This window comes from Pseudoalteromonas sp. MMG005, assembly GCF_018101015.1.
In the GTDB taxonomy this organism is placed as follows: domain Bacteria; phylum Pseudomonadota; class Gammaproteobacteria; order Enterobacterales; family Alteromonadaceae; genus Pseudoalteromonas; species Pseudoalteromonas aurantia.
Map to the genome: position 1 here is coordinate 1 of NZ_JAGJEK010000035.1, position 56,251 is coordinate 56,251.

49 protein-coding genes and 1 pseudogene are annotated in these 56,251 nt (G+C 39.0%); 31 read left to right on the forward strand and 19 right to left on the reverse strand.

Going from position 1 to position 56,251, the window contains the following annotated elements:
• Positions 1-54: 54 nt before the first annotated feature.
• Positions 55-558 carry a hypothetical protein gene (locus tag J8M01_RS22325; RefSeq protein WP_211059388.1) on the reverse strand — a complete coding sequence of 168 codons (504 nt, stop codon included), beginning with the start codon at positions 556-558 and terminating at the stop codon, positions 55-57.
• 679 nt (positions 559-1,237) lie between these two features.
• The gene (locus J8M01_RS22330) at positions 1,238-1,678 is read right to left on the reverse strand and encodes a hypothetical protein (RefSeq protein ID WP_211059389.1); all 441 of its coding nucleotides are present in this window, start codon (positions 1,676-1,678) and stop codon (positions 1,238-1,240) included.
• A gap of 450 nt (positions 1,679-2,128) precedes the next feature.
• Here J8M01_RS22330 and J8M01_RS22335 point away from each other — a divergent pair.
• Together J8M01_RS22335 and J8M01_RS22340 are read left to right on the forward strand one after the other, a co-directional pair.
• Positions 2,129-2,338 (forward strand): annotated as a pseudogene (locus J8M01_RS22335) (tyrosine-type recombinase/integrase); the annotation flags it as partial.
• Positions 2,339-2,529: 191 nt separating this feature from the next.
• Positions 2,530-2,742 (forward strand): hypothetical protein, encoded by a 213-nt coding sequence (locus tag J8M01_RS22340; protein ID WP_192507785.1) that lies wholly within the window; start codon positions 2,530-2,532, stop codon positions 2,740-2,742.
• A gap of 114 nt (positions 2,743-2,856) precedes the next feature.
• Here the strand turns inward: J8M01_RS22340 and J8M01_RS22345 are convergent, their stop codons facing one another.
• The 5 genes from J8M01_RS22345 to J8M01_RS22365 all read right to left on the reverse strand — a co-directional run bounded on the left by J8M01_RS22345 (position 2,857) and on the right by J8M01_RS22365 (position 8,854).
• The gene (locus tag J8M01_RS22345) at positions 2,857-4,206 is read right to left on the reverse strand and encodes a hypothetical protein (RefSeq protein WP_211059390.1); all 1,350 of its coding nucleotides are present in this window, start codon (positions 4,204-4,206) and stop codon (positions 2,857-2,859) included.
• Positions 4,207-4,397: 191 nt separating this feature from the next.
• The gene (locus J8M01_RS22350; RefSeq protein WP_211059391.1) at positions 4,398-5,021 is read right to left on the reverse strand and encodes a cohesin domain-containing protein; all 624 of its coding nucleotides are present in this window, start codon (positions 5,019-5,021) and stop codon (positions 4,398-4,400) included.
• Positions 5,022-5,119: 98 nt separating this feature from the next.
• Entirely contained in the window at positions 5,120-7,189 is a 2,070-nt protein-coding gene (locus J8M01_RS22355; RefSeq protein WP_211059392.1) for a hypothetical protein, read from the reverse strand.
• 728 nt (positions 7,190-7,917) lie between these two features.
• Positions 7,918-8,394, reverse strand: a complete 477-nt coding sequence (locus J8M01_RS22360) for a transcription elongation factor GreAB (protein WP_192507789.1) — start codon at positions 8,392-8,394, stop codon at positions 7,918-7,920.
• A 16-nt stretch (positions 8,395-8,410) separates the two neighbouring features.
• Positions 8,411-8,854, reverse strand: a complete 444-nt coding sequence (locus J8M01_RS22365; RefSeq protein ID WP_211059393.1) for a hypothetical protein — start codon at positions 8,852-8,854, stop codon at positions 8,411-8,413.
• A gap of 310 nt (positions 8,855-9,164) precedes the next feature.
• Here J8M01_RS22365 and ccoN point away from each other — a divergent pair, with 310 nt between their 5' ends.
• The 14 genes from ccoN to J8M01_RS22435 all read left to right on the forward strand — a co-directional run bounded on the left by ccoN (position 9,165) and on the right by J8M01_RS22435 (position 23,571).
• On the forward strand, positions 9,165-10,598 hold the full coding sequence (gene ccoN / locus J8M01_RS22370; protein ID WP_192507791.1) for a cytochrome-c oxidase, cbb3-type subunit I: 1,434 nt from the start codon (positions 9,165-9,167) through the stop codon (positions 10,596-10,598).
• A 12-nt stretch (positions 10,599-10,610) separates the two neighbouring features.
• Positions 10,611-11,285 carry a cytochrome-c oxidase, cbb3-type subunit II gene (ccoO, locus tag J8M01_RS22375; protein ID WP_210994747.1) on the forward strand — a complete coding sequence of 225 codons (675 nt, stop codon included), beginning with the start codon at positions 10,611-10,613 and terminating at the stop codon, positions 11,283-11,285.
• 5 nt (positions 11,286-11,290) lie between these two features.
• Positions 11,291-11,476: a CcoQ/FixQ family Cbb3-type cytochrome c oxidase assembly chaperone gene (locus J8M01_RS22380; protein ID WP_010362722.1), complete on the forward strand. Its 186-nt coding sequence runs from the start codon at positions 11,291-11,293 to the stop codon at positions 11,474-11,476.
• Positions 11,473-12,441: a cytochrome-c oxidase, cbb3-type subunit III gene (ccoP, locus tag J8M01_RS22385; protein ID WP_192507793.1), complete on the forward strand. Its 969-nt coding sequence runs from the start codon at positions 11,473-11,475 to the stop codon at positions 12,439-12,441. Before J8M01_RS22380 ends, ccoP begins: the two co-directional genes overlap by 4 nt.
• Before the next feature lie 112 nt (positions 12,442-12,553).
• On the forward strand, positions 12,554-13,045 hold the full coding sequence (locus J8M01_RS22390) for a FixH family protein (protein ID WP_211059394.1): 492 nt from the start codon (positions 12,554-12,556) through the stop codon (positions 13,043-13,045).
• 5 nt (positions 13,046-13,050) lie between these two features.
• A complete protein-coding gene (locus tag J8M01_RS22395; RefSeq protein WP_211059395.1) occupies positions 13,051-15,426 on the forward strand; it encodes a heavy metal translocating P-type ATPase in 2,376 nt (791 codons plus the stop codon).
• Positions 15,423-15,596 (forward strand): cbb3-type cytochrome oxidase assembly protein CcoS, encoded by a 174-nt coding sequence (gene ccoS / locus J8M01_RS22400; RefSeq protein ID WP_192507796.1) that lies wholly within the window; start codon positions 15,423-15,425, stop codon positions 15,594-15,596. The genes J8M01_RS22395 and ccoS overlap by 4 nt, the downstream gene beginning before the upstream one ends.
• A complete protein-coding gene (locus J8M01_RS22405) occupies positions 15,583-16,254 on the forward strand; it encodes a sulfite exporter TauE/SafE family protein (RefSeq protein ID WP_192508559.1) in 672 nt (223 codons plus the stop codon). The genes ccoS and J8M01_RS22405 overlap by 14 nt, the downstream gene beginning before the upstream one ends.
• A 34-nt stretch (positions 16,255-16,288) precedes the next feature.
• On the forward strand, positions 16,289-17,023 hold the full coding sequence (locus J8M01_RS22410) for an FNR family transcription factor (RefSeq protein WP_192507797.1): 735 nt from the start codon (positions 16,289-16,291) through the stop codon (positions 17,021-17,023).
• A 100-nt stretch (positions 17,024-17,123) separates the two neighbouring features.
• Complete coding sequence (gene uspE, locus J8M01_RS22415) at positions 17,124-18,050, forward strand: universal stress protein UspE (RefSeq protein WP_192507798.1); 927 nt, start codon at positions 17,124-17,126, stop codon at positions 18,048-18,050.
• 141 nt (positions 18,051-18,191) lie between these two features.
• The gene (locus J8M01_RS22420) at positions 18,192-18,863 is read left to right on the forward strand and encodes a response regulator transcription factor (RefSeq protein WP_211059396.1); all 672 of its coding nucleotides are present in this window, start codon (positions 18,192-18,194) and stop codon (positions 18,861-18,863) included.
• Positions 18,864-18,865: 2 nt separating this feature from the next.
• Positions 18,866-20,251, forward strand: a complete 1,386-nt coding sequence (locus tag J8M01_RS22425; protein ID WP_211059397.1) for a HAMP domain-containing sensor histidine kinase — start codon at positions 18,866-18,868, stop codon at positions 20,249-20,251.
• 102 nt (positions 20,252-20,353) lie between these two features.
• Entirely contained in the window at positions 20,354-22,204 is a 1,851-nt protein-coding gene (locus J8M01_RS22430) for a DUF1800 family protein (protein ID WP_211059398.1), read from the forward strand.
• An 11-nt stretch (positions 22,205-22,215) separates the two neighbouring features.
• A complete protein-coding gene (locus tag J8M01_RS22435; protein WP_210994738.1) occupies positions 22,216-23,571 on the forward strand; it encodes a DUF1501 domain-containing protein in 1,356 nt (451 codons plus the stop codon).
• A gap of 100 nt (positions 23,572-23,671) precedes the next feature.
• Here the strand turns inward: J8M01_RS22435 and J8M01_RS22440 are convergent, their stop codons facing one another.
• Together J8M01_RS22440 and J8M01_RS22445 are read right to left on the reverse strand one after the other, a co-directional pair.
• Positions 23,672-24,166 (reverse strand): tyrosine-protein phosphatase, encoded by a 495-nt coding sequence (locus J8M01_RS22440; protein ID WP_210994737.1) that lies wholly within the window; start codon positions 24,164-24,166, stop codon positions 23,672-23,674.
• 477 nt (positions 24,167-24,643) lie between these two features.
• On the reverse strand, positions 24,644-24,880 hold the full coding sequence (locus J8M01_RS22445) for a hypothetical protein (RefSeq protein ID WP_211059399.1): 237 nt from the start codon (positions 24,878-24,880) through the stop codon (positions 24,644-24,646).
• A 193-nt stretch (positions 24,881-25,073) separates the two neighbouring features.
• On the opposite strand from J8M01_RS22445, the gene J8M01_RS22450 reads away from it, so the two are divergent.
• Positions 25,074-25,616 carry a chorismate mutase gene (locus J8M01_RS22450; protein ID WP_210994735.1) on the forward strand — a complete coding sequence of 181 codons (543 nt, stop codon included), beginning with the start codon at positions 25,074-25,076 and terminating at the stop codon, positions 25,614-25,616.
• Between the two features lie 42 nt (positions 25,617-25,658).
• On the opposite strand, the gene ttcA is transcribed toward J8M01_RS22450, so the two are convergent.
• Positions 25,659-26,540: a tRNA 2-thiocytidine(32) synthetase TtcA gene (gene ttcA, locus J8M01_RS22455; protein ID WP_192508560.1), complete on the reverse strand. Its 882-nt coding sequence runs from the start codon at positions 26,538-26,540 to the stop codon at positions 25,659-25,661.
• A gap of 118 nt (positions 26,541-26,658) precedes the next feature.
• Between ttcA and J8M01_RS22460 the strand changes: the two genes are divergently transcribed.
• Positions 26,659-27,003 (forward strand): hypothetical protein, encoded by a 345-nt coding sequence (locus J8M01_RS22460; RefSeq protein ID WP_247671240.1) that lies wholly within the window; start codon positions 26,659-26,661, stop codon positions 27,001-27,003.
• An 85-nt stretch (positions 27,004-27,088) separates the two neighbouring features.
• Here J8M01_RS22460 and ppiC read toward each other — a convergent pair whose 3' ends face one another.
• On the reverse strand, positions 27,089-27,367 hold the full coding sequence (gene ppiC / locus J8M01_RS22465) for a peptidylprolyl isomerase PpiC (protein ID WP_210994734.1): 279 nt from the start codon (positions 27,365-27,367) through the stop codon (positions 27,089-27,091).
• Positions 27,368-27,585: 218 nt separating this feature from the next.
• Here ppiC and J8M01_RS22470 point away from each other — a divergent pair, with 218 nt between their 5' ends.
• From J8M01_RS22470 to J8M01_RS22515, 10 genes are all read left to right on the forward strand, one after another.
• Positions 27,586-27,864 carry a hypothetical protein gene (locus J8M01_RS22470; RefSeq protein ID WP_211059400.1) on the forward strand — a complete coding sequence of 93 codons (279 nt, stop codon included), beginning with the start codon at positions 27,586-27,588 and terminating at the stop codon, positions 27,862-27,864.
• A gap of 18 nt (positions 27,865-27,882) precedes the next feature.
• Entirely contained in the window at positions 27,883-29,049 is a 1,167-nt protein-coding gene (locus J8M01_RS22475; RefSeq protein WP_210994732.1) for a hypothetical protein, read from the forward strand.
• Positions 29,050-29,809: 760 nt separating this feature from the next.
• Positions 29,810-29,968 carry a hypothetical protein gene (locus J8M01_RS22480; protein ID WP_210994731.1) on the forward strand — a complete coding sequence of 53 codons (159 nt, stop codon included), beginning with the start codon at positions 29,810-29,812 and terminating at the stop codon, positions 29,966-29,968.
• Positions 29,969-29,997: 29 nt separating this feature from the next.
• A complete protein-coding gene (locus J8M01_RS22485) occupies positions 29,998-30,180 on the forward strand; it encodes a hypothetical protein (protein ID WP_210994730.1) in 183 nt (60 codons plus the stop codon).
• A gap of 598 nt (positions 30,181-30,778) precedes the next feature.
• Positions 30,779-33,634, forward strand: a complete 2,856-nt coding sequence (locus tag J8M01_RS22490) for a TonB-dependent receptor (RefSeq protein ID WP_211059401.1) — start codon at positions 30,779-30,781, stop codon at positions 33,632-33,634.
• 429 nt (positions 33,635-34,063) lie between these two features.
• The gene (locus tag J8M01_RS22495) at positions 34,064-36,196 is read left to right on the forward strand and encodes a winged helix-turn-helix domain-containing protein (RefSeq protein WP_211059402.1); all 2,133 of its coding nucleotides are present in this window, start codon (positions 34,064-34,066) and stop codon (positions 36,194-36,196) included.
• 561 nt (positions 36,197-36,757) lie between these two features.
• Entirely contained in the window at positions 36,758-39,358 is a 2,601-nt protein-coding gene (locus J8M01_RS22500; RefSeq protein WP_211059403.1) for a GEVED domain-containing protein, read from the forward strand.
• A 75-nt stretch (positions 39,359-39,433) separates the two neighbouring features.
• Entirely contained in the window at positions 39,434-40,033 is a 600-nt protein-coding gene (locus tag J8M01_RS22505; RefSeq protein WP_211059404.1) for a hypothetical protein, read from the forward strand.
• 503 nt (positions 40,034-40,536) lie between these two features.
• Positions 40,537-41,556 (forward strand): tetratricopeptide repeat protein, encoded by a 1,020-nt coding sequence (locus J8M01_RS22510; protein WP_210994724.1) that lies wholly within the window; start codon positions 40,537-40,539, stop codon positions 41,554-41,556.
• Positions 41,557-41,721: 165 nt separating this feature from the next.
• Positions 41,722-43,266: an NAD(P)-binding domain-containing protein gene (locus tag J8M01_RS22515; protein WP_211059405.1), complete on the forward strand. Its 1,545-nt coding sequence runs from the start codon at positions 41,722-41,724 to the stop codon at positions 43,264-43,266.
• 79 nt (positions 43,267-43,345) lie between these two features.
• Here J8M01_RS22515 and J8M01_RS22520 read toward each other — a convergent pair whose 3' ends face one another.
• On the reverse strand, positions 43,346-44,836 hold the full coding sequence (locus tag J8M01_RS22520) for a hypothetical protein (protein ID WP_210994722.1): 1,491 nt from the start codon (positions 44,834-44,836) through the stop codon (positions 43,346-43,348).
• Positions 44,837-45,316: 480 nt separating this feature from the next.
• Here J8M01_RS22520 and J8M01_RS22525 point away from each other — a divergent pair, with 480 nt between their 5' ends.
• Positions 45,317-46,006: a hypothetical protein gene (locus J8M01_RS22525; RefSeq protein ID WP_211059406.1), complete on the forward strand. Its 690-nt coding sequence runs from the start codon at positions 45,317-45,319 to the stop codon at positions 46,004-46,006.
• A gap of 170 nt (positions 46,007-46,176) precedes the next feature.
• Here J8M01_RS22525 and J8M01_RS22530 read toward each other — a convergent pair whose 3' ends face one another.
• The 4 genes from J8M01_RS22530 to J8M01_RS22545 form a co-directional block, all read right to left on the reverse strand.
• Entirely contained in the window at positions 46,177-46,632 is a 456-nt protein-coding gene (locus J8M01_RS22530) for a hypothetical protein (protein WP_211059407.1), read from the reverse strand.
• 302 nt (positions 46,633-46,934) lie between these two features.
• Positions 46,935-47,777, reverse strand: coding sequence for a hypothetical protein (locus J8M01_RS22535; RefSeq protein ID WP_211059408.1), 843 nt, complete (start codon positions 47,775-47,777; stop codon positions 46,935-46,937).
• 384 nt (positions 47,778-48,161) lie between these two features.
• Positions 48,162-49,100, reverse strand: a complete 939-nt coding sequence (locus J8M01_RS22540; protein ID WP_211059409.1) for an ADP-ribosyltransferase — start codon at positions 49,098-49,100, stop codon at positions 48,162-48,164.
• A 64-nt stretch (positions 49,101-49,164) separates the two neighbouring features.
• Complete coding sequence (locus tag J8M01_RS22545) at positions 49,165-51,192, reverse strand: hypothetical protein (RefSeq protein ID WP_211059410.1); 2,028 nt, start codon at positions 51,190-51,192, stop codon at positions 49,165-49,167.
• Positions 51,193-52,400: 1,208 nt separating this feature from the next.
• Here J8M01_RS22545 and J8M01_RS22550 point away from each other — a divergent pair.
• Positions 52,401-52,598 (forward strand): hypothetical protein, encoded by a 198-nt coding sequence (locus J8M01_RS22550; protein ID WP_192507823.1) that lies wholly within the window; start codon positions 52,401-52,403, stop codon positions 52,596-52,598.
• Between the two features lie 378 nt (positions 52,599-52,976).
• Here J8M01_RS22550 and J8M01_RS22555 read toward each other — a convergent pair whose 3' ends face one another.
• The 3 genes from J8M01_RS22555 to J8M01_RS24055 form a co-directional block, all read right to left on the reverse strand.
• On the reverse strand, positions 52,977-53,573 hold the full coding sequence (locus J8M01_RS22555) for a hypothetical protein (RefSeq protein WP_211059411.1): 597 nt from the start codon (positions 53,571-53,573) through the stop codon (positions 52,977-52,979).
• Positions 53,574-53,745: 172 nt separating this feature from the next.
• Positions 53,746-53,877, reverse strand: a complete 132-nt coding sequence (locus J8M01_RS22560) for a helix-turn-helix domain-containing protein (protein ID WP_247671241.1) — start codon at positions 53,875-53,877, stop codon at positions 53,746-53,748.
• Positions 53,878-54,586: 709 nt separating this feature from the next.
• Positions 54,587-54,664 carry a hypothetical protein gene (locus J8M01_RS24055; RefSeq protein WP_247671242.1) on the reverse strand — a complete coding sequence of 26 codons (78 nt, stop codon included), beginning with the start codon at positions 54,662-54,664 and terminating at the stop codon, positions 54,587-54,589.
• Between the two features lie 670 nt (positions 54,665-55,334).
• Between J8M01_RS24055 and J8M01_RS22570 the strand changes: the two genes are divergently transcribed.
• On the forward strand, positions 55,335-56,033 hold the full coding sequence (locus J8M01_RS22570; RefSeq protein ID WP_211059412.1) for a hypothetical protein: 699 nt from the start codon (positions 55,335-55,337) through the stop codon (positions 56,031-56,033).
• Positions 56,034-56,251 lie beyond the last annotated feature (218 nt).

A 56,251-nucleotide genomic window follows, 5' to 3' on the forward strand; every position in this document is an offset into this window, starting at 1 on the left:
AATGCGAGAGAAATGTGTGCCTGTCCTTTTTTTACTGTTAAATTCGGGAAATTTTTAATTCTTAGGGTGGAGGAAAAATAACTCCCCTTGATTTACCTCACCTAAATTGGTGTTTCCTACATTGCAGCTCGTATCTAAATTAGATGACGGCTCTACAATTGCATTGTTGCCCTGTCGTTTGTAGACTTTTGCTGTAGTCGGAGAAAAATTAACTTCATAAACTTCACCTTCTTCAGGTGTAAAAACAGTTAATGGTTGATACATATTTATCGAAGTCGTTCCGCCATTAAACCCACCAAAACTTCCCATGTATATTTGAGGCATAGAAAAGCCTATTTCAGAGCCAGCTTCAACTTTTATAGTAATTTCTTTGTGGTTTGGGTATCCGACTGTTCTAGAATTAATCATTCCTATTAACTTAGAACTTTCAACCTGGCATAGATTTTCTTTGTGATATACAACTCTTAAGTTGTAATTATCTTCCATATCCGTAGTGGTTAATTTAACTGTTGCGGTCTTCCCTGAGATGGGTTCAACATAATTTGATTTTAATGTCATGCACCCCTGTATCAAAATTAAAAAAGACACTAACACAGTTAAGATATACGACTTTCTCACATTTTCCCCTTTGAATTTAACTACTTAGTATTTATGCTATGGGAATTTGCTTCTAGTGGCATAACTTGTTTTATGCTTATTTTATCGGCTTGTCTTTCGCGCTTAAGCCACCCCTGCATTACTCAGTACGTTTTACCCTGCCATTAGAGCTAATTTTCGCCGATTTATCAATGATATTTTACCACACACGTACTTTTCTAGCCCGAACACTTAAGCAGGTAAACGCGTTGATTTAATTCAGCATGCTCTGCTGCTAGCTCGTTCGTGCTAATTTCATAGTCTCTTCACTTGAATTAACCACTTCGTTAAACCGTAAGACCCCGATTTTACATACTTCAAAGAAATTTGTGCCTGTCCCATATTATTATTATGAGGTTAACCGATGAATGTCTAGTGCCCCTGCGAACCCATAAGGAAATGGAAAAAAGTAGGCAGCGATGAGATCGCAATAAGAGAGCCTCACTATGTGTTTGCCGTAAGCAACTTGCTTAACTGCCACATCGACAGACGAAATAAACGGATTTGTTTATTGATTTAGAGTTGGCCGTCACTTATAAAAACGGCCAAAAAGAACATTAGTGCCTATTGACAGAGTTAAGGCTCATATGTGTTATACGCATTAAAGCCAATCTCTTAGTTTGTTCAGTTCTTGCTTCATCGGCAGCCACTCTTGAATTTCATTGCTACCATCATCTAAAAAAAGGGTATCTATGTAATTATCGAAATATTTAAAGTATCTAGAAAAAAAACACTTCGTTAGTTTTTTATCAACTAACCTACCATCTTTGAGGTTTTGTATATTTGAAAAAAAATGAAGCACACTTGATAGGTGGAAAAAATCATCTTCATTTGCCAGTTGTACAATATTTTTATCTGTATTTGATTGCAATAGTGTTGCAGATTTACTTCTTGATTCAAAAAGTTTCTCTGAATGGAAAATTTTATTTAACTCGAACACATTTTGTTTTAGAGATCTTCTTGAGGTGAAAAGATAAGCAACACCTGCCGAAACAATTGCTATGCATATTTTTAGTACTATATCATTCATGATTAAACTCATGACTTCATGTCCTTTTGCGTATAACTATTTAGTATTTATGCAGCACGTTGTTTGTGCTGCATAATCGCTTGTTGGACTGAGCCGCTACCTGCTCTGTGTGTCAGAGTTGGTGTTATTTATGCTATGGGAATTTGCTTTTAGTGGCATAGCTTGTCTTATGCCTATTTTATCGGCTTATCTTTCGTGCTTAAGCCATCCCTGCATTACTCAGTACGTTTTATCTTGCCATTAGAGCTAATTTTCGGCGATTTATCAATGATATTTTCACCACACACGCACTTTTCTAGCCTGAACACTTAAGCAGGTTAACGCGTTGATTTAATTCAGCAAGCTCTGCTGCTAACTCGTTCGTACTAATTTCATAGTCTCTTCACTTGAATTAACCATTTCACTAAATCGTAAGACCCCGATTTTACATACTTCAAAGAAATTTGTGCCTGTCCCATATTATTAAGGCAAGCAGTCCTAGCAACGCCTATAACAAAACACGTAAAAGCGCATACATTTCGTCACTCTTTCGCCACTGAACTTTTACAACACGGTACTGATATTAGAACGGTGCAAGAACTGTTAGGCCATTCAGATTTAAAAACAACCGAACTATATACGCATGTGATCGGGAGTCGATTTAGCCATACTTTAAGCCCGTTAGATAGGTGAGACTAAACCCATGTAACAGTGTTTAATTCGTCATTGGCCGAATTATTGCTGGCAATGCAACTTAAAAAATACGCTAAAAAAATGGGTAATTCATCTTGCATAAATATAGTACTGATGCAAAAGTAACTAACGACTTTATTCATTGAAGGTCATTGTTTTTATACAATGAGACAATACAAGGAAAAGTAATCATGCATAAAAGTGACCATAAAATCGTACAAAACAAACTGGGGCTATATATCGCTTTGGGCGCTGGAGGCGGCGCTGCTATAGGCGCAATTGTCGGTGTTATTTTTGATATTTTGCCATTTAGTATCTCTACTGGGTGCGCACTTGGCGTTGGTATTGGCGTTGCCATTGGTGCTGCGCGCTTAGCACCAAAAAAAGTAAAACACCCAAGCTGAATTAACTAAAGTGTAAAATAGCGTCTCTTTTGAGTACATTACTACATTGTATTAGTTAAGGTGTTTTTTACCTACTTGCTGCGCGCCTGTTTTTTGTTAACCCGCGAATATTACTTATGCGGCAAACCGCTCAGCCCATGTAAGTGTCCCTAATACCACTGGTGCTTCCAGATCATATGAATAGGTATGGATATCATCTATTTGTCGCGCATGAAATCGCTGTTCAACATCAGATATATTTGCGCCAGCCCATTGTTCAATGGAGTCTGACTTTTTAAATAAATGCGGTTTTTCTTCAACATCATCCATGAGCTTAGACCAAAGCTCTGATTGTATCTGAGCGGGTTTGTTATGAACTTGCTCAACCATATCATTCATCCAACTGAGTCCATAATCTTCGTAAGCATTCAAGAGCTTTTTATGAAAACCTTTTCGCGCACTGTCATCTGGCATCGCATCATTTAAAGAGACATATTGCCCTTTTGAGCTTTGGTAATAATTAACATGCGCTTCATAATTAACTTGTTGACCTATATAACTGAAAATATTGGTTGGCCCAGTTTCGTCAGCTTCACTTAACATATCAAAAAAGGCACGTTTGTCGTTGTGTGCAACCAGACTCGCCATATCGACAATACCGCGACTTTTTTCAAAGTCACTGTCTTTTAAATGCGTATTTATAGTCAGTAAATCATCTTCACTGAAAGTTGCACGCGCAAGCATATCCGTATAGGTATCGGTGAGGTTTTTGCTGTTATTGCCTTTTGTTAAGCGCATATCTAATCCATTTTCAGCCCGTGGAACATGCATTAAAATAGGCTCTCTACCATCTTCATCAACGGGGATCAATGAAGTGGGCGCGGCCCCGTTTTGTGCCTGTGCAGATAAAGCCATAAATGTATCTACCGTATCTTTTAACATCTCAGTCGACATGCCTTCGAGTGCGTTAAATAACTCCTCAGGTTTTTTATTGTTGAACAATCTCAAAGGAGGAAATGATTGCTCTAGCACTTGGGTGAATTTACTGAAGGTTTCGTCATCCATTTTTTCTAAAATAGATAATAACGTTTTTGAAGGCTTATATTGTTTCATGATATCGCGCTGATCTGGACTTAATCTGTCCAGCTGATCTAAAAACGCGTCTATATCTTGTTTATTATCTAACTCGCCGTATTGATATTGTCTTTCACTATCAGGGGCTGATAGATCAATCGTCACTTTGGGCTGATAGCCTGAAAAATAAAGCTTGGCTCCTATTACAGGCGCTTCATTTTTTATGATCGCAACGTCGCGTTGAGTTGTAGTCACACTATTTTTGTGTTGTTTTTCTACTTCACTATCAAGTAAAGCTCTGTCTTCTTTCGACACCGTAATCGGGGTCATTTCTAACTTGATAGCTTGACCCCGACTAACTTGATTCTGATTAACTTGATTCTGACTGACGAAGGGATACTGAATACGCATCGCTGTTTCCTTGCGATTAAAGTGCCTAATAACGGGTTATATCTCAAATATCGGCCAACAATTCGTAAACTTTACACTTTTCTGTACATATCATAGTCTCTACGTCAAAGTATCTACGACGAATACTTCACTTATAATAGGAACAGGTAAGAACAGCGATATGCGTTATCAATGCTTCTACCTCCTCCTCTTTATTCTGTGGCTAGCACGCTTCGTTTTCTAATGACCCTAGCAAAAATAGTCAAAAACAATACAACAAAAGTAATTGCTATGAATACCGATACAAGTGATGAGCTTTTCTGTACGCGAGGAGCTGATGACTGAAAATGTATCTGCTTAGGCGTGGCTACCTCTGGTTTGCTCACTTTTCCATCTTGCGAACCAAATTTTGCACTGACGATTGCTACTTCAGTGGGTAAATGCATTGAACTGGCTTCAAATTGCACTCTGCCCAATATACCTGAACCATTAACATCTTTAGCAGGGTTAACCTGACTCATAACAAATTGAATTCGGCCCTCTTTTTTATTAACGTGATTCTTTAAAATAAATTGGTAACGCGTATTGAAAAAGTCACTCGCTTCGATTTGTACGCCATCCTTATTTTCATCTTTATCAATTACTGTCAAAACATCCGGATCATAAACAATTTCAATATCGGCACCATAAACATTTGGCATATCGACAACTTCAATATCAACATAAAACCTACCACCTAATGTAATATCATCTTCTGCGACTGAAAGCGAAATATGTCCACTTTGAGCCCAGCAAGGTACCGCTAGTAATAAAAACAGCAAGTTAATAATACGCATCGTTATATTTTCTCCAATGTTAGTATCAGCCGCTCAAACACAGAGCGGCCATATAATCATAATTTAGTATGATTAAAATATACTTTTACCAGCACTTATCACCACGTTTGCACACCTGATTTACCATAATGATTGCCTAACAATGTGAGATCCTGAACGTTTATTTTAGTATCACGGTTAAAGTCTGCTTTAGGTGTATACGGGGCGCCGCCTTCTAAAGTGCTGCGATATGCACCAAGCAATAGGGTTAAATCGGCGATGTCAATTTGTCCATTTGCATTACTGTCACCAGCGACCAATGATATATTACCTAAATCTAAACTTGGCTCACCTGCATTCACCGTTATAGACTTTTCTGCTGGTAAATAACCATCAGATTCCACTCTTATTACCACTTCGCCTGACGCTAAATTCACTGAAAATGTGCCATCAGCACTAATTTCTACAGATATACCATTTACAAACACTCTGGTTTGACTGTAATCCCCAGAAAACCCAAGGGCTGATACATTGCCGGTTACTAATTGCGCTTCCTCTATGGTGAAACTCCAAGGTGTACTTGTACTCAGCAACATCTGACCTGCGTTATTTGCTAATTCTGCAGTTAAATTTAACGTAACAGTCCCTGCTTGTTCAGCTTTCATTGAAACAGTAGCAAAAACACCTTGTCCCGTAATCGCCGGAGCTGGATGAATCAAGCTAAGCGCACCGCTCCACTCATTATCTGTAACAACTTCAGGTAACCCGATTCTTTTATCCAACGGAAAAACATTGCCATAGCTGCCTGACGTAATTTTTATTTTTCCAGCTGATGAATTCGTCAAACGGACATCAGCACCATATATATTTGATCCTGCAACTAAAATATCAAAGCTATATTCTTCACCTACTAACATAGATTGTGGCAGTGATGAGAGTGAAACTAAATTTGAATAACCGAGTTGAAACTGTTGGGCATAGGCATCATTTAGTGGAAAACCGCTATTGTGATAACTCACAAGCAAACGATTACCAGGTAAAACATCAATCATCGGACCATAGTACTGAGTCGCATCTGAGTACTTTCTTATACTCTGAATTGCATCAACAGCTAAGTTGTTTGCGTCAAATTGACGGTACGACATTGTATTTTCAGCCCCATAGCTTTCCCATGCAATTACATACCCTCCATCGTCTAAGCTTTTTATTACTGGGTCAAAATGGTTGGCTCCAACAAAGGGAGCCGTTAGCTGGTATTCATTGCCTATTGCCACCCCTTGAGTATTAAAGCGTTGTATAAATATATCTGAGCTTTCACCACCAGCTGCTTTTTGTCCGAAATATCCCCAAGCAACGACAAAACCTCCATCATTCAAGCCACTTACTGATATCGTTTGAAAATCAGGCGTTATATTTTGAGGTGAGAACTGTTGAATGTTGGTAATTGCTGAGCCAGCTTCAGAAAATATTTGATTGTAAATTTGACTACCTTGCCACCAAGTTAAAACATATCGCTCTTGTGTCAATGTATCTAAACCATAAATATTGAAATATGAATGTATCTCATTGTTGTGCTCCACCAAATTATTGACAGTGCCATTCGCATGATATCTTTGTGTGTAGGTTTTACCACCTTCTCCCCAACTAATCATAAACTTCCCTTGGTCAAGGTCATATGCTTTAGGGTTAATATAATAATCGGACGATACACTTTTTACCAAAAACTCACTTCCAATAGCATTACCACTGATATCAAATAACTTAGCCATGATACTTTTATCTGCATTCCAAGTTATAACAAAATTGCCATTATCAAGTCCTTTTACGGCAACGGTATGTACTCCTTCGCTATAATTCAACGACTGTGTACTAACTTGGATTTCACTACCCGCAAACGAACCATCTGCATGGTACCGCTGGGCAAAAATGTGTGTTTGTGTAAACGGGGTGTTTGTTTGCGTTGTACCATACCAAGCAACAACATAGCCACCATCAGATAGTGCGCTAACGCTACTATTAACCTGACCAACCAATCTAGATTGACTATTTACTTTAGATGCCTGTACTTGGATGCTTGCGACAATCAAAAACATCGCAAAAAGAATATGAAAAATTGAGTAGTTTATTTGTTTTAAGTTTAGGCCAAATAAAACATGATTATTGAGCCTGTTGAGCACACGGTTTAACATAATGCATTCCTTCAAGAGTTATCGTAAGACAGGTAAAGACGCTGAACTCCCAAAACACAACATTGTGAAATACAATACGATCGTATCGCACCAGTAAATTGCTGAATATAATGAGAATGGGCTTTACTTATTATTCCTTTCCCAAGAATATATATCGCCCGCTTTGAGTTTTTCATTAGTACAAAAGTGAATTATTTATTTGAACTTTTAAGTCTTCATGTAATAGTTTCACATTTGATAAATAAGCTAATCAATAAAGCTGCCATATATCGTGGTTTTTATTTACTCAAAGTGAAAAAATTGCGCCTCGCTCCAACATATCTCCCTCACAATACGGTATATCGCAATGAAGAAAAGCTCGTGAGACTTATTCCTATCAAAGTTGTATGCTTCCTTGAGAGGCCATCACATTAACTTACATGATTATTGTTTAACTTAATTAAAAACAAACCAGTGTAGTATTCAGCAAAGGTCAATGTGAAAATTTAATCTAGGCTCTTGTCAGAATTATGATAAAGATGTGTAATGCTCAATACGTTCTCAAAAGAGCTAAGAACCACAAACCAAGCTCTCTCCCTCATAAGATGAGCAAACAGGAAGATAAGCGTTTCGACATTGAGAAGGTTATTATTATTTGAAACCGTCCTTTCCCACATGACGCATCTTTAAAATGGTTTAATCATTTAGTATCCATTGGTACTCATCAGTCATACTCTTTGTATTTTTAACTATAATATAGTATCTACTTCAAAATACTTGGTGCACTCGCCTACCGTTAATACAACCTCATCGCCGAGTTGCTTCGTGAACAACGCCTGCCCTATTGGTGAAGCATGTGTAATAACTAATATATCTTGTTGCTGAACGGTCACTTTTAACCCGCCTTCGGATGGGCCTAAATAAAACCAGTGCATAACGTTATTCATATCAATAAGCTGAACAAGGCTACCTTCTTTAGCGCGTATTTCAGTGTCTTGGTTAAAGCTATGGGTAAAAAGGGCAATAGATTTATGAATATCATTCACCCGCTCACTTTGACCATGGGCTAAATAGCCAGACTCAATGCTTAACGAGTCATACTGGGTCTCGGCAGCACTTTGCTCATGCGTCGCATCTTGATGTGCACTGTCGGCCGCCTGTTTTGCTTGTGCCAATTTTGCCTCTAACGCAAATTTAATATGCTCTATTACATGGCCCTTATTCATTTTCTCTCTCTTACTACTACAAAATCACATATAAAGGAAAAGCCAATGACTGTTCCTGTTTTTTACTATTGACTATTTTAATGGTTAACTTCCACTGCATCAATCGCGTAGTGCATAGCCCAACCATGGTTGTTGCATGAAACACACCATGCTCTTGCTGTTCAAAGAAAACTGGAATATAGCCCATGTTCATGTCTTCCCCGGCTAAAAAAGCGGAGTCAATCGTGTTGCCTTGCGGTAACTCTAGAGTCACGCCAATCTCTTCTTCACCTTTTATCACGTTTGATGAATACCAAAGTCGTACCTCATTACTATGCAAGCAAGGCGATTGTCTTATACAGTTTTCTATTTTACTTAAGCTTTCACTTTTTTCTGAACTTTCATGTATAATAGCTGTAGGGTCAGAGCATGCGCTCACAAAACTCAACACGGCAAGTACGCAAAACCACAATTTGAGCATTATTTATCCTAATTTAGACGATAAAAACTGATGCATAGTAATGCAGATTTTATTATTGCGCTACAATGATGAATAACTGAACAAAGAATGGGCCAAAATTTGATTGATGTCATAATTTTATGCGTTTGAGGTATCTTTTCTTTTGCAAAAAAATTATTATTTCCTTGCAAAAATAAGGGTTTCTCAGGTTGGTTTGAAATGTAATTGTCAAACAATTTCATTTTTAATCAAGCTTGTTGAAATATAAAGCAGGGCCTGTTTATACAGGTAATTCATTTCTAATCGCATTAATTGCAGCGGAATCCAGAAAATGAGCCAGACAGTAGCATCACAAACTGAGTACAATTATAAAGTTGTACGCCAATTCGCTATCATGACAGTGATTTGGGGCATCGTTGGCATGGGTGTTGGTGTTCTAATTGCTGCCCAACTCGCTTGGCCAGCATTGAACTTTGATACACCATGGTTAACATACTCACGACTTCGTCCGTTACACACGAACGCAGTCATATTCGCATTTGGTACTAGTGCACTTTTCGCAACGTCTTATTATGTTGTGCAACGTACATGTCAAACGCGACTTTTCTCCGACAAACTCGCTTCGTTTACCTTTTGGGGTTGGCAAGCAATCATTGTCTCGGCAGCTATTACGCTTCCTCTTGGTATTACATCGTCAAAAGAATATGCTGAGTTAGAGTGGCCAATTGATATCGCAATTGCGGTTGTTTGGATCACTTATGCGGTTGTTTTCTTTGGTACATTGATCAAGCGTAAAGTGTCTCATATCTACGTAGCTAACTGGTTCTACGCTGGTTTCATTATTACGGTTGCTGTACTTCACATCGTGAACAGTATGGCTGTGCCTGTATCGTTAACTAAATCATACTCAATTTATGCCGGCGCCGTCGATGCCATGGTGCAGTGGTGGTATGGTCATAACGCGGTAGGCTTCTTATTAACTGCTGGTTTCCTAGGTATGATGTACTACTTCGTACCAAAACAAGCAGGCCGTCCTGTATATTCTTACCGTTTGTCAGTTGTTCACTTCTGGGCATTGGTTTCTCTTTACATTTGGGCTGGCCCTCACCACCTTCATTACACCGCGCTTCCAGACTGGACGCAGTCTTTAGGAATGGTAATGTCTGTTATCTTATTCGTACCTTCATGGGGCGGGATGATCAACGGTATTATGACACTTTCAGGAGCATGGCATAAACTTCGTACCGATCCGGTATTGCGCTTCTTAGTTGTCTCTCTATCGTTTTACGGTATGTCGACGTTTGAAGGTCCAATGATGGCTATTAAATCAGTGAACGCATTATCTCACTACACTGATTGGACTGTTGGTCACGTACATTCAGGTGCCCTTGGTTGGGTTGCTATGATCTCTATCGGTGCTATTTATCACTTGATCCCTGCACTATTTGGTCACGGTAACATGTTCAGCGTTAAGCTTGTTAACACCCACTTCTGGCTACACACTGTTGGTGTTGTTTTATACATCGTTGCAATGTGGATCTCAGGTGTAATGCAAGGCCTTATGTGGCGTGCGGTAAATGCTGACGGTACATTGATGTATAGCTTTGTACAATCACTTGAAGCGTCTAAACCGTTCTACATAATGCGATTCCTTGGCGGTGTATTCATCGTAATTGGTATGCTGGTTATGGCATACAACGTGTTCCGCACAGTGAGTGCTAAAAGTGGCACCCTTGCTACTGATGCACACACAAAAATGGCTTAAGGGGTGTAGAATATGAGCAATAAAAATTCAGCCAACAAACATGAAATCGTAGAAAAGAACGTCGGCCTAATGGCCATACTGACTGTTTTTGCGATCAGCTTTGGTGCACTGGTAGAAATTACGCCACTTATGTTCCAAGAAGACACAACGAAACCTGTTGATGGCCTACGCCCATTAACTGCATTAGAAATGGAAGGTCGTGATATTTATGTGCGTGAAGGGTGTTATAACTGTCACTCGCAAATGATCCGCCCGTTTCGTGATGAAGTTGAACGTTATGGTCACTACTCTGTTGCTGGTGAATCAGTATGGGATCACCCATTCCAGTGGGGCTCTAAGCGTACTGGTCCTGACTTAGCACGTGTTGGCGAACGCTATTCTGATGATTGGCATTATGCCCATTTGATGGATCCTCGTTCAGTAGTTCCAGAATCAAATATGCCAGGTTATCCATGGTTAGACAGCACAAAGGTAGATACCTCTCTTACCCTTAAGAAGCTGCAGATCTTCCGTGACAATTTTGGTATTGATAAAGCATCACCCAAGTATGATGGAAAAGGTTACGGCGATGATAATGAGCTATTAGCTCAAATCGCTAAAGTCGATTCTATGAATAACGGCACTGGTGCAACCGAAATGCAAGCCCTAATTGCATACCTTCAGCAACTTGGCACACATTTGAAGTAATTATTATGGATTACGGCACATACAGAGGCATTTTGACTCTGATAATTTTGGTACTATTTATTGTGATTGTTGGCTGGGCATACAGTAAACGCTCAAAAAATCGATTCGACAGCGCGGCAAATGCGATTTTCGAAGACGAGAAAAAGCACGACAGCACAATCTCTAACGAGGAAAAGGAGTCTGAAAAATGACTAGCTTTTGGAGTATTTGGGTAATTGTATTAACCCTTGCGTGTCTTGCTCTGATCTTAGGCCTACTACTTTGGAACCTGAAAAACTATGCAGGTGTTGAAGAAGGTGAAAGCTGTGGTCACGAGTTTGATGGTATTGAAGAACTGAACAACCCACTCCCTAAATGGTGGACCTACATGTTCTTCGCAACCTTTGTTTGGTCTGTTTATTACCTTGCAGCCTACCCTGGTCTTGGTAATTTCGCAGGTTTGCTTAATTGGACTAGCTCAAACCAGGGCGTTAAATCAATGGAAGAATCTAAGGCGGCAGTTTTAGCCGCTCAAGAAAATGGCCATTGGGTGCAGCTAGACAAAGAAGTTGAATATGCACAAGAGCGTTTTGGTCCTATCTTTGAAGCATTTGCAAAGCAAGATGTTGTAACATTGGCTAAAGACGAAAAAGCACTTGAGATTGGCCAGCGTTTGTTTGCACAAAACTGTGCACAATGTCACGGTTCTGATGCTCGCGGTGGAATGGGCTTTCCTAATCTAACCGACAATGATTGGTTATACGGCGGCAAGCCGGACCAAATCAAAGAAACACTGCTTAACGGTCGTGTTGCAGCAATGCCGGGTTGGAAAGATGCACTTGGTGAACAAGGCGTTGAAGAAATGACTGCATTCGTGCTGAGCCTTTCAGGTCGTAAAGTAAACCAAAAAGACGCTGATGCAGGTAAAGCTAAGTTCGCAATGTGTGCAGCCTGTCACGGTATGGACGGTAAAGGCTCTGTTGCCCATAACCTGCCATTTGGTGCGCCTAACCTCACAGACAATGTTTGGTTATATGGTGGCTCTAAGCGCGCAGTTGAAGAAACGCTCAACCATGGTCGTGCCGGTGTAATGCCAGCATGGAAAGAGATCTTAGGTGAAGATAAAGTTCACTTATTAACCGCTTATGTTTATAGCTTATCGCAAAATAATCAATAAATTATAACGAGTTAATCGAGATCAAAAAAGCCTCCATTTGGAGGCTTTTTTTTAGGTTTTTCACTGCAAATGAGATAAAATACCTGCACACTTTTTAAGTCTTTGAGTCGTTATGAATCCTACCCCGTGGTATAAAAACTTTTGGCCTTGGTTTTTAATGTTCTTTCCTGTTGTTACTATCATTGCCTGTATTGGGTTAGTGGTTTTTGCTGTTGGTAATGGCCCTGATATGGTCGTTGATGACTACTACAAAAAAGGGAAAGCAATTAACCTTGAGCTTACCAAATTCGACAAAGCAAAAGCGCTCTATTTACACGGAGATTTACAAGTCACAGCTGACACCATCAAGTTTCATTTTACCAAAGGTGACGCCAGCAAGGTAAATGCATTAAAAGCGTCGTTTTATCACCGAACAATCAAAAAATACGATTTCAGTACCAACTTACTCGCCAATGCCAATGGCGAATTTACCGCCGTATTAGACACCATAGAACAAGGGGCCTATACGGTTTTTCTTGAGCCTATGGATGGCAGTTGGAAACTGAAAGAAAACTTACAACTACCTAGCGACACAATCATAAAAATATCACCAGAATATAAGTAGTCACCATGTCAAAAGCGTGTTTCCATTGCTTAGAGCCTGTCCCAAAAGGGTTTAATGAAACGGTGCTATTTGATAGCCAGCAACACCCAGTGTGTTGCATTGGCTGTCAAGCTGTTGCTGAAACCATCGTTGCTCAAGGTATGAGTGACTATTACAAATTTCGTACTGAAAGTGCCGGTAAAGTTGATGAGTTAATTCCAGAACAACTCTCACTGATAAAAAGCTACGACAATCAAGATATTCAATCTGATTTTGTCTCTGATAGTGGTAACTTGTCAGAAGTATTATTGAGTGTAGAGGGCATTAGCTGTGCGGCATGCGCATGGTTGATAGAAAAGCAGTTATTGGCACTAAAAGGCGTCAACCGCGTCGATGTAAATACATCAACTCATCGCGCCATGATCTTGTGGGATAAAGAACAAACTTTACTCAGTGATATTATTCAAGCATTAATACATATCGGCTATAAAGCCTACCCATTCCAAGCAGATGAAGAAGCAAGCCAAAAACAAGCGACGGCCAAAGCCTACATTCGTCGTTTAGGCGTAGCAGGCTTAATGACGATGCAAGTCATGATGTTTGCATTTGCCATGTACTTTGGCATGTTTTCAGGAATGGAAGAAGATTTTGAACAGTACTTTCGCTGGATCAGCCTGATCTTGGCCTCTCCGGTTATTCTTTACTCCGCACTGCCCTTTTTAACCAATGCGATTAAAGGCCTCAAAGCCAAACAACTCAACATGGATTTGCCCGTTTCGTTGGCCATTTTTGGTGCCTATGCCGCAAGTTGCTACGCCACTGTTATGGAAGTGGGTGAAGTGTATTTCGAGTCTATTTGTATGTTTACCTTCTTACTTTTATTGGGTAAATATCTCGAATTTAGAGCGCGCTTAAAAGCCAGTGAGTTTACTGCTAACTTACAAAAACTCTTGCCGCTGACCGCACGTAAAATCGATGATAATGGCGATGAAGCGGTCGTTGCAGCCAAAAATTTAAAACTCCATGACCGTGTACTCATCAAAGCCGGCGAAACCATTGCTGCTGACGGAATCATCATCGCTGGCACCACCACCGTTGATGAATCAATGATGACCGGTGAGCATTTACCTGTGAAAAAGTACCTTGGTCAACAAGTGTTTGCCGGTACAGTGAATCACGATGGCGTCGTTAGCATAAAAATTAATAAAGTGGGGCAAAACACCCTACTTAATCAAATTATTAAATTGCAACACTCTGCACTGTCTAAGCGCCCAAAGCTGGTTGAAGTAACAGACAAAGTGGCACAATGGTTCGTCGCTTGCCTATTAATATTTGCCTCTATCACAGCGATTGGCTGGTACCCTGTTTCACCGGAACAAGCATTCTGGATCACTATTTCAGTCTTAGTAGCAACCTGCCCGTGTGCACTGAGCTTAGCAATACCGACCGCATTAACCTGTGCTGTCGCCACGCTAACCAAAAAAGGTGTATTAATAAAAGAAGCCCATGTGCTAGAAACACTCACAAAACTCACTCGGGTTGCCTTTGACAAAACAGGCACCTTAACTGAAGGGCATTTTTCGATAGATAAAGTGGTATTACACAATAATGCTTATAGCGAAAACGAGGTACTTTCCTTAGCCGCCAGCTTAGAAAAGTACTCAGAACACCCTATTGCAGCCGCATTCAATGAGCACTTAAACACCCATCATGATCTCAAAAATATTGAAGTACATACCGGGAAAGGGATCAGCGCGTCATTGGGCGAGCAAACACTGGCGATAGGAAAAAGTGGCTGGCACCAACAGCAGCGTTCCAATGCGCAAGCAACTTTATATATAGATGAACAAGCCATTGCTGACTTTTATTTCAATGACAAGGTTAGAAATAATGCCAAAGATGTCATCGCTCAGCTGCAACACAATGGCTTAAGTTGTCACTTGTTAACCGGAGACAGCTCTGATGCCGGTGCGAAACTCACTGATACCCTGAACCTTGACTCACAGCAAAGTAGCTGCTCACCAAAAGACAAACAGCTTGCCGTTGATGCTTGGTCTAACAAAGGCGAAATTGTGGCGATGGTTGGCGATGGCGTCAACGATAGCCCAGTGTTTAACAGTGCTCACCTTTCAATCGCGATGGAAACCGGCGCAGACATATCAAAAAATACCGCCGATGTGGTATTGTTAAAGAGTGATCTAAATGCCATTTTGCAGTTGCAAAAAATTGCACTGCAAACCCGTCGTATCGTGAAGCAAAATTTGACCATTTCCTTGTTATATAACGGTTCAATCTTGCCACTGGCTGCTCTTGGTATGGTCCCACCATGGGTCGCGGTCATCGGTATGTCGGCCAGCTCAATTATTGTGATAGGTAATTCATTGAGGTTATTAAAGCTATGAGCATCATTTACATTTTAATTCCCATCGCTATTTTATTTGTCATTATTGCCATTGGTATCTTCTTTTGGGCAGTTAAAAGTGAACAATTTTCTGACTTAAATAAACAAGGTCACAGCATTTTGTTTGAAGATGACAAAGAACAGCATCAAAATGCCAATGACAGAGATTAGTTTATTTGGTGCGTTTATTATGGGATTAGTTGGCAGTGGCCACTGTATTGTGATGTGCGGTGGTATTGCTTCAAGCCTACAAATGGCTAATTCAACACTCAAACCTATTAGCGTCGGGCTTACTTACAACTTAGGCCGAGCGACAAGTTATATGGTAGCCGGTGCGTTAGTGGCGTCATTAGGGAACTCATTTGCAAAACAAAACACCGAATTCGCCCTGAGCTTAAAGATATTCAGTGGGGTATTCATGATATTGGTTGGGCTTTATGTTATGCGCCTCGCCAGTTCATTAAAGTGGCTAGAACAAGCTGGAAAAACCGTTCTTTGGCAGCACTTGGTGAAACTGAACAAACATTTACTCCCTATTAATACATACTCTAAAACTTTACTCTACGGCATGCTATGGGGTTGGCTACCTTGTGGACTGGTATATTCAGCACTCACATGGACTTTGCAAGCTCCTACTCCATGGTATGGCAGTGCCATTATGTTGAGCTTTGCACTGGGTACTTTGCCTTCGATGCTCATTGTTGGACAATCGGCACAACAACTTAGCCGCTTTTTAAACCACACGCTTATTAGGTGGGCGCTAGGTAGTATTTTTATCTGGTATGGAATCTATCTACTAATCATTGCATCCGATAGATTAGTACATTAACCTAGTCTCAGCGTCATATTTTAATGGATTTATTATGGATTTAAATAATCAACAACGTTCGAAAAGTCAATGCACCATCAGTTGTAATGACTGTAGTATCAGCCAACTATGTTTACCATTTACCTTAAATGGCAGTGAAATGGATAAACTAGATGAAATTATCGAGCGTAAGAAACCATTACATAAAGGCGATTATTTGTTTGAATCTGGCGCGAAGCTGAATGCCATATTCGCTGTACGCTCTGGGTCTTTTAAATCTTATACACTATCAGAACAAGGTGATGAGCAAATAACCGGCTTCCACCTAGCGGGTGATTTAGTCGGATTTGATGCCATCAACAAAATGCAGCACCAAAGTTTTGCTCAGGCACTAGAAACGTCAATGGTGTGTGAGATCCCATTTGATACACTGGACGAACTCGCCGGTAAGCTACCTAAATTGCGCCAGCAGATCATGCGCTTAATGAGTAACGAAATTAACTATGATCAAGAAATGCTATTACTGCTAAACAAAAAAACGGCTGAAGAACGACTCGCTACGTTTATATATAATTTGTCAAACCGGTTTGGTGAGCGAGGCTTTTCACGTAAAGAATTCCGCTTTACCATGACTCGAGGAGAAATTGGTAACTATTTAGGGCTTACGGTTGAAACGATAAGCCGTTTATTGAGCCGCTTCCAAAAAGCCAATCTCATTAAAGTTGAAGGTAAGTTTATTACTATCTTAAATATCCCTGAATTAGCTAAAACAGCAGCGATAGCGGTTTGATCTAGGGCAATGAATTCTCAATAACGACTTTCACCTTACGCTAAATCAGTTACACTTAACGTAACTGGTTTAGCTGATAAAGTATGTTAAGGAGTTCATAATGGATAAAATAAAACGCATTCTTGCCGTTATCGATCCAACCAAAGCACAGCAAAATAGTTTGCAACGTGCTCTTTCATTAGCAAAAAAAACAGGGGCACAGATCACCGCCTTCTTGTCGATATATGATTTCTCATATGAAATGACCACAATGCTCTCAAAAGATGAACGTGAAGCAATGCGTGCCGCCGTCATCAAAGACAGAGAAGCGTGGATCAATGATTTGCTCTCTAGTATTGAAAATATTGATGTACATAGCTTAGTGTTGTGGCATAACCGCCCTTATGAAGCCATTATTAACACCGTGATTGATGACGGGTACGATATAGTGATAAAAAGCACCCACCAACACGACACTTTAAAATCGGTTATTTTCACGCCAACTGACTGGCATTTAATACGAAAATGTCCAAGTCCTGTGCTGCTTGTTAAAGATCATGAATGGCCAGAAGAAGGCCATATATTAGCGGCTGTTAATGCCGTCAGTGATAACGAACAACATCAAGCATTGAATAAACGCATTATTAGTGATGCACAATTTATTTGCCAACTTGCCAATGCCCAACTGAGCCTCGTTAACACCTACCCCGCTACGCCTGTCAATATTGCAATAGAGATTCCTGAGTTCAATCCTTCGCAATACAATGAAGCAGTTAAAAAGCATCATGAAGATGAGACATTTTCCTTAGCCGATTCATTCAATATTGCGCGTTCAGAATGCGAAGTTAAAGAAGGGTTACCAGAAGATGTTATTCCCTACGTTGCCAGTGAGAAAGGCTCAGAACTTGTCGTTATCGGTACCGTTGGGCGCACTGGATTAAGTGCTGCGCTGGTAGGAAACACCGCAGAACATGTTATTGATAGTCTCGATTGTGATGTATTGGCCTTAAAACCCGATGGCTACAAAAGCCCACTGGCTCATAAATAACACTCAGTTTTAATCATCTTATTTTCTCGTGCCACTGTATATGTGGCACGCTTTTCTTACAAAATTGTATCTGATCCTTACGCTAATTTACGATATGCTTTAGTCATAGACGTTGCCGTTAGACTGACACTGGTATATTGAATGAAAGTATTAATTGTTGAAGATGACTTAGACACCGCCCAATTTATCGCGCGCGGATTAGAACAAAGTGGCGATTCAGCCATTCACTGTGATAATGCAGAACAGGCTTTGCTGAGTGCATCTACACACCCATTCGACGTAATTATTTTTGACCGTTTGCTACCGAGTATGGATGGTTTGGATGCGGTACGTATTCTTAGGCAGAGTAAAATAGTGACGCCTATTATTATGCTGACGGCGCTCAGTGAAACATCAGACCGAGTCGCCGGGCTAAATGCTGGCGCAGATGATTACCTTGTGAAACCATTCGCATTTTCTGAGCTTTACGCACGCTTAAAAGCCCTTACTCGCCGTCAACCGTTGACACCTAAGGCACTTGAATTAGTCGTTGCTGACCTAACGTTAGAGCGTACCACCAGACAAGTAAAGCGTGCGGATACACACATTGACTTAATGCCCAAAGAATATCAAATTTTAGAGTACCTCATGCTCAATCCTAAGCAGTTAGTCACAAAAACCATGCTACTTGAACAAGTGTGGGGATTCAGTTTTGACCCCAAAACCAGTCTCGTACAAACCCATGTAAGTAGACTACGCAATAAAATAGACAAACCTTTTACTACTGAGCTCATTAAAACAGTGCGCGGCAGTGGCTACATAATATCTGATTGACCATGACACATATGAAAAACTACCACTGGGTTGGCAAAGTATTGAAAATAACACTCACTGCGTGGGTGCTCGTTTGTAGCATGCTCATTGCGATCAGCTATCTCCTATTGCAACAAATAAAAACGGAGCAAACAGACGAGTTTATAGAAATGCAAAGCGAAGTGACTCACCTCTACAACGAGGACGGCTTAAACGCTTTACTCGATGAATATGAGCTATCCCACCGCCCAATTTGGCATAAGCATGAGAGCGATGAACGACTAGATGAAGAAGGGTTACTATTTTCACTTTACGACAAGAATACTTTGCTGCTAGGTAGCACTGAGTTAACAATAACCCCTGTTGATGAAGCTGTATGGCAAAAATATGATTCAACACTTGATGAGCCTATAAGCGCATTATACATACACTTTACGCTTGATGAACGTTATAGCCTAGCCATACTTCAACCACTGACGCATCATTACATAGATACTCGAAATACGCTCATAAGTATCAATATATGGTTCACTGCACTCAGCTGGTTACCGATACTATTCATCATATTTTCTATAACACAGCAATATGCCGTACGTATTGTTCGTATAAAAAACGCGCTTTCAAAGGTCGCAGAATCTCCCGATTCAGAACGCATTGACTGTGACAAAACACCTGATGAATTAAATGCGTTAGTCATTTCTTTAAATGCCATGTTAGATGACATTTCAGATCTTCACACCACCATGAAAACCATGTCTGTTGGTATTGCACATGACTTAAAGACGCCGTTAACACGCGTGGCAAATAGACTCCAATGTATGCAGCAGGATATCACCAGCCCCGATATGCTTGAGACTCATTTAGATAAAGCATCATCAGATTTACACACGGTTATTGCCACTTTCAATAATTTAGTTCGCCTCAATGCCATTGAATCTGGAAAGCATAAAAATGGCTTTGTAGAACTCAACTTATCATCAACAATTCTTGATTTAGCCCAAAGCTATGAACCGGTCTTTATTGATACTGGCCGCAACCTTGAGATCTCCATTGTAGATGACGTATTTTGTCTTGCAGATGAAGACCTTATCAATCAATTAGTATGTAATTTATTAGAAAATGCATTGGAATATAGCAGCCAGGATGCACAGGTTTGGATCAGACTGCAAAACCATATTGACGGTGCATTACTGCAAGTAGGTGACAATGGCCCAGGTATTTCAGTACAGGATAGATCCTATGTGTTTGATAAATTCTATCGCGCCGATATTAGCCGTTCGAAACCTGGCAATGGTTTAGGATTGAGCATTGTTAAAGCCATTTGTAAAGTGCACCGCGGCGAAATCCAATTGCTTGAACATCAAAAAGGCGCTGTATTTAATATTGAATTACCCTTATTATCACAATAATAAACCATACAATTTTGTATGATTTGGTACTGTGAAATGTAAAACATAGTGTTAAATTTCTTCTATATACTGAAGCTATGTTTAGTTAGGGGCAATTTAATAATGAAAATTAATATAACGTTTCGACACCTCACCCTTAGTACTGTCATAAGTTTAATTCTTGCTTGCGGCGGTGCTTCTGGCTCAGATGTCTCACTGGATTACAATGCACATTCAGTTGTAAGCCAGCCTCAGTCAACACTATCAACATTCACTCCAACTCCCTTTCCTCCCGTAAATAACGACCAAAATACACATGCTGACCGGACCTTTTCTTCAGCGGAGAAAACATCCCGTTTTTTACAGCAATCAACTTTTGGGGCTACTGCGCAAGATATTAAAACACTCACGCACAGCAGTGCATCCAAGTGGTTTAAAAACCAACTCAGTATACCCACAAGCAACATCATGCCAACTGTGGTTAGCTATGCGCCAAAAAGTGTAAACCACAACGATGAGTTTGATTTGTTTTTCATCGAATCAACCACCTTCGCATTTTGGAAAAATAGTATCTCAGGCAAGGACCAACTGCGCCAAAGAGTGGCTTTTGCATTATCTGAAATCTTGGTGGTCTCTAACGGGGGCGGAGAAACCTTAACCGATCAACCCACTGCCGTGGCTGCTTATCAAGATATACTGATCAACAATGCTTTTGGTAATTACCGAACCCTACTAGAAGCAATAACCTATTCTCCTGCCATGGGTCACTATCTAACTTATTTGGGTAATGAAAAAGCGGACCCCGATACTGGCAGAGTCCCCGACGAAAACTATGCCAGAGAATTATTACAGCTGTTCACTTTAGGTGTGGTTAAACTCAACAGCGATGGCTCAATAAACAAAAACGAAAACAACGTCCCCGTGGAGTTATATTCAAACAAAGACATCACCGGCCTAGCAAAGGTTATGACCGGGTTAGATTATAATGAGACTGATAAAGATACCGTTAGCAATAATATTTTCACCCGCCCAATGGCAATTAACCCCGAAGCCCATTCAGACCAAGAAAAGGTATTCTTAGGGCTTACTATTCCAGCTGGTATTGATGCTGAAGCGTCTATCAGTATGGCATTGGATCACATTTTCACACACCCAAATTTACCTCCCTTTGTTACTAGACAGCTCATCCAACGACTGGTGAGTTCTAACCCTAGTAATGCCTATATTTCACGTACCGTTGCCGCGTTTACCAGTGGTCTATTTACACTGCCGGATGGGTCACAAGTAGGTACAGGTAAACGGGGGGATCTCAGTGCAACTGTGGCCGCTATTTTATTTGATAATGAAGCTCGCGAGCCTGCTATCACTACCGCAGGAAAAATAAGAGAACCCATACTTCGTTTTACACAGTGGGCAAGAGCTTTTAATGCACAAAATATTACCCCTCAGTATCAAACCATGCTTTGGGACACCAGTGCACCAAATGCACTCGGGCAACACCCATATCGCTCATCCAGTGTGTTTAACTTCTTTCGTCCTGGGTATACCGCACCTGGCTCGATCACAGCAAAAAAGGGGTTAGTTGCACCTGAACTACAAATTACCAATGCCACCACCATTCCTGGCTATGTTAATTTTATGACCCACTATATATCAGGGGAACCACAAGAAGCAGATGTAGAAGATATCCTCGAAGAATTTGACCACCCCAGCGTGCCAATCACCGTCGAAGATATTCGGAAAAGCTTTCTCGTTACTTATGAAGAAGAACTAGCAATCGCACAAGATGTTGATGCCCTGCTTGCCCGACTAAACTTATTACTCACTGCCAATCAACTTTCAAGTACCACTCTCACGGCAATTAAGCGTATTGTTGGCACAATACCCAACGATGAAGATGACGGTTACCTAATGCGTGTACGAGTTGCTGTACTGCTCGTTATGACAACACCTGATTATTTAGTGCAAAAATAGGGGACTCTCTCATGAACAGACGATCATTTCTAAAAGCGGGCAGTGCTTCTATGGCAGCAGCACCATTTTTGAATCTTGCACAAGCGATTGCAAATACCCCTACGACAAACAACGATGACTATAAAGCCCTTGTATGTGTTTTTCTATACGGTGGCATGGATAACCACGACACCGTGATCCCATATGATCAAGCAAGCTATACGCAATGGTCAAATATTAGAAATACATTATTATCTCAATATACCAATAAACGCTCACAGGCTAACTTATTACCCATTGATACCCCTGCTCGATTCGGATCGCGTCAATTTGCCTTGCCCCCAGAGCTCAGCGGAATTGCACAATTATACCAACAAGGAAAAGTATCTCTGGTAGGTAATGTGGGCCCTTTGCTTGAACCAACCACCGCTGCGAGTATTCGATCAGAAACAGCAAAGTTACCATCAAGGCTGTTTTCCCATAACGACCAGCAATCAACTTGGATGTCAGGCCAAACGGAGGGGGCTCAATTCGGTTGGGCTGGCATGCTTAATGATGCTTTAATAGAACAAGGACAACAAAGCCCTAGCACATTTTCTGCCATAACAACCTCAAGCGCCGAGTTACTCATCACTGGGAGTAACACAACACCGTATCATGTTCATGACGGTCAAGCGGCAACTATAGATGTTTTGGATATGTTCGATGAACCAAACGCATTACAAAAGCACTTTAGCGCGCTTGGACACCAAACTAACAATTTGGTTGAACAAGATATGTCAACGCAAATCAACCAAGCCTATAGTGCCAATGATCAGTTTAATGCGGCTTTGTCTGAGGTCTCTGTTGCACTGCCAACATTCCCTGCAACGTCCGTCGCCAAACAACTAGAAACCGTGAGTAAAACCATTGCGATTCGAGATCAACTTCAAGAAAAGCGGCAAGTTTTTGTTGTTGCTATGGGTGGGTTTGACACACACTCTGGGCAAGCACAATCGCTGCCTAAGTTGCAATCAGCCTTAGATGGCGCACTCGTCGCGTTTGATTCTGCAATGCAAAGTCTTGGACTCTCTGATAAAGTTACCCTATTTACAGCATCCGATTTTGGTCGCACTTTGGCAATTAATGGAGATGGCACTGACCATGGCTGGGGCTCTCATCACTTTGTGATGGGAGGGGCTGTACAAGGTGGGACGATATTCGGTGATATTCCCGAGGCCAAATTAAACCATTCATTAGATGCGGGCAATGGCCGTTTAATTCCAACACTGTCGGTAGATCAATACGCCGCCAGTTTCGGCCAATGGCTAGGCATAGACCAAAATACACTTGAAAATATCTTTCCAAACTTGTTGAAGTTTGGTGCACCACCAGCCCTTTTCAAGTAAGGATCTTTCATAAGCCAATAGCCAAATAGGCTTCACGCATATTTGGCTATTAAATACGTTAACTTACACCAAGCTAACTTAAAGCGTATCATTGCAGTTTTTAAATCATAAAGTCATTGAAAAAACGCAACTGCTCTGGATGGCACAACGCTTTAGGTCGTAGGCGTTGGACAGCATTTTTTGCAGATAACTTGTCATACCCTAGCGCATGCATTAACAGTGCTACTACTAAGCCTGTGCGGCCTGATCCTCCTTTACAATGCACGACGACAACACCCTGATCATTAAGTAGTGAAATAATCTTTGGTACATAATCTGCCCATGCAGTTGAAAAAGCATCCGTTGGTGGTGCCTCATCGCTGATGGGGAGTTGATACCATTCAATGCCTTGTGTCATGCACACTTGAGATAATGTCTGCGCGCCATAACGCGTTAATTCTTTATCATACATTACCGATATCAACGCATTTGCGCCCGCTGATTTCAATATTTCGACCGACTCTTGCAGCGTTGCGTCTTTCGTGCCTGGGCAGGGAGTAAAAATAATTTGTCCACCATTATCTAGTGACAACGTATCATATGGGTGAAGTCTCATGCTCAATGTCTCTTTTAATTAACTGAACCATTTTTATTACGATATGATGTGGAACACTTAATTCAGCTGCCCTATTCATATTTTGCTTTCATATAAGAGAAGCTTACCGTATATAACACTTTCGCTGCAATGCTATTCTTATCTGTTCTGAAGGTACTTCCGCTTGTGCAAAAACACTTTCTCTTCCCACCCCTAAAATACAGAAAATACACTTAACCACACAGGTAACGGTGACAAAAATGAATGAAAAAGTACGAAACACGACTGAGGTAACATCATCATAGGAAGAAAGTAACATTAAAATTGGTGCTATCAGTAGGCTAAGTAACATAACGCACCCAACCCTAAGTTAATCTTACAGATTAAGGTTGGTGATTTAGTACAAGGGTCTGCATCCATTGAGAAGTAACCCGCAACCTTTGTTCCAATACCCTGCTCCAATACCATGTAGCACAATAAACCCTCCAGATAAAATTGCTACCATGATCCCAACACTTGCGATATAGCCACCAAATAGGCAAAAAGTACCGCCAGTGGATAATTACTCATTCGAGGTGTTCGCTTTTCTGTTGGGCTCCCAGTGACTCCTAACGCGCTGTAAAACTGTTTACTGTAGTCATAATCTGGATAAAAGCGACCTGTAATGTAAACACCTTTTCTATCCAAATTGCTGCCACCAAACCAAACAGTACAGTCATCGTGTCTAACAGACATACACTCCCTCTATAAAAACAGTTATTCAGGTTCGCACCACATAAAACCTTCTGCTGCTACTAACGTATATTTCACACGTGAGAACAACATTATCGCGTTGATACAATACAATAAAGTGTGCTTTAATTACCCATTTATTGCTGATGCGTTTTTGGCATGCCCTGCAAATATACTTAAATCAAATAAGGTAACTATGCTCAAGTTCATTGTATTGCTTATGGTCGTAATGTCCCTTCCCGCATGGTCAATATCTTGCACGACTGAAACTTTCAATACGATCAATAAACGACTCAGTTATATGCAAGATATCGCGCTATATAAAGCCAATAACCATTTAGCCATAGAAGATATCGCGCGCGAGAACATTGTCATTACCGCAAGTAGTAACTCAGCGGCCAAAATTGGGTTAGATAAAGAGAGTGTCAAAGCATTTTTTATTGCACAAATCTCTGCAGCAAAAGCAGTTCAATACCGATATCGAGCCGATCTACTCAGTAACAAAACAAGTCATAAGCCGAGAGATCTAAACACAATTATTCGTCCCCAATTGATTGAATTAGGGAGTAAGATCAATACACAAATTGCATACTGCCTAAAGCATGGACAACCCTTCACTGCAGATCAAGAGACTGGATTTATAAACGCTTTAACCGTGGATTATTTAAGCAATTCAGACAAGAAAAAGCTATTTAACGCATTGATAAATATTCGCTTGCAGCCAATAAAAAGCCACTGAAATATTGCGGTGGCTCGTTAACGAACGTGCTATCAGCACGCATTAAATATTTGTGATATCTATAAATAAAGACTCATCTATATTTGAAGACGAGACGGTTGCTTCAGCAAATTCATATTCCGCTTTTTGCGCTGCTCGATCGATTGGTAAGTTAATAAAATCAAATAAGTCTCTATCCGCCAGTTGGCTTGGACTTACATTTTGTATTGATTTAAAAATACTCTCGACGCGCCCGGGGGTTTTAGTATCCCAATCAACCAACATGGCTTTAATATTCTGTCGCTGTAAGTTTTCTTGTGAACCACACAGATTACAAGGAATAATTGGGAATTGTTTATACTCTGCGTATTTAATCAAATCATCTTCGCGACAATAGGTCAATGGTCTGATCACCACATTTCGGCCATCATCTGAACGCAATTTTGGCGGCATTGCTTTTAGTCGAGCACCGTGAAACATATTTAGAAACATGGTTTCAACAATATCATCTAGATGGTGACCCAGCGCGATTTTAGTTGCACCAATTTTTTCCGCAAACGAATATAAAGTACCTCGTCTTAAACGAGAGCAAAGTCCACATGTCGTTTTGCCTTCAGGCACCTTTTGCTTTACAACCGAATAGGTGTCTTTATCAACAATGTAATAAGGAATATCAAGACTTTCAAAGTATTCTGGTAAAATGTGCTCGGGAAAGCCAGGCTGCTTTTGATCAAGATTAACCGCTACAACATCAAATTTGATCGGCGCAACTTTTTGCAGACTCAAAAGTATATCCAGCATAGCAAATGAATCTTTACCGCCACTAATACACGCCATGACTACGTCATTTTCTTCTATCATGTTGTAATCTACAACCGCATTACCAACATTCTTTCTGAGGCGTTTATGTAGTTTAGTGATTTCAGGTGTTTCTTTTTGAGTCATTGCAGGCTTCCCACATCGCCAGTTCACCGACGCCGCGTTATCAAATAAAATTACAGGGCGCGAATTATACGGGTTTTTACCTACGGTTGGAATACTCATAAATAGATTCTAATTCACCATGAAACCACTTTTAATGAATGCAAACAGCAGTAATTATTTGCTAAGTCTCATAAAACCTACTTTCCTTAAGGTGATAAAACTCATAATTAAACAAGGAACCATGATGATATTACGAATAGCTCTTGTACTGAGTACGCTTTTTACACTTTCAGCTTGCTCTGACGCAGCACCGGTTCCGGTCGGTGAATGTGCCAAAGTCGTAGCACATGCAAAAAAAGTATTAGGGGATAAAGCACCCAGTACCGCAGATATGACAAAGCAATGTAAAGAAGCCAGTGATGAAGCACGAGGATGTGTGTTAGCGGCGAGCAAAGCCATGAAAATTTTAAGCTGTGATATGTAAGCCGTAATAATGGCCAACCAGTGTTAGCCACTTAAAGAGAAATTTGTTAGAAGGTCAGCAAGCACTACCTTCTAACAAACACAAATCATGTACGATAGAGTACCTTGATCACATGCCAACCAAAACGTGTTTTAACTAGGTGGGGTTCTAAGATCTCAGCGCCAAATGCAACTTTATCGAACTGTGGCACCATTTGACCACGCTTAAATTCACCTAAATCTCCACCTTTTTTGCCCGATGGGCATGTTGAGTGCTTCTTCGCGAGAACTTGAAACTTTGCACCCTTTTTAAGTTGTTTAATAATGTCTTCAGCAAGCTCTTTGTGCTTCACTAGAATATGTAATGCATGCGCCGTATTTGCCATAATTGCACCTATCGATATAAAAAACGCGCGAAGTATACCATATTGAAAACGACTCATTTCAAGATAAAATTATAAACCCCGTTAAAATTGATAGCAAAAAGTAAATGGCGTGAAATCAAGATTAAAAATAGATTAATGTTAAGTTCAACACATACAATAAGGTTCATTTATTTTTGAAGGTAACTTAAATGCCATGATTGATTTAATAAGGAGTAATAATGGTATCGATCATTCACGCAAAAACTTACAGCTATAGCGCAATATTTCTCACACCACTCTTTTTAATATCTGGATGTGGAGACAGTGACGAAGGTAGCACCGCGAGTAAACCAACTATTGATCCAAGAAGTACGATTAGCTTCTCGGATGCACGTGCTGATTTTGACACTAAATTACTCCAAGTTGCCAATAACACTCCGGAATTTAACTTAAGAGTAGGATTAAGTGCATATGAAGTAGGATCTTTTCTACAAGATGGTGCGTTACATGGTAGCTAGGATATTGCAGATCAACAAATGACTCTGAATTCTTTTGAAGAGATCAGCTACCGTTTTGAACTAGACGAAAAAGATGCTTCCTACAAAGATGCCGATACATCATTAAAAGTGATCCCTGGGTTCTCATTTACCCTTGGTGCAGGAAGTAATAACGCCAAAGTTAAAACCATCAACTACACAATATCCCTGTCAGATATTACATTAACCAAACTTAAAAACCCTGTACATGCAATTTTATCTGGTGGCAGTGATACCGTCGCAGCAAATGAATTTTCCTACGGGGTATACAGCGCAAAAATAAAATATGGTATTTCGTTTTATGATGAATATGCTAAAGAAATTACACTAGGAGCAGGGTTTGAGACCGACCTGTTTAGTGCTGAAGCAAATGTCAAAAAGTCTTCAAGCAGCCAAATTTCATCAAAATATAAATTTGAGGGTGTGGCACCTGTTCAAATAGGCTTTTTAAAGCGAAATATTGCCAGTATTAACCGGATTCCAACATCATTGAAGCTTGCGCTCGATCCTAATAATGCAAATTTAATAAATATAACTTGGAAGGCTGTCGAAAATGCAAGCTACTACAATATATTTCAATCAGAGACCGCGGGGATTAATGCCAACTCCACTTCTACATACAGTCAGAAAATAACTGTTGAGGATCCATTTTATACCTTTGAAGGTGCGCCAAATCAATCATATTATTTCAAAGTGTCTTTCACAGTTAATCGCCAAGAAAGTGAAACTGGGCTTGAAGATGGCATTCAAACAATCCCTGGAGATGAAACACCACCTGGTGATGGGCCAATTGATGGCGGTGGAAACAGTAAACAACCTGAAGTAGAACCGAATAATGATATAAATTCAGCACAAGAGATCCGAGCAGGCGTTGTATCAGGTCAAAAAACAACGGCGCAAGATTATAATGATGTGTTTAAGCTCATTCCTTCAAAAACAGCTTTAGATTTCAAAGTTATCCATGAAAAGCAATATAGTGCAACAAGTGATTACGATATTTATATATATAACCACAATGAAGAGCTTATCCACTCTTTTCCATCATATAATGGAGAAAATGATCAACATATTATTGGGGTAGAAAAAAACAAGCCGGTATACATAAAAATGAACATGAAAAACGACACCACGATTAACGATAGATATAACCTGGAACTCGGATTTTAAATTATAATTATGAACTAGAGCCTAATAACGCTTTGTCTGATGCTAACTTACTTCTCAATAACACAACAAAACGTGGCTCTCGGAGTTTCAGAAGCGACTATCGCGACTACTATTACATCAATACCGAATCAAACACGCTACGTGTTCAGTTCACTCACTCAGATAAGCTGAGCGCATCAAGTAATTATACAATCTACATTTACAATGCAACCGAAGAGTAAATAAGTGAAGTAAAGGCTGTAAATGGAATGGACGTTGACTTTAATATTGGTGTTGAAGTAAATAGTCGGATATATATTCGCGTTGACATAGACGGCGATAACTCTAGAGATATTCTCTATTCTATAAATGCCAGCTTTGAGTAAGAGTAAATCAACTTTAACCGAAAAAGGAAATTACGATGAATTTAAAATTAAAAAAGAACAAAATAAAAAATCTGTCTAATAATACTGTTATCGGAAAAATGCCACGCCGATGATTGCAGGTGGCAGAGGTTCTGAGATATATGTATGTTTTTCTAATATCCAACTCTGTGGGGCTTCTAGACACCCTAATGCCTGCCAGCCTTCACAACATGTAACTGTATGTACATAAAATAAATTATATCTGTGGGAATGCCATTTACAGCATTCCCTGATTCGCCACAAGGTAACTACCTAGTGACAACTTCAATACTCGGCCTTCGCTCCAACGTCTCTTTGAATATTCACCCACAACACTCTATAACTTTAGTTCGGCCTAAATGCTAACGGAACTTGCAATGAAGATGTTCTGCTTTGTCATTTTGTTGTTATTTTTAAAAGGCGTAACCGCACAAAGCACCCATGACAAGCTAAAAGAAGCGAAAGATTACTTAACGGTAAATCCCGCTCACTCAAAATTCTTCAGGCAATACCTAATATCAACGCGCTGTCAGTAAAGCAGCAAATACAATGGTATATAATTACCATGCGCGCATCAGTACCACCAGATAACCCCGACATGCTTATTGACTCTTTAGAAGCTATTTTTTATCACTATCAACATCCTTACTTGATTGAACACATCAACACGATCACCCGTGCTTTAGGTATCTGGTTGCGTCAAAATAACCCGCTTATTGAGGCACAAACAAGCTTAGAATGTTCCTAAAGCCACACTAAAAATGACAGGCAAAGTTTAAATTAAGCAATAGTTTATCGGTCGTAAACAGGCACATCAATGATTTAGATGTCGCAAAAACACACTGTATTAAAGCAAAGAAGCTAACGAAACTTACGCACCGAGATAATATTTTAGCAATAATTGAAAATAACCAAAGAATGATTGCGCTAGAGGCAGGTAATATTAAGCGAGTGGAGAGCCACTTTCGATTGGCTTTAATAGAACTAGGGTTTGCATGGTGACATATCAGTTAATATGTAGACAAAAAATATAATTTATTATCCTTTTAGCTCATATATAGCGTTACATAAGCATTATAAAACATCATCTCCGCAAGGCGATTAGAAGATCAACCCACAAAGATAAAAATCAAAGTAAGCTTCAAAAACAAAATCTTATATAAATAAAAACTTATAATAACTTCATAAATTTGAACATAGCAATGAACCTTCGACCTGATTTTGGGTATATTTACAGTGAAAGCGTTCTCAATATATATTGCGTTCTGCCACCTCAGAGGCAGGATCTAAAAACTCAATATTTGAGTAAAATAATTATTAAAAAATAAGATGGAGATACTAGAGTTATGAGGTTTAAGAACTCCCCAATAACGCTTGCTTTGATAAGTGCATTAACTGCAATTCCAACTTACGCAGAAGAAGTTAAGGGCCAATCAGAAGCAAATGATACAATTGACCGCATTCAGGTTACAGGCTCACGTATTGCTCGTATCAATACACACACACCATCGCCTGTGATCAGTGTTGATGCTGAAGCAGTCAAAGCCTCAGGTTATTTAAACATAAATGAATTATTAACCGAGTTGCCGCAGTTCGTTTTTGGTGTAGGTACCGCCTCTAGTAACCAGGATGGATTCTCAAATGCCGGTCTAAATGCTGCAAACTTACGTAATTTAGGGACCGAAAGAACACTAACGTTAATCAATGGACGTCGTGTAGTACAGTCTACCTACGACACGGGAGAGATGGTCACTGATACCAGTTATATTCCAACCGAATTAATTGATCGGATTGACATACTAACTGGAGGCGCGGCATCTACATATGGTGCAGATGCAGTCGCTGGTGTAGTTAACTATGTGATGAAAAAGAATTATGAAGGCACTAAAATATCTGGACAATATGGTGGCTCAGCGGTTGGTGATGGTGAAGAAAGTACTTTCACGATCACCACGGGCCATAATTTTGATGATCAGCGAGGTAATGTTGTATTCTCTTTAGATTATTATAATCAGGAGAGAGCAAAAGATAGCAATCGTCCAGGTTCTGGCACAACTCGTTGGATCAATAACCCACTAAGTACAGGCACTGGCGATGGCCACTCAAATAAAATTGTAGGTACAAACCTTGGTTGGCCTGATTATAATGTCGTTGGTCAGCTAATGGGAGTTTGGGACGCAGATAACGACAGAACAAACTATTATGATATTTCAGGCGATGAAGCCCTATACATGTACAATAGTAACGATAAAGTGGGGCCTTTTTACATACAAAACAGTGACAGTGCACAAGGATATGAGCTAGACACATTTGCTATGACGCGCAACCCTTTTGAACGCCATACAGCCTACTTACTTTTCAACTATGAATTAGACGACAATACCAGTCTTACCACTGATTTTCGTTACACCAAGGTCGAATCAAATTTACTTTCTTCACCCGAGTTCAACTATGGTCAACGTTTTATAAATATTAATGATTTTGCACAAAGCAACCTCGTTTTACCAAGCCATGTACAAAACTTACTGGCTCAAGATGATGGCTACTTTCAAACGTCTGTAGGTTTATACGAGTTAGGTCCACGCAAAGCGGCTGTTGAGCGTGATTTATTTGCTTTCTCAGCAACGCTAGAGGGGGAGTTTGAAAATGGTTGGGTTTGGGATGCTTACGCTTCTAGTGGTGTGACACACAATGATAGCTTATTTTTCAATAGAACAGACAAACGCCGTCTACCTCGAAATGGCTATCAAACCTTAAGTGCTAGCGGTGAGATATGCAATGGTAACAACTGCCCTGCTTTTAACCCTTTACTCCCCATGTCACAAGAAGCAATTGATTACGTTAGAGTTGCGCCTTATGGAAGTCAAATAAAGTCAGAGCAACATACATTTGCCTTTACTACATCAGGTGATTTGTTGGAATTACCCTATGGTGCCTTAGCTTTTGCCGCGGGGGCTGAAGTTCGGCGTGAATCTTTAGAGTTAAATACAGATGAAGCTTGGCAAAATTCAAAAATAACAGGGTCAAGTCGATTACCTTGGGATGCAGGTAGAACAATTAAAGAGCTTTATTTTGAATTAGAAGCGCCAGTACTTGGTGATACATTCTTAGTTGAGGAGTTAGTATTAAGTGCAGCTGGTCGAGTCTCTGATTATACCTACTCAGGAAAACATAATACATGGAAGCTTGGCGCAACATGGACCATTATTGATGGCCTAGCTATGCGCTCTACCCTAGCACATACAGTACGTGCACCACAGCTAGTAGAGCAATTTCGTGCAGCTAGCCTTGGTTGGAGGGCAAATATAGAAGATCCATGCGATAAACTACAAATAGCCAATGCTGCTAACAGTGACCGAGCGAAAACAATCAGTAATTGTAAAGCATTTGGTATTACTGACCCCGAAAGTTGGGATTCTCCAACAGCGACTGATGGTGGTGTAAATTCAATTAGTGGTGGTAATATTGCTTTACAACCAGAGAAAGCTGACACCTTAACGATAGGGGTAGTATATACACCCAACTTTATAGATAATTTATCACTCACTGTAGATTATTTTGATATTGATTTAACCAATGCAATGCAATCAACAGGCATACAAAACTCTCTCGATAAATGTGCAACAGCTGACGATATTAATTCTGATATTTATTGCGCACTGGTTAATCGTAATAGCACAGGACAAATCGATTCTGTATTAAATGCTGTAGTCAACCAAGCATTAAGGGGCAGACGTGCCGTTGATTTCGAAATCTCTTATTTACGTAACTTAGAAAGCTATGGCGAAATCGATTTCTCTATATATGTCACTAAGCTAATTCATTCAACAAGTAGAGACTCCATTGATAATGACGAAGAAGAGTTTAGAGGTATTGGAACCTTTAACTCAAATTTGAGGGGCCGCTTAACGATGACTTATCGATATGAAGATATCAGTATCAATTGGATAACAAACTATGCGGAAGGCGTTCAAGTTGATATTGACGGCACTTATGATTTATATGAAAAGCCCTTTACAGAAGATGCTCTCAAGCATGACGTAAGAATCGCTTATAAAGCAACAGATAACACGAATCTTTATTTCGGCATAAGGAACGTCTTTGATAAAACATATTATGATCACCCTACAACAGCCTCAGGCCTAGGTCAGTATGATTCCATGGGACGGTTCTTTTATGGTGGGATTTCATACGAATTTTAATATAATTTAAAAAGAAACGGTGAGATTAAGTAGTGTTTTATTCGAATCATTAACAGACTATATGCTTTTAAATAAATTTAATTTCATAGTGTTGGTAAAGTAAATAAGGATCATTTAATTTGCCAATTATACCCCCTTAAGCCACTCTCTTGAGTGGCTTATTTAACAACCAAAAAACACAACAAACCCACTAAAAACATAAAAACCCAAGCTCATTTCAATTGCTTATAATCCTAAAATTTACAGACAATTAATCATTAACATATAGATCAACCCTAGTTTTTAACATAACAAACGCAAAAAATTCAAATTTGCTCAACAAGATCAATTAACGTATCCTATTGATAAAACATGTTACCTCTAAACTAAGAATAAGCTATTTATCTAAAATCCCAAGAATTAATTTGTATTAGCTAACAAGTAATAATTATGATTGATATCGAAAAACCTTTTAAACTCGAAAACATTACTGTCCACCCTAAAACTGATGAGCTGAGTTATTGTGGAAAAACCATTGCAATCAAGTCGATGGCTATGAAAGTGATCTGCTACTTTGCAAAAAATAAAGATATTGTCATTAGTCGAGACTGTTTACGTAATGACCTATGGCAAAACCCCACGACATCAAATCATACGATTAATAACCATATCTATAGCTTGCGACAATCACTTGCTCAACTCGATGATCAAACAAAGTTTTTTCATACAGTCACAGGCACTAAAAATGGTTATCGATTACTCGCTGACGTTACGCAAGAAACAATTCAACCAATATCATCTAGTACAGGTTTAAACGCATCAAAATTAAGTGATGAAAGTGCACATAATAAAAATAAATTAAATAAAACAAAATTACGTTCATTGATTTTACCATCATTTTTAATTGTAACTTGTATTATTATATTCCTTTCTCAAGAGACTAAGTTCTATAACCACGCTACTGCACTTACTAGCCACGCGGGTCAAGAACAAAACCCTGCGATCAGCCTAGATGGTGATATAATCATTTATGCCAATCGGACACGTAGACCTTTTACTTGGGAGCTCTATGCAAGTAAAGTCCAAACCCCTTTGCAGCCGACTAAAGTATTTAGTTCTATGGTAAACCATGATAATTTTGTCAGTATTTCTCCTAACAAAAAATACATCGCGTTTATCCGTTATGCAAAAGGTGCCGAAGGCATCTATATTGCAAACTTTAACGCTGATAGTTTAACTGCGCATAACGAAAAATTAACCATTCCGCTTAGTGCAGTTAATTCAACACCTGCTATCAGTTGGCTCAATAACAGTCAATTTTTTTATACCGCAAAAAAAACCGCTTTAGCACCGTTAAAAATCTATTTATACGACTTAGCAACCAACCGCTCGGAGCAAGTTACCTCTCCACCAATCAATACCGTTGGTGATTTTGCAGTTGTTGTTTCCCCTGATAGAAACTGGTTAGCGATAATGCGTGCAGATAATCTACATGGCTATCAATTATATTTATATCATCTCAGTACAAAAACCTTAATGAAAACGCAAGTCACAAATACAGAACAGCGATTAAACATTAGCTTTAGTGATGATAGCCTAAAGGTATATTTTGTTGACCAGCAAGGCTTTTTATCCAGTTATGATATAAAAAATAAAGTTATAACAAAAATATCAGCACAGCAGCATATGGGATATTGGCCTTTAAAAATCCCTGGTAAAGAGCAATTTATAATGCAAGAAGATTGGGGACTATCCCCATTGACAGCTCAGATAATTAAAACTAATAACCCAAGAGTCGGTGGTGATGGTGCTTCGGAAGTGGTCGTCAACAACGGCTTATCAATTGCGGCGGTTGAAGGTATCGCCAATGGAGGTCTCATTTTTGCCTCGGTAAAACCTAATCAACAAATTGAGATCTGGAAATATCAACACGGTAAAGTGTTTAAATTAAATGAATTTCACGAAACCATAGAGTATCGTGAACCATTAAACCTACATTGGTCAAAGAATACCAATACAGCTTTACTTTCCATAAATAAAAGTTGTCGAATAATAGATATCGACTCAGGTAAAGACACACCGCTCTGCCCAGACAATGAAAATATTTATGCTGGAAGGTTTAGTTATGATGGCCAATCAATTTTTTTGGCCAGCTTTGATAACTCTAATGCAATTGAAATTGGTGTGAGCGGTTATCCTGTTAATAATATTCCAGAGTTAGGCTCAGTGAATTCCATTCATCAAAACAGTGATGGTAGTTTCTATTACAGCAAAGAACCAAGCTTTGATATTTATCACTTTAATCCCACAACAGGAGAAAACACCCTAATAGTTAAGCGAACTTTTGTCTATCACCGCTACTCTGGCAATGACTTTGTTGTGACTGCACAGGGAGTTTACTATATGGATAGAATCGCAGTTACCAAAAATAGCATTTACTACTATGACTTTTCCAGCAAAAAAAGTGAGTATATCATTGATAGCAAAGGAAATTACCCTTCCCTTGTAATTAGCGAAGATGAACGTTTTATATATTTAATAGAGTCAACAAATCACGACAGTAAATTATTATTGATTGAATAACTCAAACCCAACAATAATATTTTACAATTTGGCATTGATATAATGCGGCATTGATATAATGTAGCGCTGGGTTAATGTAGTTACTAAGTTAATATATAATACAACAATCCCAGCACCACACTCTCCGATTTTAAAAAACAATCACACTTAACTTTTAATTCACACAAAAACATTATTATATCAAGACCCCACAAAACCACCAACCACACTAACAAAAACAAACCCACCCATTAAAATATAAAATAACTTATAATTAATTATCTTTTTATCTCTTCCGAATAAAAAAGTCACAAACTATCACGTGAGTTATGACACTTAAAAAAAATAAAAACTTAACCATATAAAGCAACAAGATAAGAACGCCTCACTTCACATCACCACAAAAATAAACATTAAGAAATATCACGATAGAAAAACCATGTATTTTCTGTGACGGCCGACACATTTACAAATAAAACCTACTCACTATATATTGTGAATGGTCGAAAACAGGCCTTTGAATTGAAACAACCGATAGATAAATGAAACTTTAAAATAACATGAAAGGTAATAAATATAAAAATGAAGAAATTTAACAATGGTATACCTGCCATATCCATCATTTCCGCTATAATGGCTTTTTCTTTCCCAGTGCAAGCTGAAACATTGCTTGAAGCGGGAAAAATGAAAGTACCACTTATATTAGCCAATTTTAGCGACACAAAAACAACAACAACACCTTCTCAAATAGAAAATAAACTTTTTAACAGTGAGCATGATGTAAGCGCTTATTTTAACGAAGTCAGTTACGGTAATTTCGATGTTATCGGGACTGCTTTTGATTGGGTTCAACTACCTCAAAAACATGATTTTTATGGAACAAATGATGTCGATAACAATGACTGGGATACTAACTACGTTCAGTTAGGTAAAGATTCTATCGCAGCATCTGATGCGTTAATTGACTTCTCAAAATTCGATGCTAACAATGATTGTATTGTCGACTCTGTTGCTGTTGTATATCAAGGATATGCTGAGAACGATCCAGGTACCGATGAAGGACTGCCAACTGACATTTGGCCCATCAATATGGCACTTAAAAATGAGCCCACAAAAGATCGCTGTACCTCAGATACAACTCGCTTCATGACAGTTGAACGCTTGACTTTAATTCCAGAATTGAGAAGCGACAACACCGATGGTCTAACCCCCATTGGCTTACTCACTCATGAGTTGGTTCATAGTGGTTTTGGAAACCGACTCGGCGGTAGTTGGTTCCCTGATTTATATGGTTCGGGCAATCACAAAGGGATAAGCCGTTGGGGACTAATGGGTATAGGTAACCATTTAAGTTCGATTCCTTATCGCACCCCTGACGGTAAAAGAAATCCAAATTATGTCGCTGACAACTACTCTCGCCCAGCGCACGCGACAGCCTTTACTAAAGTGCTAATGAATTGGGTTGAACCGATTGAGCTATCTGCTGGCGACAGCATTAAAAACGCTCAAATTCATGCAGCTTCCACCAATAATCCGACCATTTATAAACTTACCAATCCCAAAAATCCTGAAGAATATTATCTTATTGAAAATCGCTATCAAGATGCCGATAGTTTCGATGCTGGCATAGAAACATCAGGTTTAGCAGTTTGGCATATAGATGAAGGCTCGTGGTCTACGGCAACTAAAAAAGGTTGCTCTTTCCCTGATAATCCAATAGATGCAGCAACAAAAGGAACTTGTGATAAATTTGCTCATTCCGTCATTGCATTAGTTCAAGCCGACAACTTATGGGAATTGCAAAAAGGTAAAGGTGCGAATCAAGGTGATTTATATTCAAACCGCATTGCCGGTATTTCAACTTCAACCTACCCTAGCACGCGATTTTATGACTTTTCTGAAAGTGGTTTAGCCATTACCAATATTAGTGCTTCGGGGCCAATTATGACGGCAGACATTAATGTGTCTTTCCCGAATATGGACCAACCTATTTTTTGTGCCGATGAAAAAGCTTATACCAGAGGACCCAGTGAAGTAACGCTTAACATTAAAAACACGTCAATCGATAAAACTGTTGGGTTTTACTGGTTAAATGAAGAAGGAAAAAGATACCCTGACTTCGCATTACGCGCCCCTTATGCGTGGCTTACACCGGATGCTGCTCCTTATAACGCAACAGATTTTAAATCGGGTGATAAAATTGTTTTAGTTGACCAAAGTGATAATTGTTTAGCCGTTACCACTCTAGGAAATGCTGGCACAGACGTTGAAATTCGTAGCGATGGGGGTTATGCAAACAATGTTAAAATATTTGATCTTGGAGATGATTTACCAAAAGATTACGCTGTGCCCGCACAAAACAACACTAATTGGGAGCATATAGATAATATTAGCCTTGCTAATGTTGCACATTCTAGTGGTAACGATGCAGGTTATGGTGATTATTCGGCATTGGCCCCCTTTGAAATCGCTCAGGGCGACAGCATTAGTATGAGTGCATCAGGTAAAAGTAAAGAGAATTGGCTAGTATGGGTTGATTTAAATAATGACTTCGAATTTAGTAACGATGAACTTGTTTATCAAAGTGACGTTAAATCCAACGACGTGAGTGGTACTCTATCCAATCTTAGCGCTGCTGTAGGCATTACCACGCGTATGCGTATTGCTATGTCCTATCGTACACCAACTGCTATCGGTGGGTTTGAAGGGGAAATTGAAGATTACACAGTCACAATTATTGATAATTCTGCTGGCTGTACACCCGACTGTGACACTGTTACCTATGCAGAACCAGAAAAAAACAATACTCACTGGGAGCATATTGATAGTGTAAAGATTAATATGACCACCCACTTAAGTGGTGATGATGGTGGCTATGGTGATTATTCTCACAAACCGGCTATAACTATTTCGCAAAATGACGAGATCAGTTTAAGCGCATCAGGAAATAAAAATGAGCGTTGGATTGTTTGGGTTGATTTAAATAGTGATGGACAGTTCAGTGATGATGAAGTGACTTATCAAAGCCCTAATAAGTCTAATGACGTCTCTGGTACATTAGAGAACCTAACGGATGCAATGGGTTTAACAACACGTATGCGTATCGCCATGTCATACCGTACACCCACAGCCACTGGTGGGTTTGAAGGCGAAATTGAAGACTATACGGTCACCATTCAATAATTGCGCTCTACGACTAAAGTCCAGTTAATAGGGCTCTAGTCGTAGCTCTTTACACTATACTTACTCAGGAAATAAATGATGACTCGTCAAGCAGTATTCACCACCGCCGTCATTATTGTGGCTATCGGTATAATAACTTTCAGCTTTTATCCAAAGCATGGCACCACTAAATTAATCGATCACCCTCCTTTAGTTACCAGCACCAATAAAGAATATAAAAAGACAATAAATGACAATCAAACATCTAGTGAAAAAGTAGTCGCTCATCAACATAATCATCAACAAGTTCGGCATTCATATCAAGATCAAAAGCGACAAGTGAGTGGCACAAATGAAAGCCTCAGCATTGCTCGCGCTCAACCTGAACCCTATGAGAATATAGGCCTATCACAACAGCAAATAAAAGCCTATCAAAGTATAGTAAAAGCCCATGTTCAACAACGCAGGGATTTAGAAAGTAATAAATATCAAACTTCCCCTGAGCAGTATAGAAATACATTTTATCAATTAACAAGCAACTATCAAAATCAGTTGCAAGGTTTAATGAGCGAAGAACAATTAAAGCAATACCAGGAAAACATTAGCCACTACAACCGAAGCCATATTTTCCCGACAAAACAGCACGACGATAGCAAAAAAGACAGAAATGTAATGCATGCTAGAACTGCAAATTAAAAAGGGAAAGAGTTTTCTTACACTGAAGAAAGCAGACTTGATTAAGTTTGCTTTGGCTTGTAGTAAATAAACCCAAATGAAATTAAAACAATAAGTCCTTTCATCTCGTTTAATTAAGTCAACAGATGCTATGCAACTATGGTTAATATACAAATCAAAACTATAGAAAAAAACTTCGCTAGCCGTTACTTAAGACTTGAACGCAAAGCGACTATTTAAAAAAAACATCAGTAACTTAAAAGCCTCAAATACTGCAACAATTAAGAGGAGTAAAGATCAAACACTGTGGGGGTTCTAGACACCCTAATGCCTATCAGAGTGCACAACATGTAACATAAAATAAATTATATCTGTGGAATGCCATTTGCCGCATTCCCTGATTCGCCACAAGGTAACTACCTAGTGACAACTTCAATACTCGCCTTCGCGCCAACGCTTCTTTGAATATTCACCCACAACACTCTATAGTTTTAGTTCGGCCTATATGCTAACGGAACTTGCCAATGAAGATGTTCTGCTTTGTCATTTTGTTGTTATTTTTAAAAGACGTAACCGCACAAAGCACCAATGACAAGCTAAAAGAAGCGAAAGATTACTTAACGGTAAATCCCGCTCACTCACTCACAATTCTTCAGGCAATACCCAATATCAACGCGCTGTCAGTAAAACAGCAAATACAATGGCATATTATTACCATGCGCGCATCAGTACCAACAGATAACCCCGACATGCTTATTGATTCTTTAGAAGCTATTTTTTATCACTATCAACACCCTTACTTTATTGAAAACCTCACTACAATCACCAGTGCTTTAGGTATCTGGTTGCGTAAAAACAACCATCTTATTGAGGCACAAACAAGCTTAGAATGCTCCTACAAGCATGCCAAAAATGATCGACAAAAATTAACATTAACAAATAGTTTAGCGCTTGTCGCTCGCCATATAGGTGACCTAGACACCGCGAAAGCACTCTATAATGAAGCAAAAAAAATAGCAAAGCTCACTCAACGCGATAATGTATTAGCCATAATAGAAAATAATCAAGGTATGATTGCGCTAGAAGAAGGTAACATCGCTTTAGCTGAACAACATTTTAGACTTGCCTTAGTTGGGTATCAGAACCTAGATAAACGCTCTGGTCAAATATCCGCTGGCTTGAATTTATTATTTACTTTCTTAATACAGCAAGAGTTGGTTAATTTTCAACGATTATATAGCCCCACAAAAAACTTAACCAATGGCTTTTCAAGTGTTGCAAAGCAAGCACTATTGCTTTGGTTACATACTCGGTTTTTACAATTACAAGGCGAGCCCATAACCGCTAAAGAACAACGCCAGCTCAAAATTGCTTATTCACATATTAAAGGTCCAAAGCTAAAAATGTTAATTAATAAGTATTTAGCTCCAGCGCTTGACTTTAAACACATGGAAGATCCAACCACAACACAAATTATGTTTAATCGGCCTTGGTTTAAGCATGTACAAGACTGCAGTTGGTCAAAACAAAATAAAGTGCATTAAAATCAAAAGCTTGAATAGCACTGGTGCAACTCACTATTGTTCATGCGCTTTACGTATACCAAATTAGGCAATTACATATGAAAATATTTTAAGTTAAATATTTGTAAATGATTTATTTTTATTTACAATGCATATTCAACTGGTCGCTGATAGTGATTACTTTTTATGGACAAAAAACAGCAAGCTGACCCAACACTATACGATGTGTGTATCGTAGGTGCAGGGTGGTCTGGTTTAATGGCATGTAAATATGCGTTAGAAAACGGACTATCTGTCATTGTATTTGAGCAAAGAGCCCACTTAGGTGGTATATGGAATTATAGCCAAGACCCTAATGTTGTCTCAGTTGCAACATCAGCCGCTATACCCTCACCCGCTTACTTGACTGAAGCTTGTGACTTTTATCTTAGTCCAGAGACCAGTGATCTCCTTAACAAAAGCCAAATCATTAAATACCTTAATGATTACGCAAGACACTTTAATTTGTTACCTCATATCAAGTTCAATGAAACAGTGATTCATACCACGAATGAAAATAACTGGTTAGTCACCACCCAATCTGCCACCATCAAAGCAAAAAACTTAGTTGTATCCGGTGGAGCCAATGCGATAACGCCGTCACGACCAAGAGAACTTCGAGACTTTGAAGGTAAGGTTGAGCATTTAGGTCATATCAAAGAGTATAAAAACCACAATATGTATTCAAAAGAACGGGTTTTATTATACGGAAATGAAGGGCTGGCTATTGATACTTTAAAGTTTTTAGCGACATCAACGCATACATTAACGTGTTCTATACCAAAGCAATACACGTGTTTCTCAACCATAAATCTAACACAACCTGACATTTCCTTGCATCAAGAAATCCACGCATGTGCGCCAAAAAAAGCGTCTCAATACTCTACAGACACCTTATCGAGGTGGCTAAATACCGCGACTTCAACACTCAAGTTATGGATCAATAAATGCCGATATACATCACTGTTAAAAAAAACAACAGCCATACCTAAGTACGATGCAAACATCAATTGTAAAGATGCGATACATAGCTCCATTGGGCAATCTGTCAAATTCTATTCTGGTGAAACCCGTTACTTTGATCGAATAATATTATGTACTGGGTACACCTATCAATTATCTTTCCTCCCTAAAAAATATGCCTATAAGGCGCGAAACCAATGTTATAAATCGGTGTTTGATTGCCAAGACCCGTCTCTTATTTTTATTGGTTCTGTACGCCCCTGTGTAGGCACATTACCACTTATCAGTGAATTACAATGTCGATGGGCTTTTAAAATACTCAGCGGAAAGAAATATTTACCAAGTCTACCTAGGATGCAAAACCAAATTAATCTCGATAATCAGTTTTGGTCACGCTATATCAACCGCCAAGCAAATTCTGACACACTCGTCGAACCATACACTTACTGTAAGCAAATAGCGCACTTATCAGGAGATAACCCTGATTATCGTAAATTATTTATTCAAAGCCCCTATGCCTTCGTAACAACCTGCTTGTCACCAATAAGTAGCGCCCACTTTGCGATAAAAGATAAAAAAACTCGAGATGGCGCAATTGCACAAATTTGTGCCCGAAGACGGGCAAGAGGAGGATTATTTTTACTCTGCACTATTTTTAGAAAAATAATACGTCATAAATGGCAAGTCGAGCTTTCAACAAAAAGAGCAACCAAAAATCACTCTCCTTAATTCACTCGTTGTGACATGCTAAAAATAGGCCTTACGTAAAGTTCGACACATATTTTTAGCATACCTTTTTAGTGCACCATTAGTTCAGCACTCCGTTATGTAAGTCTATTTTAATTACTTCGCCGTCGTCACAGGTTTGTGCTTCGCTATACTTACATGCTGTCAATTGATCGCGGGAAAAAGACAACATCTTAAAATGCGTTGTCACTTGCTCAGTGACGATAGATAGTACGCTATTAGCGACACTATAACGGCCTAACTCGCTATTACTATGCATACTGCGCACCGTATAATTGGTTTTACCATCAGCCTGTGTTTGGGCAATAAACCGTAACTTGTCACTCCCTTGCTCATCATTAAATGTCAATGTGGCATGATCCAGCCAGCTATGTGAAAACCGCTCCACCCCATGAGCAGGGTCGAATTCGACCACGCTCACTGACGCATTATTCAGCTTTAACGGGCTCATTGGTTCAAATTCTGAAATAACCCCATTTTCCATGTAAAATGTGTTACCTTCCTTTGCGATAAGACGATGGGTAAATTTACATGCCAAGTAACACGTATCATCGGGGCAATCGACCACCGAGCCGAGTTCTGGATGAGTCAGTTTAAATCTTAAAAAAGTCCCGTTGTCTGTTAACTCCCAGCGAGAACCTGGATGTACAATATTGGGTACCGTGATGTTATCTGCATAATGATCATATTGGCGGCTACCTAAATGCCAACTACCGACAATTGAATCTAAATCAAATACCTCTTCTTGTTGCTCAATAAACATGCCTCGGCGTGTATGCCACTTAACACCACTACCTTGACTTACGTTGGCAACAAATTCCGCCCCCACGCTGCCAACCGGGTTGGTTTGCCAAAAGGTATACTTTATTTTCTTTCCATTTATATATGCTTTTATAATCAACTTATTGTTTTTAATGCGCCACTTAAATGGGGCTTTTTCGCCATTAAAAAACGTAAATTCCCCCTGTTTTTTACTGATGAAGTGAGCACTCGCCGAGGCCAAATCAGAAAAATAAGGCTGTTCTGGGTATGTAAGCAGTTCAACCCCGTCAACAGTCCATTTTTTGCCCACCAAATCAAGGTGCCAACCCGCTAAATCTTGTTTTTCTAATAAGGTGACACTCGACTGTTCAATAAATGTTTCAATAACATCATTCGAACTATCGTCAACCACATTATGATGCCTAATACTTTGATAAATTGAGTCATCCTGATGTATTAGCTGAAGTTGAGTCAGCTCTATCCGAATAACAGAGTTGGGCGCGTTTTCAAAGCGAGACATGATCATCGGCTGATCAAATTTTATCACGGTGCCACCGACCGTTTGTTCCCAGTTAATACGTGACCGAGTTTGTTGCTTTAAAATGCCCTCACCGTTTCTTTTGAGTGTTAACTGTGTGGCAGTATACCGATTGTCATTATCTAAAATGATATAATTGGCGGGATATACCTCTTTTTTTATTTTTATAGCAGCCTTAACCTGAAAAGTCGCAATAATAAAGATGACTGCAACCATTAACGCATACGTAATAAAACCTCTATTCATATTCATCGCAATTCCTTTGTTTGATTATTATTGTGCATAAACACTATGCGACACTATTTTGAAAAATTCAACACTATGAAAAACACGAAATTATAAACTTGGAGTTAACAATTAAAAAACAATCAACTAATCTGCATTAATATAAAACACATGTCATGCGTATGATTATTGGTATAATAATAACTTTCATCGCAATCATTTTTCATTGCCGGCATTCGCTATCGTAGATTACAGTACATAATCGCATGAAAGTTAAATTTTTATATCTCACGACTTGAACTATTCATTGCGCTACATGATTCAATTCCATATTTTGATTTACTCACTAATATACCCGTGAATCATTGTAAAAATACTTATAAAGAGTGGTCATTCATCCTCGATATTGCATATTTACTGTGATATATAAACAGCAAATGTCATTTTTCTTGATACAGCTTAACCATCCTAAGGTTTTGGTTAATGGCTATTTTATATAGGTAAATCATGAGTGTAGAGCAAGATTTGGCGAAACTTCGTCGCTTAAATAGTATCGTCAGTGGGCCACTAAAATTCATCATAAGTGAAGTCTTAGAAGTGACACCTTTAGTGGTAGAGTGGATAAACGTGCAAACAAGTGGCTCGGCCGTGTGTCGTTACAAAACAGACAACACACGGCAATATGAAGTACGTTACCAGTTCGGTAATATCGGAAATTTAGTCCACGAGTTAACCCATGTTGCGGTGAATGAATCGTATAAACTCGACTTTATCAATTATCCAAACTGGGCAACAATTGACCTGCCCAATCGAGACCTTGATATACTTGGCAGATGTAAAAATGAAGACTTACGCCAAACAAAGCAAATGAGCCAAGCCATGAATAGCGCAAAAAGCGATACGCTGATGCGTTTAAAAGGATGGACAGATGCTGCATCAGAGCTATCTGCTATACAAAAAACGGAGATTTCGAATAAGTTAGTCTATGGTATGATCAACCCGCACAAAGAAAGCGACACCGTACTCAACCAAGTTTTGGTTTGGCTATTTGAATGGGGCTTCCCAATCGCTGGGCAACACGTTAATAAACCGATTGTGAATGCCCTATATGAAGAGCTAAGTACCGCTGTGAAATTAGCGTACTTAGAAAGAGAAAAAGGCAAACGGTACGTGCGAATGAACATGCCAACAGTGTAAAAAGTACTATAAGTTATCACTCTTAAAATAAAGTAAGAAGAGGTTATCCCTGCTAAACGCTAGGATATACCCTCTTCTTGTCATTTCCATTTCGTGCTGTCAGCTATTAGAACCACCAAAATCGCCTCGGTGCTCACCTATACCCATTCATTGCAAAGCCTACCTGTAAGCTAATCAATTTTTACCGCTGCAACCTCTTTTGACTCACATAAAAAAGACGTCAGTTGCGATACTTCAGGCTCTCGTACTTCAACGTAAAGGGCAAGAAGGCTCTCACTATCTTGTGTTGCATGTTGGCATTGTAAATAATGCTGCAGTAACTCTGCCCCCGCTAAACCTGAAACCCAGACAGAAAACAGCAACGAGACCAGGGATAAGAGTAGAAACACACCCAGTGTTAAATTAAATGCCACTGAGAATACAGATACACAAACCAATGCACACATAAAAGTGTAAAGTTCTAATTTAACAATCTTCAACACACTTTTTGTGAGCCACGTGTGTAATGGATGAGGCTTTTTGCCACATAGGGCCGATATGTCTTCTGTTAGCGCAAATGCGTCGATTTGCTGCTGAGCTTTAATAAAGGCATGGTAATTTTGACTAGTGATTAGATAATGAAGCATATTTTATCTTCCGCAACTGCATGTACAGTGTATTACGATGCAAAATTAACTTTGGCTCACCACTTTAGTCATTATTTCAAAAAGTCCCCATATCAACTCAGGTTATCATCATCATACCCAACCCTTTTTGTAACTTTCCCTGCCCTGTTTTGTTGTCACACACTAGCTTTTACCCGCAAATATAAAACCCAGCAAGTACTGGGCTTTACCTTTTAATACGAGCATTCAAATCAACAATTCAGTTGTTCACCACTCGCACTATTCCTGAGTAATTGTAATAGCACTCTGATCAGGCACAGTAATTAATCAAAGTTAACTTTCTTAATATTCACACTCATTTGACCTTGGCTTGATGTATCACTACCAATTAAGAACAATGATAGATCACTCATTGATTCAAGATACACTGGCGTATGGCCATCAAGCGTTTTTAGTGTGCTATTTCCACTTGCATCTAAGTATGAAACGCCTAACGTAGAGTACGAGCCAACGCCACTGCTGAGTGCCGTCGTATTATCGATAATAGTAAGCGCATAAGTGACCCCACTTTCTACAGGGTGCATCACAGCTTCACCACCGGCGTTGCCTACCACATTCGACGCGGCGTCTATTGTTACGATATCGCCACTGATTTTTGATAACCCAGTCACCGACACCCTAACATCAGCAATCGCTACATTTTCATTGGTCGTATACGGTGTAAATGCAATTTTACCCTCGTTAACGAAACTCTTTGCATAACTCTCCGCAAGTTCAAAACAATGAGAGAAGGTTGGCCTTGCAAGGCTTGATGCTGATCCATTCTGTTTATTTGCACTACGGCTACCATTAGCATACATAAAGTAGTTATAGACATTTACACCCGCCGTACCTGGAGTGGAGCCCGACCCTGAGTATTGAGTGTCTACTTCAAAACAAACCTGATCAACCGTTAGCAAGTGCTTTGATATATCAACATACCCTTGTGCGTAACTCGCAAGATACCCATGAGAATAATTCTTTTGATCTAAAGACGCCCTATCTGGCTCTGTGATGTGAAGTGGGTAATTATTTTTTAAAATAGGTGAGAAGTTTTTTGAGATAACGGTGGCATTTGCTGAAAGTGAAAATAAGCATGCCGAAGCAAGTATTACTTTATTAAACATATATCGTCCTTTTAAATCTTAAATACTGCATAGTCCTCTACGCAGGAGTCGCAGTATATTAAAAAAGTAATTTTCGTCAACAAACAAACCAACCTTTACACATTGAAAATCAAGTGTTTAACAATCAAAAACACACACCATTAAACACAATAAAAATCAACATCACTAAAGTACAAAAACAGATTAACCATTATTAAATAGCGAATTAAAAAAGGGTTAATCTGATTTACTTTTCCTTAAATTAGAAATGATAAAATAGATTTAATAACAACTTAAAAATATAATATGGGGTATTGTTATTGCTTCTTGTCAATGAAGTAGAAAATATAACCTCTCCAACGAAAAATAATAACAAACCACCCTATTTTTAGCTATTTCGTACAATTATAAACCTATACAATATGCCCCTTCTATCTCAGGGTTATCTAATGCAGGTGGTTTTCTGTCGTAAGTTTTACCCGTATATACATCTTTAACATGCCCTTTGTAACTGGGTTTTTCTTGCAAATTCACATAGGTAATTCCATTACTTTTTTCGATGTTAGTCACTTGGAATACACTGTTACGAGGATATAACACTTCCGCTTCAATGCTATCACCTGTATATACGCTGTACATACTGATGTCTCTACCCGTTTCTCCATCAACTCTGAAGAAGATGGCATCTTTATCACCTGAATTTGCCATTCGCTCACTGTATGATTTTGCATATGCAGGGTCTGCTGTCGTTGACATAAACGTTCTGCTTTGAATATGGTCGCCAACTTGTATGTTCTCCCCATATTGTTGTGGCTCAGCTGCAGCCCCCCGATAAGTAATATCTTTATTCGCTGGGATGTGGTCTAGCGCATTATCCAACATATTCACTCTGTCAGTTAATTTATCCGCTAAAATATCTTCTATATGGGGGCTACTACTATCGGTATATTCTTTAATGGCTTGTACTTCATTACGCGTCAGCACTTCTTTTCCAACACCACGCAGTGAAGCCCGCTCAAATGCTTCACCAGGCGATAATTTGCCTTGCTCTGCGAGTTCGTCAAGCTCAGCAATACGGTTTCTGCGTTCAATTTCTTTCATATCCCACGCTTTAAAACTTCGGTCTGTAATGTGCTTTAGTCTATCTTGATAGTACCGTTGGGCATGAGGTGCAACAGGTACTTCATCGGTAAATCCATCAATGGTCACTGTTTTCCAAGTGAGCTCTGATCCTTTTAAATCAAAAAACTGTTTCAAGCTGCCATCATCTGTAAACGGTGGCGCAGCGTAGCACAATGAACTTGCGAATATCGAAAGAGCAAATAAGTTAGTTTTGGTAAACATAAGTCGGTCCTGTAAATTAGCATCAAATAAAATGCTGAATTGATTGAGTGAAGCTAAGATAGAATTAGGCTTTGTTAAAGCACTGACCTTTATCTGCCAATAAATTAGCTGAATTACCTAAGTAATTAATAATTTGGTTAGTTTCTTGAACAACATCAGGCAGCATTCTGAAAGTCAGCCACTTATAATGAGAAAAACTTGGGTTTTGCACGTAATAGTCGTAATAATTGAGCTCAATGTATTCGGCGCTTTGATACAAGGCCTGACTCGCACTACACACATCTGGATGGCTTTTCAAGGTACCATGCAAGTCACTTAACTGTGCTTTTATTTTCCACATGTAACCTTGGTGTAGCTCTGCTGCATCCACTAACACATTACCAAACATTTCCATCACGGCATCACGGTTAAACGTTTCATCCGTGCCCTTTCTAGGATTCAATATGCCACCAAAATTGTCTAAATAGTCTTCAATTTTTTTATTGATACTGTTGGTAAAAACATGGTTTTTCTCTAGCTGCTGGATCTGCTCAAGCACTTGTTTTTTATCAAAAGAAAGTTTGACTATGTCACTGTCTGCGAGCAACATTTTATTCACTCTACTGTGCGTATTTTGCAGTGCAGTATGGACTGCATGTTGAATATTTGGGGGCACGTCTTCGTCATTATGAAGCTGATTGATAATGATCTGATTTACTTTTTCTTCATCATTAATATCTAATCTATCGCTGGTAAACTTATTCACCAGTGCCACAGTAATGGGTCCCATATCAATGTCTTTTATGGCTTTTTTAGTCAATGAACCATCATAGAACCCGTCAATCATTGGGAAGAATATGCGAGAGATCCACAGTAAAGACTCAGCCACATCAAAGTCAGCGGTATCAGTTTGTGCGATCAATTCTTGACCAAAAATATACCAAGCCAACTGAGTACGAATGGCCGTGTTGTATTGGTTGGTTAATTGCTGTTGCCAAACATCTGAGCTCATTTCAGATTGTATTAATGCCTTGTACTCTTTTATTAACGCTTTATTATTATCCATAACCTGTTCAACTATGTGCTCAGCCACTGGATTTGCGATATTTTTTCTATAAACGAGTAAAGGCTCAAGGTACTGTTTGAATATCTTACTTTCGAATACCACCTCTTCGGTGGTCCAGCTTCTGCCTTGTTTTTTGTATTTATTGCTGATTTTCAATGCGTGAGCCGGGTAAATTCCCGGTGTTGGTTTAATGGTAATATACCGAAACTCTTCATTTATCATGTAGCTTTGGTGATCAATATACGATAAAACCGTATCTACATTATCACTGCCCCCCTCAGTATCGGGTGTTATACGTTGCTGATTGAGGTAGTATGCTTTGGCACTGAGCATTTCAACAAATATTTTGTCAGACAAATAATCCATTTTTTCTTTATTAACATTAAACAGTACATCGGGTATGAGTTTCGCGTCGAGCTTTAATGCGGCACCAGAGTTGCCTAGTATCGTCCCTCTCACATTGTTCATTTTGTTTATAACTTGGTCTGCATATTTAACAAACTCACTTTTTAAATCCGCGTTTTGATCTTTAACCTTGGTGATAGCTTGCTCTGCTTTTACACCGCTATAAATACTAAAGCCTTCGGCAACCACACCTGCAGCAACCCCACCAAAGACTTCTCCAACCATCTCACCTGCTAGCTCAGTAATGATCCGAGTTAAAATCGGTATACCTACCGACGTGCCAATTGTGACGCTACTTGTTATAATTTCTTCATTATTGTGGTCTCTAATACCCGCGGCTAAACCTCCCAAGCCCATTTCAACACCCAGCAGAGTACCGCCAACTTCAGCAAGGCTGCCCGCAACTTCAGCAAAGCCAGGAGACGCATTTTCTAGCTCTGCTAAGTCACTGCCTATGGGTTCAGAGGGTAACTTTTCTTGGGCTGCAACTTCTTTAAACTTCCCTTTAAGTTCATCAAACTTTTCAGAAAATGCGGTGATATCTTCAGAGTTCACGTTTGGGCAAGTATTGGCTAAAGCCACCGACGAGGCGATAGGCGTTAAGGCAAATACTAAATGAGGTATTAATTTTCTTATTTTCATAGATTATCTCAACTTTATCTTGTTGTTAAAGTGCTCAGTGTCGCAACGATATCGTGCATAGCTATAACGTATTGAGCATTAAACATTCAGTCAAAATTTGTATCTTAAAAATAATTTATTGGTTTTATTTTATGCGTAATTCACTTTGGTTTTCATTCTGAAACCGCTATATAAATCGGTTAAAACATTGATAGTAATAGTTTTAACTAATTAAGAAAAATAAAGAACTTTTCAGCCGAATTATGGTTTTAAACAGTTAAATTGGTACTATAAATTCTCTCTACTGAAAATTATAAGCGTTACCTATGGGCCTATTTTTCACATAAACTCCAAGTTTATATACGGCCCATAGTAATGATATCAATCTTTGCTTTGCGCTCTGCCCCACTTATTCTTAACATAACCCCCTTACATGACCTTCCTTTCCTTGGTCATATAAGCAATATAGTGTGAGCTAATCTCCTTTATACTGCGCACTATCTAAATAACCTCAGTTCTGGATAAGCGAATTTGCCCAATAAAGCTATTTTTCTCACTCTCGGCGTTGCTTTCATTTGTAATAGCCCGCTATTACTGTATAAAAGTGCCTTGACATTAAACAAAATATCATCATTGGATTGTACGTAAGTTTGTTTTCAAAATATTTCCTATTCCAAAACCCTTATCCAAACCTGAGGTTAAATAGCAACTAAATTAATGAAAAGTGATATAAAGGGGGTTTATTTCACCTAGAAGATTCAGATGAAACGCAAACAATAAAGCCTGATTAACTTGACTTATATTTGAGTCATTTGACACTAGGTGAAAGTTGCTATCGATTCTTCAATTAACTGACAATCAAATATGACAAAAACGCAATGAACCTTTCATGTAGAATCCATTAAAATTGGCAGCTTTTATTGCACATTTTTCACTGCTATAAACTGTATATGCACAACCACGGTTCCGCCCTAACCCCATTAGAAACTTGTACGTCTTCAGTTCAGGTTTACTACTTCATTTCAACCTACTTCCCCCGCTTATTTTAACCTCAATAACCTACCTGCCCTATGAGTTCCATCGATAAAACAGGCTAGAAAAGCAAAAAATACTCACAACTTACTGTTATTGAATAGTTTTTAAATTTGGATACTGTATACAAAAATACCTTTTATATTAGATTCAGTGATGTTAGGCTAAGTTGAACAATTAAAAAAAGGACATATAAAATGAAACTAAAACTAAATAAAAAGAAAGTAAAAAACCTATCTCGCGACATAAAAGCCATCGCAAATGATATGACACCACAGGTTGCTGCCGGTGCAGGTAACTGGTTTACACAAGAACGTGATTTTTGTGAAGCACCTACAGTATCGTGTAGACGTTGTTATAACGACACTAGTGGCTGCACTAAAGGCCAGCCATAATCATACGCATGAAACGGTAGGAATTATTTGATCCCGCCAAGCTGTAAAGGTCTAGCGTTATTTTTATCTATTTAGACCTTTACTTATATACTTTCAATAAGCACCGGCAAGTAATCAAATGACAACCGCTTTAATTAATAATTACTTTCATTCATAACCAAATTATTAATAGCTAACTTAAGTTATTAATGGCTAGCTTTATTAACCTTTCCCTAAATCAACAATATTAAACCAATAATAACGCGGCTTACTCGCTAAATTCGTACACCTTACATGGGCACCTTGAAATAATTCAGCGAGCTGCATAACGCATAAGAGGCTTATCATTTACTTATCTCATGATACAAGTTAATTAAGGTACACTTTGAGCATATACAATTATTGCCAACGCATTATACCGTTAAAACTTTGGCAGTTCTCTACTGCACCGGCCGATGCGGCAATAAATACCTGCTGCTTCGCTGAAACTGGATAGCTTAAATACTCTGAACACTGCTCGCTTTGACCATTCCCTACAACCACATTTGTACCAATTTTAAGCGTGCACTGTACTAGCTTATCCAGTGGTGACCATTGATAGCAAATTTCATAGTTTTTCCTATAATCCGCGATGGTGCCTGATGGGTATTGAAATGACCACCATTGTCCAAACTGACTATTCGGATTGGTACTGTTCCAAGCACGGTAAATGGTCACTTCTTGCGTACTTTGATAAACGGCTCCTTGACATAGTTTACCTTTAAGCGGCTCGCCAATCGCTTGCGCAAGTAGTTCTGTATCTTTAATTGGTTTAAAGCGCGTACGTAATTCACCATCGAGCGCAGTACTACCAATACATGCCTGTGCTATGCCTATTCCCGATGCTAACTCTGGTTCTAGTTCTGATTCTAGGGCTGTTTTTACAGTTGTTGTTGACGAGCTATTCACACAACCTTGAAGCGTGAACAGTAATGTACCAAGTAGTGCTTTCTTCATGTTATTCCTTTAAATTGTATGCTGTTTTTTTATTCGTGTGTGAAGCCTCTATTGTGAAAGGCGTAAAAATGGGTTTTGCTCAAAAACCCCCAGAGTGAAGTTACAATCTAACTCATTGGGTGTATAAAAAGCTATGGGAGGCCCACATTGTTACTTCGTTGGCTGTCCCATCTTATTTTCTTTCTCGCATAATGGTAGTGTGGTGTCGGTTAAGTAAACGGCCGATTGAGCGGCAGCTTTCACCACTATTATGGCGATAATAGATTGCTTTTCGCTCAAAACTGTTAAGATGTTCATAAGACATTTCTCAGCCCCTAAAATGTATTTGGTCGCACATTTACATTAGCAGAAACTGAGAAGTGTCTTATTTTTATCTAGTTTTTATACGTGGTGCACTTAGAACTTGAATTCGGGTTGAAAATATCTTTCATTCATATATAATTACTAACAAAGGTGAGCTTTAAAAAGTGGATTCTAATAATAAGGTGGAAATAACTTTTCCCACGTGGCTATGGTTCATTGTAATAGCAATAACTTTTGGTACTTCGCAAACTCTTATAGAATCAGCTGTGCCATGGGGTTTTATAATAATGGTTATTTTTGCTGAAAGCGCTTTAATAACTTTGTTATGGATGGTGTACTTAAAGTATAGAAAAATTAGATAAAATATAATTTAAACTTAGGATTATTAATATCTAATAGATCTTGTGGATCAAATAGCTAACTACTAATCTATTGATCAGTCTTAACTCTGGTGCCAATATTTGTGCATACCTAGCCCATTCATTTTATTTATTACCTTCACTTTTATTACCGCTTCAGTATGCTGACTATTAACTTGACGGCTTATCACCCATTAATTACTTAAACCGATACATTGTCGTCTCAGCAAGTGAACGAAGGCGGTTCGCTAGAGTCTCTTTCCATAGCGTTGACCCTATCGGGCACATCAAACGTTTTAGTACGTTTATATAAACAGCCGTACTTGAACCTGATTTCATATAATGATGTATTTATGATAGTAAGAAATTTGCAAACCTTTCTAAGACTTTCAGCTGTAAACGAAATACGGCCTTTAAGGTTAAACACATTTCAATTGCTAAGTCTGGGTAGAGATTTGCGCGGCCACAGTGCTTTCAGTACTTTGCTATTTTGAAATCGTACCATCGCTTAATCAAATATTGATTTTACCGAGTTGAACTAAAACCCGATTATAGCATGACCAATTTCTAATTTTCTTCTTCATCTCAAACATGGGTTAGGATATTTGGAGATCAGATAGAACCCAGGAAGTTCATGATTTAGGAAACGACCTTCTAAGAAACACAACTTACTAAAATTAAATAATTAGAAGTGAACCTAAGAAACAATTCTAGCAAAATCAGAACTTTGAGCAATAAAAACAAAAATTTCACTATAGCTGATTAACAATCATATGACCACGACACAAATATTTTTAAAACCTCCACACTGCAACAAGTAACCAACAGAAACTTAACCAGGCAATACAAAAATAACACATAACTTGACATAAAAACCTAAAGCGGGTACTTTGCGTCGACTTTATTAAATGGAAATAAATATGAAAATCTATCTTGTTTTATTTTTCTACTAATTAGCTGCGATAGTTTTGCGGACTCTTATGACAAGGAAGTTTTATTCTTATGCGAATCTACTGTTTGCGATATTAATGACTCAATTAGTGCTTATATCAATGTAGAAGGTATCGATAATACGAAAAAAAACCTCCTTTTTATCCTGATGGATTCTGGAGTAATAGTTAACTCTATAACATACATAGAGTATTTAAACCAAATTAATACAAATGGTATCAATAACACTAGACCTAAACGCGATTCTTTTAAACCTTTAGATGGTGCTCTAAGATGTCAGGACGATAATGATTATGACTGTGAGGCTTGGGATGACTTTCATGGAAAGAAAAAACCTTATATTCTTCAATTGCGCAATCATATTAATAATTTTTCGTGGCGCTATACAATAACGACAAGCGACTTAAACTCTATTAACCAAAATCGTAACCTTGCGTATGTCTTTATTACATCAGCAGCATCAGCAACACCAGCAGCATATGCAATGAAAAAGTTAGCCCTTTACGGCGTAAGTCTTGGAACTTTCGCACAAACCAGTATCAATACTGGAATAGTAAGCACTTCACTTGCATATATATTCTCTCATGATACTAAATCAAAACTTAAAGTTGGTGACCAATTAGTAGTTAAAGGTGGTGAAGTTATTGGTATTATTAGAAATGGTAAATCATATACCCCTGCACAAATTTACGGTGGCAGAGCTGGGGGTGGGGGTGGTGCTGGCGATGGTACGGGCGATGATGGTAACGTGGAGGGCGGGAAAGAAATAGGAATTACGCCTCCTCCAATTCGTTTTTGCTATAGGACGTTTAGTAATGGTCAGGTAATCCAAGTTCCCTGCCCATAAAGCCTAAAATAAGATACACGCGAATTAAAGGGATCAGAGTCGTTGATCCCTTTTTACATAACGATGCTGTCTATCTCGATGATAAACCTACCGATAAACCTACTGATAAACCTACTGATAAACCTACTGATAAACCTACTGATGACATATATGGACACTCCCAGTATGTCAAACAAAATAACTCTGGCGGGGTAGAATAAACTACCTCGTTTTTTCAT

What these genes read in the sequence shown, in the direction of transcription:
- J8M01_RS22325 (WP_211059388.1), bottom strand. Translation starts at nt 558, where the DNA reads ATGACATTAAAATCAAATTATGTTGAACCCATCTCAGGGAAGACCGCA.
- J8M01_RS22330 (WP_211059389.1), bottom strand. Translation starts at nt 1,678, where the DNA reads ATGAGTTTAATCATGAATGATATAGTACTAAAAATATGCATAGCAATT.
- J8M01_RS22340 (WP_192507785.1), top strand. Translation starts at nt 2,530, where the DNA reads ATGCATAAAAGTGACCATAAAATCGTACAAAACAAACTGGGGCTATAT.
- J8M01_RS22345 (WP_211059390.1), bottom strand. Translation starts at nt 4,206, where the DNA reads ATGCGTATTCAGTATCCCTTCGTCAGTCAGAATCAAGTTAATCAGAAT.
- J8M01_RS22350 (WP_211059391.1), bottom strand. Translation starts at nt 5,021, where the DNA reads ATGCGTATTATTAACTTGCTGTTTTTATTACTAGCGGTACCTTGCTGG.
- J8M01_RS22355 (WP_211059392.1), bottom strand. Translation starts at nt 7,189, where the DNA reads ATGTTAAACCGTGTGCTCAACAGGCTCAATAATCATGTTTTATTTGGC.
- J8M01_RS22360 (WP_192507789.1), bottom strand. Translation starts at nt 8,394, where the DNA reads ATGAATAAGGGCCATGTAATAGAGCATATTAAATTTGCGTTAGAGGCA.
- J8M01_RS22365 (WP_211059393.1), bottom strand. Translation starts at nt 8,854, where the DNA reads ATGCTCAAATTGTGGTTTTGCGTACTTGCCGTGTTGAGTTTTGTGAGC.
- ccoN (WP_192507791.1), top strand. Translation starts at nt 9,165, where the DNA reads ATGAGCCAGACAGTAGCATCACAAACTGAGTACAATTATAAAGTTGTA.
- ccoO (WP_210994747.1), top strand. Translation starts at nt 10,611, where the DNA reads ATGAGCAATAAAAATTCAGCCAACAAACATGAAATCGTAGAAAAGAAC.
- J8M01_RS22380 (WP_010362722.1), top strand. Translation starts at nt 11,291, where the DNA reads ATGGATTACGGCACATACAGAGGCATTTTGACTCTGATAATTTTGGTA.
- ccoP (WP_192507793.1), top strand. Translation starts at nt 11,473, where the DNA reads ATGACTAGCTTTTGGAGTATTTGGGTAATTGTATTAACCCTTGCGTGT.
- J8M01_RS22390 (WP_211059394.1), top strand. Translation starts at nt 12,554, where the DNA reads ATGAATCCTACCCCGTGGTATAAAAACTTTTGGCCTTGGTTTTTAATG.
- J8M01_RS22395 (WP_211059395.1), top strand. Translation starts at nt 13,051, where the DNA reads ATGTCAAAAGCGTGTTTCCATTGCTTAGAGCCTGTCCCAAAAGGGTTT.
- ccoS (WP_192507796.1), top strand. Translation starts at nt 15,423, where the DNA reads ATGAGCATCATTTACATTTTAATTCCCATCGCTATTTTATTTGTCATT.
- J8M01_RS22405 (WP_192508559.1), top strand. Translation starts at nt 15,583, where the DNA reads ATGACAGAGATTAGTTTATTTGGTGCGTTTATTATGGGATTAGTTGGC.
- J8M01_RS22410 (WP_192507797.1), top strand. Translation starts at nt 16,289, where the DNA reads ATGGATTTAAATAATCAACAACGTTCGAAAAGTCAATGCACCATCAGT.
- uspE (WP_192507798.1), top strand. Translation starts at nt 17,124, where the DNA reads ATGGATAAAATAAAACGCATTCTTGCCGTTATCGATCCAACCAAAGCA.
- J8M01_RS22420 (WP_211059396.1), top strand. Translation starts at nt 18,192, where the DNA reads ATGAAAGTATTAATTGTTGAAGATGACTTAGACACCGCCCAATTTATC.
- J8M01_RS22425 (WP_211059397.1), top strand. Translation starts at nt 18,866, where the DNA reads ATGACACATATGAAAAACTACCACTGGGTTGGCAAAGTATTGAAAATA.
- J8M01_RS22430 (WP_211059398.1), top strand. Translation starts at nt 20,354, where the DNA reads ATGAAAATTAATATAACGTTTCGACACCTCACCCTTAGTACTGTCATA.
- J8M01_RS22435 (WP_210994738.1), top strand. Translation starts at nt 22,216, where the DNA reads ATGAACAGACGATCATTTCTAAAAGCGGGCAGTGCTTCTATGGCAGCA.
- J8M01_RS22440 (WP_210994737.1), bottom strand. Translation starts at nt 24,166, where the DNA reads ATGAGACTTCACCCATATGATACGTTGTCACTAGATAATGGTGGACAA.
- J8M01_RS22445 (WP_211059399.1), bottom strand. Translation starts at nt 24,880, where the DNA reads ATGTCTGTTAGACACGATGACTGTACTGTTTGGTTTGGTGGCAGCAAT.
- J8M01_RS22450 (WP_210994735.1), top strand. Translation starts at nt 25,074, where the DNA reads ATGCTCAAGTTCATTGTATTGCTTATGGTCGTAATGTCCCTTCCCGCA.
- ttcA (WP_192508560.1), bottom strand. Translation starts at nt 26,540, where the DNA reads ATGACTCAAAAAGAAACACCTGAAATCACTAAACTACATAAACGCCTC.
- J8M01_RS22460 (WP_247671240.1), top strand. Translation starts at nt 26,659, where the DNA reads ATGAAACCACTTTTAATGAATGCAAACAGCAGTAATTATTTGCTAAGT.
- ppiC (WP_210994734.1), bottom strand. Translation starts at nt 27,367, where the DNA reads ATGGCAAATACGGCGCATGCATTACATATTCTAGTGAAGCACAAAGAG.
- J8M01_RS22470 (WP_211059400.1), top strand. Translation starts at nt 27,586, where the DNA reads ATGGTATCGATCATTCACGCAAAAACTTACAGCTATAGCGCAATATTT.
- J8M01_RS22475 (WP_210994732.1), top strand. Translation starts at nt 27,883, where the DNA reads ATGACTCTGAATTCTTTTGAAGAGATCAGCTACCGTTTTGAACTAGAC.
- J8M01_RS22480 (WP_210994731.1), top strand. Translation starts at nt 29,810, where the DNA reads ATGAAGATGTTCTGCTTTGTCATTTTGTTGTTATTTTTAAAAGGCGTA.
- J8M01_RS22485 (WP_210994730.1), top strand. Translation starts at nt 29,998, where the DNA reads ATGCGCGCATCAGTACCACCAGATAACCCCGACATGCTTATTGACTCT.
- J8M01_RS22490 (WP_211059401.1), top strand. Translation starts at nt 30,779, where the DNA reads ATGAGGTTTAAGAACTCCCCAATAACGCTTGCTTTGATAAGTGCATTA.
- J8M01_RS22495 (WP_211059402.1), top strand. Translation starts at nt 34,064, where the DNA reads ATGATTGATATCGAAAAACCTTTTAAACTCGAAAACATTACTGTCCAC.
- J8M01_RS22500 (WP_211059403.1), top strand. Translation starts at nt 36,758, where the DNA reads ATGAAGAAATTTAACAATGGTATACCTGCCATATCCATCATTTCCGCT.
- J8M01_RS22505 (WP_211059404.1), top strand. Translation starts at nt 39,434, where the DNA reads ATGATGACTCGTCAAGCAGTATTCACCACCGCCGTCATTATTGTGGCT.
- J8M01_RS22510 (WP_210994724.1), top strand. Translation starts at nt 40,537, where the DNA reads ATGAAGATGTTCTGCTTTGTCATTTTGTTGTTATTTTTAAAAGACGTA.
- J8M01_RS22515 (WP_211059405.1), top strand. Translation starts at nt 41,722, where the DNA reads ATGGACAAAAAACAGCAAGCTGACCCAACACTATACGATGTGTGTATC.
- J8M01_RS22520 (WP_210994722.1), bottom strand. Translation starts at nt 44,836, where the DNA reads ATGAATATGAATAGAGGTTTTATTACGTATGCGTTAATGGTTGCAGTC.
- J8M01_RS22525 (WP_211059406.1), top strand. Translation starts at nt 45,317, where the DNA reads ATGAGTGTAGAGCAAGATTTGGCGAAACTTCGTCGCTTAAATAGTATC.
- J8M01_RS22530 (WP_211059407.1), bottom strand. Translation starts at nt 46,632, where the DNA reads ATGCTTCATTATCTAATCACTAGTCAAAATTACCATGCCTTTATTAAA.
- J8M01_RS22535 (WP_211059408.1), bottom strand. Translation starts at nt 47,777, where the DNA reads ATGTTTAATAAAGTAATACTTGCTTCGGCATGCTTATTTTCACTTTCA.
- J8M01_RS22540 (WP_211059409.1), bottom strand. Translation starts at nt 49,100, where the DNA reads ATGTTTACCAAAACTAACTTATTTGCTCTTTCGATATTCGCAAGTTCA.
- J8M01_RS22545 (WP_211059410.1), bottom strand. Translation starts at nt 51,192, where the DNA reads ATGAAAATAAGAAAATTAATACCTCATTTAGTATTTGCCTTAACGCCT.
- J8M01_RS22550 (WP_192507823.1), top strand. Translation starts at nt 52,401, where the DNA reads ATGAAACTAAAACTAAATAAAAAGAAAGTAAAAAACCTATCTCGCGAC.
- J8M01_RS22555 (WP_211059411.1), bottom strand. Translation starts at nt 53,573, where the DNA reads ATGAAGAAAGCACTACTTGGTACATTACTGTTCACGCTTCAAGGTTGT.
- J8M01_RS22560 (WP_247671241.1), bottom strand. Translation starts at nt 53,877, where the DNA reads ATGTCTTATGAACATCTTAACAGTTTTGAGCGAAAAGCAATCTATTAT.
- J8M01_RS24055 (WP_247671242.1), bottom strand. Translation starts at nt 54,664, where the DNA reads ATGTGTTTAACCTTAAAGGCCGTATTTCGTTTACAGCTGAAAGTCTTA.
- J8M01_RS22570 (WP_211059412.1), top strand. Translation starts at nt 55,335, where the DNA reads ATGGATTCTGGAGTAATAGTTAACTCTATAACATACATAGAGTATTTA.